At 68.3% G+C, this 55,269-nt stretch carries 50 protein-coding genes (1 of these 50 cut by a window edge); 8 read left to right on the top strand and 42 right to left on the bottom strand.

The window, feature by feature from the left end; all coding sequences use genetic code 11:
• From H8N03_RS12395 to H8N03_RS12500, 22 genes are all read right to left on the bottom strand, one after another.
• Positions 1 to 777 carry the start of a response regulator gene (locus tag H8N03_RS12395; protein ID WP_187076485.1) on the bottom strand. The gene continues 1,287 nt to the left of window position 1, outside the view, so the window shows 777 of its 2,064 coding nt (coding positions 1–777); the start codon lies at positions 775 to 777; its stop codon lies off the left edge, out of view.
• Between the two features lie 78 nt (positions 778 to 855).
• Positions 856 to 1,272, bottom strand: a complete 417-nt coding sequence (locus tag H8N03_RS12400; protein WP_354005113.1) for an acyl-CoA thioesterase — start codon at positions 1,270 to 1,272, stop codon at positions 856 to 858.
• Complete coding sequence (locus H8N03_RS12405; RefSeq protein WP_187076486.1) at positions 1,269 to 2,039, bottom strand: SDR family NAD(P)-dependent oxidoreductase; 771 nt, start codon at positions 2,037 to 2,039, stop codon at positions 1,269 to 1,271. The genes H8N03_RS12400 and H8N03_RS12405 overlap by 4 nt, the downstream gene beginning before the upstream one ends.
• Before the next feature lie 9 nt (positions 2,040 to 2,048).
• On the bottom strand, positions 2,049 to 3,623 hold the full coding sequence (locus H8N03_RS12410; protein WP_187076487.1) for an ATP-dependent acyl-CoA ligase: 1,575 nt from the start codon (positions 3,621 to 3,623) through the stop codon (positions 2,049 to 2,051).
• Positions 3,613 to 4,341: an ABC transporter ATP-binding protein gene (locus H8N03_RS12415; RefSeq protein WP_187076488.1), complete on the bottom strand. Its 729-nt coding sequence runs from the start codon at positions 4,339 to 4,341 to the stop codon at positions 3,613 to 3,615. The genes H8N03_RS12410 and H8N03_RS12415 overlap by 11 nt, the downstream gene beginning before the upstream one ends.
• Positions 4,338 to 6,176 carry a branched-chain amino acid ABC transporter ATP-binding protein/permease gene (locus tag H8N03_RS12420; protein ID WP_187076489.1) on the bottom strand — a complete coding sequence of 613 codons (1,839 nt, stop codon included), beginning with the start codon at positions 6,174 to 6,176 and terminating at the stop codon, positions 4,338 to 4,340. Before H8N03_RS12420 ends, H8N03_RS12415 begins: the two co-directional genes overlap by 4 nt.
• Positions 6,173 to 7,228: a branched-chain amino acid ABC transporter permease gene (locus tag H8N03_RS12425; protein WP_187076490.1), complete on the bottom strand. Its 1,056-nt coding sequence runs from the start codon at positions 7,226 to 7,228 to the stop codon at positions 6,173 to 6,175. The genes H8N03_RS12420 and H8N03_RS12425 overlap by 4 nt, the downstream gene beginning before the upstream one ends.
• A 33-nt stretch (positions 7,229 to 7,261) precedes the next feature.
• Positions 7,262 to 8,416 carry an ABC transporter substrate-binding protein gene (locus H8N03_RS12430; RefSeq protein WP_187076491.1) on the bottom strand — a complete coding sequence of 385 codons (1,155 nt, stop codon included), beginning with the start codon at positions 8,414 to 8,416 and terminating at the stop codon, positions 7,262 to 7,264.
• Between the two features lie 28 nt (positions 8,417 to 8,444).
• The gene (locus tag H8N03_RS12435; RefSeq protein WP_187076492.1) at positions 8,445 to 8,915 is read right to left on the bottom strand and encodes an aromatic-ring-hydroxylating dioxygenase subunit beta; all 471 of its coding nucleotides are present in this window, start codon (positions 8,913 to 8,915) and stop codon (positions 8,445 to 8,447) included.
• Positions 8,916 to 8,970: 55 nt separating this feature from the next.
• Positions 8,971 to 10,278: an aromatic ring-hydroxylating dioxygenase subunit alpha gene (locus tag H8N03_RS12440; protein WP_187076493.1), complete on the bottom strand. Its 1,308-nt coding sequence runs from the start codon at positions 10,276 to 10,278 to the stop codon at positions 8,971 to 8,973.
• Between the two features lie 13 nt (positions 10,279 to 10,291).
• Positions 10,292 to 11,449, bottom strand: a complete 1,158-nt coding sequence (locus tag H8N03_RS12445) for an ABC transporter substrate-binding protein (RefSeq protein WP_187076494.1) — start codon at positions 11,447 to 11,449, stop codon at positions 10,292 to 10,294.
• Between the two features lie 19 nt (positions 11,450 to 11,468).
• Positions 11,469 to 12,620, bottom strand: coding sequence for an ABC transporter substrate-binding protein (locus H8N03_RS12450; protein WP_187076495.1), 1,152 nt, complete (start codon positions 12,618 to 12,620; stop codon positions 11,469 to 11,471).
• A 19-nt stretch (positions 12,621 to 12,639) separates the two neighbouring features.
• Positions 12,640 to 13,368 (bottom strand): SDR family oxidoreductase, encoded by a 729-nt coding sequence (locus H8N03_RS12455; RefSeq protein WP_187076496.1) that lies wholly within the window; start codon positions 13,366 to 13,368, stop codon positions 12,640 to 12,642.
• On the bottom strand, positions 13,365 to 14,168 hold the full coding sequence (locus H8N03_RS12460) for a cyclase family protein (RefSeq protein WP_187076497.1): 804 nt from the start codon (positions 14,166 to 14,168) through the stop codon (positions 13,365 to 13,367). Before H8N03_RS12460 ends, H8N03_RS12455 begins: the two co-directional genes overlap by 4 nt.
• A gap of 1 nt (position 14,169) precedes the next feature.
• Entirely contained in the window at positions 14,170 to 15,423 is a 1,254-nt protein-coding gene (locus tag H8N03_RS12465; RefSeq protein ID WP_187076498.1) for an SDR family NAD(P)-dependent oxidoreductase, read from the bottom strand.
• Positions 15,420 to 16,592, bottom strand: coding sequence for a thiolase family protein (locus H8N03_RS12470; protein ID WP_187076499.1), 1,173 nt, complete (start codon positions 16,590 to 16,592; stop codon positions 15,420 to 15,422). Before H8N03_RS12470 ends, H8N03_RS12465 begins: the two co-directional genes overlap by 4 nt.
• The gene (locus H8N03_RS12475) at positions 16,589 to 18,208 is read right to left on the bottom strand and encodes an AMP-binding protein (protein ID WP_187076500.1); all 1,620 of its coding nucleotides are present in this window, start codon (positions 18,206 to 18,208) and stop codon (positions 16,589 to 16,591) included. Before H8N03_RS12475 ends, H8N03_RS12470 begins: the two co-directional genes overlap by 4 nt.
• A gap of 7 nt (positions 18,209 to 18,215) precedes the next feature.
• A complete protein-coding gene (locus H8N03_RS12480) occupies positions 18,216 to 18,695 on the bottom strand; it encodes an aromatic-ring-hydroxylating dioxygenase subunit beta (protein WP_187076501.1) in 480 nt (159 codons plus the stop codon).
• A gap of 8 nt (positions 18,696 to 18,703) precedes the next feature.
• A complete protein-coding gene (locus tag H8N03_RS12485; protein WP_187076502.1) occupies positions 18,704 to 20,023 on the bottom strand; it encodes an aromatic ring-hydroxylating dioxygenase subunit alpha in 1,320 nt (439 codons plus the stop codon).
• A 13-nt stretch (positions 20,024 to 20,036) separates the two neighbouring features.
• Positions 20,037 to 21,002 carry a PDR/VanB family oxidoreductase gene (locus tag H8N03_RS12490; RefSeq protein WP_187076503.1) on the bottom strand — a complete coding sequence of 322 codons (966 nt, stop codon included), beginning with the start codon at positions 21,000 to 21,002 and terminating at the stop codon, positions 20,037 to 20,039.
• Entirely contained in the window at positions 20,999 to 22,519 is a 1,521-nt protein-coding gene (locus tag H8N03_RS12495) for an indolepyruvate oxidoreductase subunit beta family protein (RefSeq protein ID WP_187076504.1), read from the bottom strand. The genes H8N03_RS12490 and H8N03_RS12495 overlap by 4 nt, the downstream gene beginning before the upstream one ends.
• Before the next feature lie 7 nt (positions 22,520 to 22,526).
• Positions 22,527 to 24,668 carry a thiamine pyrophosphate-dependent enzyme gene (locus tag H8N03_RS12500; RefSeq protein WP_187076505.1) on the bottom strand — a complete coding sequence of 714 codons (2,142 nt, stop codon included), beginning with the start codon at positions 24,666 to 24,668 and terminating at the stop codon, positions 22,527 to 22,529.
• A gap of 201 nt (positions 24,669 to 24,869) precedes the next feature.
• Between H8N03_RS12500 and H8N03_RS12505 the strand changes: the two genes are divergently transcribed.
• Positions 24,870 to 25,256 (top strand): MarR family winged helix-turn-helix transcriptional regulator, encoded by a 387-nt coding sequence (locus tag H8N03_RS12505; protein ID WP_255428181.1) that lies wholly within the window; start codon positions 24,870 to 24,872, stop codon positions 25,254 to 25,256.
• Positions 25,257 to 25,392: 136 nt separating this feature from the next.
• On the opposite strand, the gene H8N03_RS12510 is transcribed toward H8N03_RS12505, so the two are convergent.
• Genes H8N03_RS12510 through H8N03_RS12525 form a run of 4 tightly spaced genes read right to left on the bottom strand, consistent with a single transcriptional unit; the run spans position 25,393 to position 29,121 of the window.
• Positions 25,393 to 26,265, bottom strand: coding sequence for a quinone oxidoreductase family protein (locus H8N03_RS12510; RefSeq protein WP_187076507.1), 873 nt, complete (start codon positions 26,263 to 26,265; stop codon positions 25,393 to 25,395).
• Entirely contained in the window at positions 26,262 to 27,062 is an 801-nt protein-coding gene (locus H8N03_RS12515; protein WP_187076508.1) for an alpha/beta fold hydrolase, read from the bottom strand. The genes H8N03_RS12510 and H8N03_RS12515 overlap by 4 nt, the downstream gene beginning before the upstream one ends.
• Positions 27,059 to 28,051, bottom strand: coding sequence for a 3-hydroxybutyryl-CoA dehydrogenase (locus H8N03_RS12520; RefSeq protein ID WP_187076509.1), 993 nt, complete (start codon positions 28,049 to 28,051; stop codon positions 27,059 to 27,061). Before H8N03_RS12520 ends, H8N03_RS12515 begins: the two co-directional genes overlap by 4 nt.
• Positions 28,048 to 29,121 carry an NAD/NADP-dependent octopine/nopaline dehydrogenase family protein gene (locus tag H8N03_RS12525; RefSeq protein WP_187076510.1) on the bottom strand — a complete coding sequence of 358 codons (1,074 nt, stop codon included), beginning with the start codon at positions 29,119 to 29,121 and terminating at the stop codon, positions 28,048 to 28,050. Before H8N03_RS12525 ends, H8N03_RS12520 begins: the two co-directional genes overlap by 4 nt.
• 117 nt (positions 29,122 to 29,238) lie before the next feature.
• Here H8N03_RS12525 and H8N03_RS12530 point away from each other — a divergent pair, with 117 nt between their 5' ends.
• Complete coding sequence (locus H8N03_RS12530; protein ID WP_187076511.1) at positions 29,239 to 29,718, top strand: MarR family winged helix-turn-helix transcriptional regulator; 480 nt, start codon at positions 29,239 to 29,241, stop codon at positions 29,716 to 29,718.
• A 3-nt stretch (positions 29,719 to 29,721) separates the two neighbouring features.
• On the opposite strand, the gene H8N03_RS12535 is transcribed toward H8N03_RS12530, so the two are convergent.
• The 8 genes from H8N03_RS12535 to dusA all read right to left on the bottom strand — a co-directional run bounded on the left by H8N03_RS12535 (position 29,722) and on the right by dusA (position 39,581).
• Positions 29,722 to 31,215 (bottom strand): AMP-binding protein, encoded by a 1,494-nt coding sequence (locus tag H8N03_RS12535; RefSeq protein ID WP_187076512.1) that lies wholly within the window; start codon positions 31,213 to 31,215, stop codon positions 29,722 to 29,724.
• Complete coding sequence (locus tag H8N03_RS12540; protein ID WP_187076513.1) at positions 31,212 to 32,417, bottom strand: thiolase family protein; 1,206 nt, start codon at positions 32,415 to 32,417, stop codon at positions 31,212 to 31,214. The genes H8N03_RS12535 and H8N03_RS12540 overlap by 4 nt, the downstream gene beginning before the upstream one ends.
• A gap of 59 nt (positions 32,418 to 32,476) precedes the next feature.
• Positions 32,477 to 33,658: an acyl-CoA dehydrogenase gene (locus H8N03_RS12545; protein WP_187076514.1), complete on the bottom strand. Its 1,182-nt coding sequence runs from the start codon at positions 33,656 to 33,658 to the stop codon at positions 32,477 to 32,479.
• 25 nt (positions 33,659 to 33,683) lie between these two features.
• The gene (locus H8N03_RS12550) at positions 33,684 to 34,094 is read right to left on the bottom strand and encodes a RidA family protein (RefSeq protein ID WP_187076515.1); all 411 of its coding nucleotides are present in this window, start codon (positions 34,092 to 34,094) and stop codon (positions 33,684 to 33,686) included.
• The gene (locus H8N03_RS12555; protein WP_187076516.1) at positions 34,091 to 35,251 is read right to left on the bottom strand and encodes an acyl-CoA dehydrogenase family protein; all 1,161 of its coding nucleotides are present in this window, start codon (positions 35,249 to 35,251) and stop codon (positions 34,091 to 34,093) included. The genes H8N03_RS12550 and H8N03_RS12555 overlap by 4 nt, the downstream gene beginning before the upstream one ends.
• Before the next feature lies 1 nt (position 35,252).
• Positions 35,253 to 36,113: an enoyl-CoA hydratase family protein gene (locus H8N03_RS12560; RefSeq protein WP_187076517.1), complete on the bottom strand. Its 861-nt coding sequence runs from the start codon at positions 36,111 to 36,113 to the stop codon at positions 35,253 to 35,255.
• Positions 36,097 to 38,436, bottom strand: a complete 2,340-nt coding sequence (locus tag H8N03_RS12565) for a bifunctional salicylyl-CoA 5-hydroxylase/oxidoreductase (RefSeq protein ID WP_187076518.1) — start codon at positions 38,434 to 38,436, stop codon at positions 36,097 to 36,099. The genes H8N03_RS12560 and H8N03_RS12565 overlap by 17 nt, the downstream gene beginning before the upstream one ends.
• Positions 38,437 to 38,588: 152 nt before the next feature.
• Positions 38,589 to 39,581, bottom strand: coding sequence for a tRNA dihydrouridine(20/20a) synthase DusA (gene dusA / locus H8N03_RS12570; protein WP_354005114.1), 993 nt, complete (start codon positions 39,579 to 39,581; stop codon positions 38,589 to 38,591).
• 127 nt (positions 39,582 to 39,708) lie between these two features.
• On the opposite strand from dusA, the gene H8N03_RS12575 reads away from it, so the two are divergent.
• The 5 genes from H8N03_RS12575 to H8N03_RS12595 all read left to right on the top strand — a co-directional run bounded on the left by H8N03_RS12575 (position 39,709) and on the right by H8N03_RS12595 (position 42,924).
• Entirely contained in the window at positions 39,709 to 40,734 is a 1,026-nt protein-coding gene (locus tag H8N03_RS12575) for a tyrosine-type recombinase/integrase (protein WP_187076520.1), read from the top strand.
• Positions 40,735 to 40,742: 8 nt separating this feature from the next.
• Entirely contained in the window at positions 40,743 to 41,351 is a 609-nt protein-coding gene (locus H8N03_RS12580) for a hypothetical protein (RefSeq protein WP_187076521.1), read from the top strand.
• A gap of 129 nt (positions 41,352 to 41,480) precedes the next feature.
• The gene (locus H8N03_RS12585) at positions 41,481 to 41,702 is read left to right on the top strand and encodes a helix-turn-helix domain-containing protein (protein ID WP_222622957.1); all 222 of its coding nucleotides are present in this window, start codon (positions 41,481 to 41,483) and stop codon (positions 41,700 to 41,702) included.
• Positions 41,703 to 41,708: 6 nt separating this feature from the next.
• Positions 41,709 to 42,491, top strand: coding sequence for a helix-turn-helix domain-containing protein (locus tag H8N03_RS12590; protein ID WP_187076523.1), 783 nt, complete (start codon positions 41,709 to 41,711; stop codon positions 42,489 to 42,491).
• 154 nt (positions 42,492 to 42,645) lie between these two features.
• Entirely contained in the window at positions 42,646 to 42,924 is a 279-nt protein-coding gene (locus tag H8N03_RS12595; protein ID WP_187076524.1) for a hypothetical protein, read from the top strand.
• 89 nt (positions 42,925 to 43,013) lie between these two features.
• Here the strand turns inward: H8N03_RS12595 and H8N03_RS12600 are convergent, their stop codons facing one another.
• The 8 genes from H8N03_RS12600 to H8N03_RS12635 form a co-directional block, all read right to left on the bottom strand.
• On the bottom strand, positions 43,014 to 44,057 hold the full coding sequence (locus H8N03_RS12600) for a hypothetical protein (protein WP_187076525.1): 1,044 nt from the start codon (positions 44,055 to 44,057) through the stop codon (positions 43,014 to 43,016).
• Positions 44,058 to 44,503: 446 nt separating this feature from the next.
• Complete coding sequence (locus H8N03_RS12605; RefSeq protein ID WP_187076526.1) at positions 44,504 to 45,763, bottom strand: IS256 family transposase; 1,260 nt, start codon at positions 45,761 to 45,763, stop codon at positions 44,504 to 44,506.
• Between the two features lie 161 nt (positions 45,764 to 45,924).
• Positions 45,925 to 46,623: an NYN domain-containing protein gene (locus H8N03_RS12610; protein WP_354005115.1), complete on the bottom strand. Its 699-nt coding sequence runs from the start codon at positions 46,621 to 46,623 to the stop codon at positions 45,925 to 45,927.
• 129 nt (positions 46,624 to 46,752) lie between these two features.
• Positions 46,753 to 47,988 (bottom strand): toprim domain-containing protein, encoded by a 1,236-nt coding sequence (locus H8N03_RS12615; RefSeq protein ID WP_187076528.1) that lies wholly within the window; start codon positions 47,986 to 47,988, stop codon positions 46,753 to 46,755.
• Between the two features lie 4 nt (positions 47,989 to 47,992).
• Complete coding sequence (locus H8N03_RS12620) at positions 47,993 to 50,803, bottom strand: ATP-binding protein (RefSeq protein ID WP_187076529.1); 2,811 nt, start codon at positions 50,801 to 50,803, stop codon at positions 47,993 to 47,995.
• Between the two features lie 3 nt (positions 50,804 to 50,806).
• Positions 50,807 to 51,496, bottom strand: a complete 690-nt coding sequence (locus H8N03_RS12625; RefSeq protein WP_187076530.1) for a hypothetical protein — start codon at positions 51,494 to 51,496, stop codon at positions 50,807 to 50,809.
• Positions 51,493 to 52,803, bottom strand: coding sequence for a hypothetical protein (locus H8N03_RS12630; RefSeq protein WP_187076531.1), 1,311 nt, complete (start codon positions 52,801 to 52,803; stop codon positions 51,493 to 51,495). The genes H8N03_RS12625 and H8N03_RS12630 overlap by 4 nt, the downstream gene beginning before the upstream one ends.
• Before the next feature lie 245 nt (positions 52,804 to 53,048).
• Positions 53,049 to 54,383, bottom strand: a complete 1,335-nt coding sequence (locus tag H8N03_RS12635) for a reverse transcriptase domain-containing protein (protein ID WP_354005116.1) — start codon at positions 54,381 to 54,383, stop codon at positions 53,049 to 53,051.
• Positions 54,384 to 54,901: 518 nt separating this feature from the next.
• Here H8N03_RS12635 and tnpA point away from each other — a divergent pair.
• The gene (gene tnpA, locus H8N03_RS12640; protein WP_187076533.1) at positions 54,902 to 55,234 is read left to right on the top strand and encodes an IS66-like element accessory protein TnpA; all 333 of its coding nucleotides are present in this window, start codon (positions 54,902 to 54,904) and stop codon (positions 55,232 to 55,234) included.
• Positions 55,235 to 55,269 lie beyond the last annotated feature (35 nt).

The following is a 55,269-nucleotide window of genomic DNA, read 5'->3' on the forward strand; positions in this document are numbered from 1 at the left end:
GCGCAGCGCGGCACGCTCCACGGTGCCGAGGAGCTCGTCGTCCGCCGGGGCCAGCGTGCCGCGTTCGCGCAGCAGGCGGGGGACGGTGGCGATGCTGGCGAGCGGCGTCTTGAGGTCGTGGCGGGCGATGCGCTCCACCTCCTCGCGCAGGCGGAAGGCGTCGCGCAGCGCCTGGTTCTGGTCCTCCAGCTGGCGCACCAGGGCGTCGAGGCGCTCCCGCTGCTCCGCCTCCTTGGCGTGCTGGGTGTCCGCGATGTACGAGAAGATGTTGGTGAAGACCACCAGCAGGGCCAGCGTCACCGTCACCCGCGCCGTGAGCTCCGGCCCGAGCTGCATCCACGCGAGCGGGATCGTCACGAGGATCAGCGTCACGTTGGCGATGTTCGCCCGCCGCCGCGAGAGCATGAAGTGGAACAGCAGGATGCCGGGATAGACCCAGAGCACGCCAATGAGGCCGTTGCGGTACATGGCCATGGCCAGTCCCAGCAGCGACGCGACGAAGATGGCCTCCGGCGGGACCACGGCGCGCCGCCCGCTCGCGATGGAAAACGCGTTGAGCAGCAGGCACACGACGAAGGCGCTGGTGACGACGCCCAGCACGACGCGGTCCTGGAAGAAGTTGTTCACCGCGAACGGCCCCAGCAGCAGGGTGCCCGCGATCGAGAGGCCCATGAAGATCTTCTGGCGGTGGGCCTCGACGAACCCGTGGGGATAGAAGCCTGGCGGCGCCTCCCCCGGCGCCTTGCGCTGCCTCGTGGAAGGCGGTTGCTCGGGCACTAATACTTTCCTCCTGCTCGGCCTCCATGATAAGGGTGCCGGCGGCGGCGTCCAGTCGCCCGAAGGTCGTACGCCCCCTCAGTCGGCGTGCCGGGCGATCGCTTCCCGCAGGTCCGCGGGCACGTCGATCGCGGCGTGGGTCTCCAGCGAGGTGGTCACGACCACCTGCCGCATCGCCATGCGCAGTTCCCCGCTGCCCGCCGCGCGGCACTGCAAGGCCAGCGTCAGCGACTTGCCGCCCAGGCGCTCCACCTGCAGCGAGAGCACCACGTCGTCGCCGAAGCGGCTCACCGCCCGGAAGTCGGCCTCCAGGCGCACGGTGGGCAGCCCGATGCGGCGGCGGCTCACGAGGTCGGCGAAGCCGATCCCCAGGGGCCCGTCCACCCAGTCTTCCATCAGCCCGTTGAACATGACGAAGTACTGCGGGTAGAAGACGATGCCCGCCGGGTCGCAATCCGAGAAGCGGATCCTGCGCGGGACCTCGAAAGCATTCACATGACCTCCCCGCCGGACACGGAGATCGCCTGCCCGGTGATCGAGGCCGCCCCGTCGCCGCACAGCCACCGCACCGCGTCGGCCACTTCCTGCGGCTGCACGATGCGCTGCTGCGGGTTGCCGGCGGCGAACTCCGCGCGTGCCTGCTCCTCGCTGCGTCCCGTCTTGGCGACCACGTTGGCGATGCTCTCGCGCAGGATGTCGGTTTCGGTGTAGCCGGGGCAGACCGCATTGACGGTGATGTTCTTCCGCGCCAGCTCCAGCGCCAGCGAGCGCGTGAGCCCCAGCACGCCGTGCTTGGCGGCGACATAGGCGCTGACGTAGGCATAGCCTTTCTGGGCGGCGGTGCTGGCGATGTTGACGACCCGGCCGCCGCCCGCGGCCAGCAGGTCCGGCAGCGCCGCCTGCGTGCACAGGAAGGTGCCGGTGAGGTTCACGTCCAGCATCTGGCGCCACAGCTGCAGCGAAGTCTTGGCGAACGGCGCGCTCTCCGCCTGCCCCGCGTTGTTGACGAGGATGGTGACCGGCCCGCGCGCGGCGCGCGCCTCGGCGAAGGCGGCGCGCACCTGCGCCTCGTCGGCCACGTCGGCCACGACGAAGCCGTGCTCCCCGGGCAGTTCGCCTGCCAGTGCCTGCAGCGTCTCGCGCTTGCGCCCGAGCAGCGTCACGCGGGCGCCCTCCTGCGCCAGGGTACGGGCGATGGCCGCGCCGATGCCGCGCGCGGCGCCGGTCACGAGGGCGTGGCGGCCGGTGAGGGATGGGGTCATGGGGGTCTCCTACGCCGCGCTGCGGTCCCAGCACCCGGGCGGGACGCCGCGCTCGCGCAGCTTGTATTTCTGCACCTTGCCGTTTTCCGTGCGGGGGAGCTCCGGCAGGACATCGATGTAGCGCGGGATGGCGAACTTCGGCAGGCGCGCCGTGCAGAAGGCGGCCAGCTCCGCGGGCGCGGCGCTCGCGCCTTCGCGCAGCACCACCGCGGCCATCACCTCGTCCTCCGCCAGCTCGGAGCGAACGGGATACACGGCGACCGACGCGACCGCGGCATGTGCCATCAACACCTGCTCCACCTCCCACGAGGAGATGTTCTCGCCCCGGCGGCGGATCGCGTCCTTGATGCGGTCCACGAAGCGGAACGCGCCGTCGGCTTCGCGCACCACGCGGTCGCCCGTGTGGAACCAGAGGTTGCGCCAGGCCTCGACCGTCTTCTCCGGCTTGCCGAAATAGCCGGTGGCGAAGGCGAAGGGTTCGCCGGCGCGCAGCACCAGTTCACCCGCCTCGCCAGCCGGCAGCTCGTTGTCCGCATCGTCCACCACCCGCGCCTCGAAGCCGGCGCGCAGCCAGCCCATCACGCCGCGGCGCGGCGAATCGGGCGCGGTGGCGATCACGAAGTTCGTTTCCGTGGAACCGTAGCCTTCCAGCAGCAGCACGCCGGTGCGCTCGCGGAACGCGGTGCCTGCCGCCTCCGGCACGCCGGGACCGAGGCCGATGCGAACGCGGTGGTCGCGCTCCGCGGCGCCGGCCGGCTGCGCCAGCAGGATGGGCACCATCGCGCCCAGCAGGTAGACCACCGTCGCGCCCGTGCGCGCCATCGCCGGCCAGAAGCCGGAAGCCGAGAAGCGCTCGAGGAAATGCACGCGGCAACCGGCGACGGCCGCCTGCGCGAAGGTATTGAGCGCGTTGATGTGGAACAGCGGGAGCGTCGTGCACAGCACGTCGTCCTCACCGACCCCGAGCACGTCCGCGCTGTTCGCGCCCCACCAGTAGTACTGCGCATGCGGGCACAGCACGCCTTTCGAGGGACCCGTGGTGCCCGAGGTGTAGAGGATGGCGAAGGTGTCGGCGGGCTGCACGGCCGCCGCTTCGACGGGATCGCCGGGCGCGGGCCACGACGTCACGCGCACGGCACCGATGTCGGCGGGTGCCTTCGACGCCCCCACGACCCACACCTGCTGCAAGCCCGTGGCGGCGAGGTCCGCCGTCTCCAGCCGATCCAGGAAAGCCTCGTCGATCACCAGCAGGCGCGCGCCGCTGTCGGCCAGCAGGTACTGGATCTGCGGCCCCATGGAGGCGCTGTTGACCGGCACGGAGGCCGCGCCGATCCAGCCGCAACCGAGCACCGTCTCCAGGCATTCGGCGCGGTTCGGGCACATGACCGCCACGCGATCGCCCTGCTCCACGCCGGCAGCCCGCAAGGCACCGCCGCGCCGCGCCGCTGCCTGCGCCGCATCCGCGTGCCGCCACTCGGCGCCGGGCATGGACAGGAAGGGCCGCGCGCCGAACAGCCGCGCCTGGCGGCGCAGCAGGCCCGGGAGCGTGCGCTCGCCGGGCGGCAGCAGCCATTCAGTCTTCATCGGTCGCGCCGCCCAGGTACGTGGCCTGTACGCGCGGGTCCACAGCGAGGTTCTCCGACGGGCCGCTGAGCGCGATCTCGCCGGTCTCCAGCACGTAGCCCTGGTCGGAGCTGTCCAGCGCGGCGCGCGCGTTCTGCTCCACGAGCAGGATGGACACGCCTTCGCTGCGCAGGCCGCGCACGAAGCCCAGGATCTCCTGCACGATCAGGGGCGCCAGGCCCAGGCTCGGCTCGTCCAGCATCAGCAGGCGCGGCGAGGACATCAGCGCGCGGCCGAGCGCGAGCATCTGCCGTTCGCCGCCCGAGAGCGTGTCGGCGCGCTGCGCGCGGCGCTCGCCCAGGCGCGGAAAGCGCTCGCAGACGAAGTCGATCTGCTTCTTGAGCGCCGCGCCCCGCAGCTTGCGCGGGAAGGCGCCCAGCATCAGGTTGTCGAGCACCGTGAGCTCGCCGAACAACTCGCGCTTCTCCGGCACCAGGCACAGGCCGCGCTCCACGCGCGCCTCCACGTCCAGGCCGTGCAGGTCCTCGCCTTCGAAGCGCAGCTTGCCCTTGGACGGCAGCAGGCCCATGGCGGCGGCCAGCAGCGTGGTCTTGCCGGCGCCGTTGGGGCCGATCACGGAGACGATCTGCCCCGGCTCCAGCGTCAGCGTCACGCCGCGCACGGCGTCCACCTGCCCGTAGGAAACGTGCAGGTCTTCGACTTCCAGCATCGCGGTCATGCTGCGGCTCCCACCGCCGCCTTCCGGGGCGGCTCTTCGACGCGCGCGGCAGGCGGCGTGTTGACGGGGCCACCGAGGTAGGCGGCCTGCACGTCGGGGTTGGCGCGCACGGCGGCGGGCACGCCTTCCGTGAGCTTGGAGCCGAAGTTCATCACGACCAGGCGGTCCACGAGTTTCATCACGAAGTCCATGTCGTGTTCGACGATCAGGATGGTCACGCCTTCGGCGCGGAGCTTGCGCAGCAGCTCGCCGAGCTCCTGCTTCTCCTTGCGGCGCAGGCCGGCGGCGGGCTCGTCCAGCACCAGCAGCACGGGGTCGGCCGCGAGGGCACGCGCGATCTCCAGGATGCGCTGCGTGCCCAGCGGCAGGCTGCCGGCGAGCTCGTGCGCGCGCTGCGCGAGGCCGATGCGATCCAGCTGGCGCCAGGCCTCCGCCATGATCTGCGCTTCCTCGCGCCGGTCCAGGCGCAGGCCCGCGGCCATGAGGCCCTTGTGCGTGCGGCCGTGCGCGCCGAGCGCCACGTTGTCCAGGAGCGTCATGTGCGGGCGCAGCTTCACGTGCTGGAAGGTGCGCGCCATGCCGCGGTTGGCGATCACGCGCTGCTGCAGCCCCGTCACGTCCTCGCCGAGGAACTCCACGCTGCCGCTGGTCATGGGCGCCGTGCCCGTGAGCAGGTTGAACATCGTGGACTTGCCGGCACCGTTGGGGCCGATCAGGCCCACGATCTCGCCCGCCGCCACTTCGAAGCTCACGTCGTTCACGGCCACCAGGCCGCCGAAGCGCTTCACCGCGTTGCGCACGCCCAGCAGCTTGGTGCCGCGTGCCGGCAGCTCGCGGCGCGGCAGGGGCGGCGCCTGCGGCGGCTGCGCAGCTTCCTTCCGTGCGAAGCGCCCGCGCGTCCAGCGCGTGACGAAGCCCATGAGGCCCGCGCGCGCATAGTGCAGCAGCAGCAGGAACAGGATGGCGAAGCCCACCGCCTGCAGCTCGCCGCCGCGCTGGGTGAACATCGGCAGCACGTCCTGCAGCGCGTTCTTCATCACCAGCACCAGGGCCGCACCGACGATGGCACCGCTCAACTGGCCCAGGCCGCCGGCCACCGCCATCAGCAGGTACTCGATGCTGGCCCGCACGTCGAAGGGCGACGGGCTCACGAAGCGGTTGGTGTGCGCATAGAGCCAGCCGGCCACGCCGGCCAGCAGCGCCGCCAGCACGAACAGCGTGAGGCGCACACGGAAGGCGTCGGCGCCCACGCTGGCCAGCAGGATCGCGCCGCCGCGCAGGCTGCGGATGGCGCGGCCCGATCGCGACTGCAGCACGTTGTAGCAGAAGAGCACGGCCAGGCCGACCACCACCCAGATCAGGTAGTACATCGCGCGCGGGTCGGCGAGCGAGACGCCACCCAGCACGAGCGCCGGGATCTTGGACAGGCCCGTGTGGCTGCCCAGGGCCTGCATGTTGCCGAACAGCAGCGCGATGGACAGGCCCCACGCGATGGTGGACAGCGGCAGGAAGTGGCCGCCCAGGCGCAGCGTCAGCAGGCCGATGGCCAGCGCCGCCACGCCGGTGAGCAGCAGCGCGAACAGCAAGCCGATCCAGGGCGAGTAGCCCTGTGCCGTGGTGAGCCACGCCGTCGCATAGGCGGCGATGCCGACGAAGGCCGCCTGGCCGAAGGACGTGGCGCCGCCGACGCCCGTCAGCAGCACGAGGCCCAGGGCGACCAGCGCGCTGATGCCGATGTCGTTCAGCAGGCTGACGCCGAAGTTGCCGAGGGCGAACGGCGCCAGCGCCAGGACGGCGACGACGACCGCCAGCAGGATCACGCGGGGGCGGTTCATTGGTCGATCTCCTCCACCTCTTCCTCCGGATGCCGGGTCATGGCGGAACGCATCATCAGCACCGGGATGAGCAGGCTGAACACGATGACGTCCTTCAGCGCGCCGCTCCAGAAGGAGCCGAAGCTCTCCACGACGCCGACGGCGAGCGCACCCACGGCGGTGAGCGGATAGCTCACGAGGCCGCCGATGATGGCGGCGACGAAGGCCTTCAGGCCGATCAGGAAACCGGAGTCGTAATACATGGTCGTCACCGGCGCCACCAGCACGCCGATCAGGCCGGCCAGCACGCCCGCGAAGGTGTAGGCGAGCAGCGCGGTCCGCGCAGGCCGGATGGCCACGAGCCGCGCGCCGATGCGGTTCACCGCCGTGGCGCGCAAGGCCTTGCCGATCGCCGTGCGCTCGAAAGCCAGGAAGAACATCGCGCTCAGCACGATGGCGGACGTCATCATCAGCAGCACCTGCGCGCTCACGGAGAAGCCGCCCGGCAGCGCCAGGGAGCCTTCGGCGAGCGGCGCCGTGCGCGAACCTTCCGGCCCGAAGAACAGCAGGCCGAGGCCGGAGAGCAGGAAGTGCAGCGCCAGCGAGGCGATCAGCAGCACCAGGGTGGACGCGTCGGCGATCGGCTGCAGCGCGATGCGCGCCACGAGCGGCGTGATCGGCACCACCAGCAGGATGGCCGTGGCGATGAACACCGCATGCGGCACCTGCTGCCCGCCCACGGCCCACGCCAGCAGGCAGGGCAGCGCCGGCAGCACGCCCCAGCCGATCACCGCGCGCGGGATGCGCGCGAACTCGCCGCGCCGCGCGAGCGACACGACCTCCACCACGACCGCGAGCGCGGCCAGCGTGAGCACCAGCCCGATGGTGGCGGGGCGGCGCCCCGCCTCGAACGCCGCCAGGCTCAGGGCCGAGAAGGCCGCGACGTCGCCGAACGGGACGAACACCACCCGCGTGACGGAAAAGATCAGCACCAGGCCCAGCCCGGCCAGCAGGTACACCGCCCCGTTGGCCATGCCGTCGATGCCCAGGATGAGTGCTACGTCCCAAGTCATTCAGCTCTCCAGGATCCGCGTTTCAGGCCGTCGTTACGGAACGAGGGTCCACTTGCCGTTGTCCAGCTTGACGATCACGCGCGCGCGCTCGTCCACGCCGTACAGCTCGCCCTTCCTGAAGTTGTAGACGCCGTGCACGCCCACCACTTCCTTCGTGTTCATGATCGCGTCGCGCAGGGCCACGCGGAAAGCGGGCGTGCCGGGTTCCGCGGTCTTCATCGCGCGCGCCGCGGCATCGGCGAACACCAGGTAACCGTCGAAAGAGTAGGCGGAGAACGCATCCGTCGTCGGCGCGTTGTTCACCTTCTGGAACACGTTGCGGAAGTCGAGGCCGACCTTCTTGGTCGGATGGCTGTCGGGCAGCTGCTCCGCGACGATGATCGGGCCGGTGGGCACCTGCGTGCCCGAGGCGGCGGCACCGCCCACGCGCACGAAGTCCGCGTTGATCAGGCCGTGCTGGCCGTAGATCGGGCCCTTGAAGCCGCGCTCGGCGAGCGTGAGGTACGGCAGCGCGCCCGGCGTGCCGGCGCCGCCGGTCATCACCGCATCGGGGCGCGCGGCGATGATCTTCAGCACCTGGCCGGTGACGGACTGGTCGGCGCGGGCATAGCGCTCGTTGGTCACGACCTTGATGCCGGCCTTCTCGGTGGCCTTCATCAGCGCGTCGTACACGAGGTCGCCCCAGGCGTCGGAGAAGCCGATGTACGCCACGGTCTTCGTGTTGGCCTTCTTCATGCGCTCGACCACCGCGTCCACCATCAGCTGCGTGGGCTGGGCCACCGTGACGGTCCAGTCCAGGTCCGGTCCCTTCAGCGAGATCGGCGTCAGGCCGATCATGGGCGTGCTGGTCTCGCGCGCCACCTGCGCCATCGCGATCGCCGCGGGCACGCCGGAGGTGCCCATGATGACGTCGACCTTCTCCTCCTCGATCAGCTTGCGCGCGTTGCGGCCGGCGGTCGTGGGGTCGGAGTTGTCGTCCAGCACGACCAGCTGCACCTTGCGGCCGTTGATCTCGGGCTTGTAGGCGATGGCGGCCTGCATGCCCTTCGCGTAAGGCACCCCCAGCGAGGAGTTGGGCCCCGACAGCGAGACGCTGAGGCCCACCTTCAGGTCGGCGGCGGACGCCAGGCCGGTGAGGCCCAGGGCGAGCGAGGCGGCCACGAGGGCGCGGCGGGAGAGAGCGTTCATCTTGGTTGTCTCCAGGTGAAGGACTGGCTCACGGAAAGAGCTGGATCGCGGGCAGGGGCTCCCCCGCGTCCAGCAGGTCGACCCGCTTCATGCGGATGCGCCATGCGTCGCCCGCCCGCACGAGGCGGTGCGTGGCCGTTCCCGCGAGCTGCAGCTGGCGCGCGCCGCGGGATTCGATGTAGAGGAAGGGCGTGCGCAGCTCGCAGGTACCGGCGGCGTCGTCCTGCGCGACGACCTGCGAGGGCTGCAGCACGTGCTGGCAGCGGCTGCGCGGGTGCTGGGAATGCGCCTTAGGGTTCTTCAGGCGCTGCACGCGCAGCTGCAGCAGCAGGTGGTCTTCGTCGGCGAGCGAGACGTGCGCCTCGCCTTCCGCCTGCGCGGCACCCCGCAGGGGAACCCAGTAGCGGCCGTCCTCGGTGAAGAGGGCCAGCCAGTCGTCGAAGCGCTGTTCGTCGATCAGCCGCGCTTCATTGGCGACGAAATCGATCGGGAGCATCATGAAACCTCCGTGCTACGCACTGCGGTGCGAGCGCCTTCGGACGGCCGGGCGGCGCTCATGCCATGTCCGCCGTCATGTACTGGGCCCAGGCGCGGAACTGGTTGCGCATCAGCAGCTCGCTGGTGCCGTTCACCTCGCGCGTGCCGCCTTCGAGTTCCGCGGGGTCGAAGTCCCGGTGCAGGCTGATCCACTCGTTGCGGCCGGCCTTCAGGCCTTCCTGGATGCTCTCGAACAGGTGCACGTCGTCGTGCGCCACCACCGACATCGGCGAGAACACCAGCCGGTTGTAGGTCATGGAACGCTCGAACAGCACGTCCGGGGCGCCCTCCGCGCGGAAGCTCCAGGCCTCGATGAGCGTGCGCTCCGCGGCCAGCGGCCGGATCACGCGGATCGCCTGCGGCGAGCTCTTCACCGACAGGCTCGGGAAGCAAACGGAGTTTTGCGGCGAGCGCTGCAGGATCTCCGCGGTGCGCTCGGCGCCATGGGCCGCCACGAGCGCGGCCTCGTACTCGGGCACCTGCGCGTAGCCCGAGTGGATGCTGAAGTTCACCCCCAGCATGCTGTGCCCGTTGGGGTACACGCGGCCGCCCATGCGGTCGAAGAAGTCGTAGCCGGCGCCGAAGGGCAGGATCTGCTCCATCGCCATCGGCTTGGGTTCGTCGACAGGCTTGCCCTGCCAGAGGATGTTGGCGGCGGCCGTCGCCGACTCGTGCGCCGACTGCGGGTGCACGGTGTCGTTGATGTTCTCCAGGTACATCTTCCAGTTGCAGTGGATGACGTTGCGCAGGATGCCGCCTTCGACCTTCAGCTTGCCGGTGGGCGAGCGGTCGACCAGGTTGTCGATCGCGCCCAGCACGTCGCCGAAGTAGGAACGGAAGTCCGGCCCGCCCTCGTTGACCTTGGCGAACACGAAGTCGCGGTACACCTCCACGTTCGCGAGCGCGCCCATGCCCTGCCCCGACGCGCACTCCTTCAGGCGCGTGCCTTCGTAGCCGTTCTTGATCGGGATGGCGAGGGGCGAGCCGTCCAGCTTGTACGTCCAGGCGTGGTAGGGGCAGCGGAAGAACTTGCCGGTGCTGCCGCAGGCATCGGTGGCGAGCGGCATGCCCTTGTGGGCGCAGCGGTTGTTCAGCACGCGGATGCTGGCGTCCGGCTGCCGCACCATCAGGAGCGGCTGGCCGGCGATCTCCACGGCGACGTAGTCGCCGGGGTTCGGCACCTGGCTCGCGTGGCCGACGAAGTTCCAGGTGTTGGCGAAGAAGTGGCGCTGCTCCAGGCGGAACAGCTCCTCGCTCAGGTACAGGTCGCGGTGGACGCGATCCTCCTGCACCAGGGCGAGGATGTCGTTGCGGGTCGGCGCCATCTTCGCTCTCCCTTTACGGGGCCAGCTTCCACTGGCCCTTCTCGAGCCGGATCATCACGGCGCCGCGGCGGTCGAGGCCGTTGGGGTCGTCGCCCTTGAAGCTGAAGACGCCGTGCGTGCCGACCACGTCCTTGGTCTGGTGGATGGCGTCGTGCAGCGCCTGGCGGTAGGCCGCCGTGCCCGGCTCCGCCTTGTTGCCCACGCGGGCGGCCGCGTCGGCGAACACCAGCCACGCGTCGAAGGTGTAGGCGGAGAAGGCGTCGGCGGGATACTCGCCGTGCTTCTTCTTGTACGCCTCGCGGTACTCCATGCCGATCTTGCGCGACGCATTGCTGGCGGGCAGCTGGTCGGCCACCTGCACCGGGCCGCTGGGCAGCAGGATGCCTTCGCCCGCCTTGCCGACCACGCGCACGAATTCGGCGTTCACCAGGCCGTGCGTGCCGTAGAGCCCGCCCTTGTAGCCGCGCTCCGCGAGGGTCAGGAAAGGCAGCGCGCCGGGCGTGCCGGAGTTGCCGGCGAAGACCGCGTCGGGACGGGCCGCCATGATCTTCAGCACCTGGCCGGCGACGGAGGAGTCGGAGCGGCCATAGCGCTCCTGCGCCACGATCTTGATGCCCGCGGGACCTGCCGCCTTTTCCAGCGCGGCCAGCGTCTGGTCGCCCAGCGCGTCCGAGAAGCCGATGAACGCCACGGTCTTCACGCCGTTGGCCTTCATCTTGTCGACGACGGCGGAAACCACGAGCGGGAAGGACTGCGACACGGTGACCGTCCAGCCGCCGTCGTCCGCAGGAACGCTCACGGGCGTCGGGGAGATCAGGGGCGTCTTGGTTTCGCGCGCGACGGCGGCGATCGCCATCGCGCCCGGCACGCCGGAGGTGCCGATCAGCACGTCCACCTTGTCTTCGTTCACCAGCTTGCGCGCGTTGCGAGCCGCGGTGGCGGGATCGGACGCGTCGTCCAGCACGATCACCTGCACCTTGTGGCCGGCGATGGTGTTCTTGTAGGTCTCCGCGACCTGCAGCCCCTTGTTGTACGGAATGCCCAGTGCGGACGCGGGACCGGACAGGGAGGTGATGAACCCCACCTTGAGGTCGGCGGCCAGCAGCGGGGCGGCCAGGGCGACGCCGGCGACCAGCGTGCCCAGGCGGAATGCGAACTTCGTTTTCGTCATGTCTTGTGTGTTCTCTTCTTCAGGGGACGAGCTTCCACTCGCCTTTTTCCAGCTTCACCATCACGCGCGAGCGCTCGTCGGAGCCGTAGCGGTTGTCGGGCTTGAAGTTGTAGACGCCGTGCGTGCCCACCAGCTCCTTGGTGTTGACGATGGCATCGCGCAGCGCGACGCGGAACTGCGGCGTCCCCGGCTCGACCTTCGTGGCGAGCGCGCGCTCGGCCGCATTGGCGAACAGCAGCCAGGCGTCGAAGGAGTACGCGGAGAAGGCATCGGTGGGCACGGCGCCGTTGGCCTTCTGGTAGGCCGAGCGGAAGTCCATCGCCACCTTGCGGATCGGGTTGCTCTCGGGCAGCTGCTCCGCCACGATCACCGGGCCGGTGGGCGCCAGCAGGCCTTCCACCGCGGGACCGCCCACGCGCACGAAGTCGGGGTTGATCAGGGCGTGCGTGCCGTAGATCTGGCCCTTCCAGCCGCGCTCCGCGAGCGCGCGGTACGGCAGCGCACCCGGCGTGCCGGAGGTGCCGGTCAGCACGGCGTCCGGCTTGGCCGCGACGATCTTCAGCACCTGGCCGGTCACCGAGCTGTCCGCGCGCGCAAAGCGCTCGTTCGTCAGCACCTGGATGCCGGCAGCCTTGGCGGCGGGCACCAGCGAGTCGTACACCAGGTCGCCCCAGGCGTCGGAGAAGCCGATGTAGCCCACGGTCTTCACGCCGCTCTTCTTCATGCGCTCGACGACGGCGTTGACCATCAGGGGCGCGGGCTGCGGCAGCGTGACCATCCACGCACCGTCTTCGCCGGGCAGGTTGGCGTTGGCGATGGAGATCAGCGGCGTCTTCGTTTCGCGCGCGACGGCGGCGATGGCCAGCGCGCCCGGGGAGCCGGCGGTGCCGATCACCACGTCGACCTTGTCTTCCTCGATCAGCTTGCGTGCGTTGCGCGCGGCGGTGGCGGGATCGGACGTGTCGTCCAGCGCGACCAGCTGCACCTTGTGGCCGCCGATCACGGACTTGTAGGCGGCCGCGGCCTTGATGCCCTTGTCGTAGGGGATGCCCAGCGAGGACACCGGACCGGACAGCGAGGTGATGAAGCCGACCTTCAGGTCGGCGGCCAGCGCGTTCAGCGCGAGGCCCGTGCCGGCCAGGGCGACGGCGAGGCGGTGCATGGCTTTCATTCGTGTTCTCCTTGGGTTCTCACAGGGAAATGCTGCCGAGGCTGGCGCCCCCGCACACATACAGCGACTGGCCGGTGACGAAGCCGGCATCGGGATGGATGAAAAAGGACACCGCGCGCGCGACGTCGGCCGACTCGCCGATGCGGCCCACGGGGATGGACGCGGCGAGCTTCTGCTCGCGCTCGCTGCCGGCCGGGATCACGTCGTAGAACATCTCGGTGTGCACGGGGCCGGGCGCGACCACGTTCACGGTGATGCCGTGCGGCGCGAGTTCCAGGGCCCAGGTGCGGGCCAGGCCCAGCATGCCGGACTTCGTGGCGGAATACGCCGTGCGCGTCTGCGCGCCCAGCGCGGCGCGCGAGGACATCAGCAGGATGCGGCCGAACCTGCGTTCGCGCATCGCCGGCAGGCAGGCCTGCACCAGCAGCAGGGCGGCGCCCCAGTGCAGGTTGACCAGCGCATCCACGTCGGTGAGCTGCACTTCCGGCAGCAGCGCGGGACGGATCACGCCGGCGTTGTGGATGATGGTGGTGACCTCGAAGCGCTTCGCGAGCTCCTTCGCCGCTTCCGCCGTCGCGGCGCGGTCCATCAGGTCCACCTCGATGTCGTGCATCTTCGGATGCGCGATCTCGCTCTTGCGGCGCGCGAGCGAGATCACTTCGTAGCCGTCGGCGAGCAGCGATTCGCAGATCGCCTTGCCGATGCCGGCGCTGCCGCCGGTCACGACCGCAACCTTGTTGGGGTTCATGGCTTGTCCTCCACCAGCGCCAGCACGCGCAAGGGGCTGCCGCTGCCCTTCTGGATCTTCAGCGGCGGGCAGATCAGGATCGCGCCGGTGGGCGGCAGCAGGTCCAGGTTGGCGAGGCACTGCAGGCCGTACTTGCCGGCGCCGTGCATGTAGTAGTGGCAGGGGTAAGGCGGCCGCAGGTGGTAGCCCTGCCCCGCGTCCGTGCCGATGGCTTCGGAGCCGAAGCCCAGCACCTGGCGCTGCTCCACGAGGAACTGCACCGCCTCGGAGCTGGGGCCCGGCGTGTGCTGGCCCGTCTCGTCGAAGTTCTGGTAGGCCTCGGGGTCCTGGCGCTGGGACCAGTCGGTGCGCATCAGGACCCAGGCGCCGGCCGTGATGCGGCCGTGCTGCTTCTCGAACTCCTCGATGTCCTGCACCGTCAGCAGGTAGTCCGGATCCTTCTTCGCCTGCTCCGAGCAGTCGATGACGAAGGCGGGCGCCACGAAGTCCTGCACCGGGATCGTGTCCACGGAGTTGTTCGGCAGGTCCTTGCCCGAGATCCAGTGGATGGGGGCGTCGAAGTGCGTGCCCGTGTGCTCGCCGCAGGAGAAGTTGTTCCAGTACCAGCCCGGGCCGCGCTCGTCGTAGTGCGAGACCTCCTCGATGCGGAAGGGCCAGCACTGCCCCATCTCGGGCGGCAGCGCGATCTGCGGGAACTCGGGCGTGAGCGTCTGCGTGAGGTCCACGACGCGGATGCGGCCGGTGGCGAGGGCGAGGGCCACGCTCGCCAGGAGGTTGGGGGTTGCGCTTGCGGTTGCCATGTCAGGAGCCTCCGGCGGCCAGTTCGCGCTCGAGCACCTTCGGGTTGTCGCGCCAGCGCTCCAGCCATTCCTGTGCCACGTCGCCGGGGTACACGTCCTCGATGCCTTCCTTCAGCGCCTTCACGATGGCGCTGGCCAGCGCGGACGGCGCGACCTTGGGCGGCGGCAGGTTCTGGTTCCACTCGTCGTCGATGGGACCGGGGAACACGTTGATCACGCGGATGCCGGCGGGCCGCATCTCCGCGCGCAGGCATTGCGCCAGCGACAGCGCCGCGGCCTTGGAGGCCGAGAAGGTGCCGTGCGGCGGATAGTTGGACAGCGCATAGATCGACAGCAGGTTCACCCACGCCGCCGCATGCGTCACGCCGTCGGCCGAGCGGGCGCGCAGCGCGGGGCCGAACTCCTGCGCCAGGCGCAGCAGCCCGAAGTAGTTGATCTCCATCTCGTTCTTGGCGACGTCGGTGCCGCGGCGGTTGGAGATGCCGAAGGTGCGGTGCAGTTCGGCGTTGTTGATCACGATGTCGACCTTGCCGCCGATCTCGCCGGCCAGCTCCGTGACCGAGCGGCCGTTGGTCACGTCGAGAGGCACCAGGGTGACCTCCTTCATCTTCGTGATGTCCTCGAAGCCGGGCAGCTTCTTCCAGGGTTCGGCGTGGCCGACCCACACGATCTCGGCGCCGGCCTTCACCAGCGCCTGCACCAGCGCCTGGCCCACGGCGGTCTTGCCGTCGGTCACCAGGACCTTGCGGAACTTGGGGTCGCTCGTCATTTCTCGCAGCATCCTGTCGTCAGCCATGTGTTCACTCCCGTTCTCGGGGAATCCGATCAGCACCGCCTGGCCCGCGCGGTCCAGGCGCGCGCCCACGTGCACCCGCGCAGGCGCGTCGCCCACCTCCCCGTGCAGGTGCACGATGACGGTGGGGCCCGCATCCAGGTGCACGAGGCCCATGCGCCAGGGCAGGCGCTCGCGGAAGAAGAGGTCGTTGCTGTGGTGCAGCGTGGTCGTGGCCAGCAAGGTGCCCTGCCCCGACTGCGGCTTCCACTGCAGGCGCGGCGACAGGCACTTGTGGCAGGCCTCGCGCGGCGGGTACTGCACGGCGCTGCAGTCCTTGCAGACCTGCAGCTCGAACCGGCCTTCTGCGGCAGCGGCCGTCATGCCGAGCGCGACGCGGCCGCGCGCCCACGGCGGCAGGTTCATCTGCCGGGTGCGGAGGACCGGGTTCTTCCGCTTCGGCTTCATCAGCGGCATCGTCATGCGGACCTCCCGAGCAGCACGGCGCCCGTGCACAGGCAGCGGTCGTAGGTGACCATGCCGAAGCCGGTGACGAGGCCGAGCTCCGCGTCCTTCACGGCGCGCTCGCCGGCCTGGCCGGTGAGCTGGCGGATCGCTTCGGTCATGCCGAGGAAGCCGCCGGCCGCGCCGGCCTGGCCCACGGACAGCTGGCCGCCACTGGTGTTGTTGGGAAGGTCGCCGTCGAAGGTGGTGCTCTTCTCGCGCACGAAGGCCGGGCCCTCGCCCTTGCCGCAGAAGCCCAGGTCCTCGAACTGCAGCATCACGATCACCGGGTAGTCGTCGTAGGTCTGGATGAAGTCCACGTCGGCGGGCGCGGCGCCGGCCTGCGCGTAGAGGTCGTCGCGGTCCATGCGCCAGCCGCCACGCACCATGACGGGGTCGTCGGAGTAGGCGTTGTGCCGCTCGATGGAGCCGCGCACCAGCACGTGCGGCAGGCCCAGCTCGCGGGCCTTCTCCTCCCGCATCACGAGGAAGGCTTCGGCGCCCGCGCAGGGCATCACGCAGTCGAACAGGTGGATGGGGTCGGAGATCACCCGGGCGGACATGTACTCGTCCAGCGTCAGCGGCTTCTTGAACAGCGCGTTCGGGTTGCGCAGCGCGTTGGTGCGCTGGGCCACCGCGATGCGGCCGAAGTCTTCCCGCTGCGCGCCGTAGGTGCGCATGTAGTTCGCGGTGATCATCGCGAAGATCGAATTCGGGCCGCCGGAGCCGTAGGGGTAGCTGGCGTCGCGCGCGAAGTTGCTGAAGGCGCCGAGCGTGAGACGGAACGACTCCACGTGGTTGGTGTCGGCCGCGACGCAGGCGACCACGTCGGCGTCGCCCGCCTGCACGGCGCGCGCGGCACGGCGCAGCGACATCACGCCGGACGCGCCGCCGGTGGGGATGTGGTCCAGCCAGCGCGGCGACACGCCCATGTGCTGCGTCACGCCCACCGCGGTGTCGGGGGTGAGCGAAAAGCTGCTGATGGTGAGGCCGTCGATCTGCTCCTTGGGGATGCCGGACTCGCGCACCAGCGCCTGCAGCGCCTGGCCGATGAACCAGTGCGCGTTGTGGGTCGAATAGCGGACGTAGGGCACCGTCACGGGCACCGCGACGGCCACGCCTTCGTAGGACATGCGCTTGCGGGTCATGCTTGCCGTTTCTTCATGGTGCGCGTGTCGATGCAGCACGCATCCGCAGGCAAGGACAGTGCCAGCTCGCGCAGCAGGCCGCGCTGGATCTTCTGCGACGGCGTCAGCGGCACGGCGTCGACGAAGGCCACGTAGCCGGGCGCCTTGTAGTAGGCGAGCTGCGCCAGCGCGTGCTGCACGATGCTGGCGGCGAGCGCCTCGCGCTGGTCCGCTGGGACGGGGTCGCGCGGGATGATGCAGGCCAGCACCTCGTCGCCGCGCACGGCGTCGGGCGTCGCGGCCACGGCGGAACTCTTCACGGCCGGGTGCTGGTTCAGCACGCTCTCGACCTCCACCGCGGAGATGTTCTCGCCGCTGCGCCGGATCACGTTCTTCTTGCGGTCGATGAAGAAGAGATGGCCGGCGTCGTCGCGCTTGACCATGTCCCCCGTGTGGAACCAGCCATCGGCCCAGGCTTCGGCGGTCGCTTCGGCGTCCTTCAGGTATTCGCCGAAGAAGTAGCGGCGCGGATCGGGGCCGCTGGCGCGCACGAGCAGTTCGCCGGGCGTGCCGTACGGAACATCCCGGCCCTCCTCGTCCACCAGCCGGATCTCGACGAACGCTTCCGGCTTGCCGAAGCAGCTGGTGCCCACGTGGCGCGGCTCGTGGTTGGCCATGATGCAGGCCGCGGCGCCGGTCTCGGTCATCGCCCAGGCCTCCACCAGCGGGAAGCCGAAGCGCTCCTCGAACACCGCATGGTTCTTCTTGTCGACGCCGGCACCGAAACCCCAGCGCACCTCGTGCCGGCGATCGGCGGGCGACGCCGGCGCGGACAGCAGCATGGCCGGCATGACGCCCAGGTAGTGCACGATGGTCGCGCGGCTGTCGCGAACGCTCTGCCACCAGCTTTTCGGGTGGAAGCGATCGAGCTGCACGAGGCAGCCGCCCGCCGTCAGCACCACCATGGTGGAGAACGCCATGGCGTTCACGTGGTTCAGCGGCAGCGGCGTGATGATGCGTTCCGCGTCGCGGCGCACCGAGCACACGCCGTCCAGGCCGGCGTACCAGTCGCCGGCGCGCAGGAAGTATTCGTTGGAGAGGCGGCAGCCCTTCGGGCGACCCGTCGTGCCGGACGTGTAGAGCAGCGCGCACTCGGTGGCGAGGCCTGGCTCGCCCGCGAGCGGAGCCTTCGTGGGCGCGGACGGTACGGCGCCCTGCTCCGGATCCCACGTGGCCATGCGCACGCCGGCCGCGGACGCGGCGGCCCGCAGGTCCGCTTCCCGCTGCGGCAAGGTCACGGCCAGCACGATCTCGCTGTGGCCGACCAGGTACTCCAGTTCGGCCGAACGCATCTCCGCGTTCATCGGCACGACGCTCACGCCCAGCGCGTTCAGCGCGAACCAGTGGAACAGGAAGGCGGGCCGGTTCTCCAGCAGCAGCCCGACGCGGTGGCCGTGGCCATAGCCGGCGGCGGCGTACGCAGAGCGCAGGCGCTCGACTTCCGCGGCCGCCTCGCCCCAGTGCACCGGCCGGGCCGGGATGCCGTAGACCTGTGCCGTCACCGCGTCGAGGAACAGGAACTCGTTCGCCGGCGCGCGGGCCGCGGTCGCGGCGAAGCGTTGGTGGACGGTGCTCATCGCGCGCTCAGATGAACAGCTGCACGGCCGGCAACGCCGCGTCCGGGTTGATCAGGTTCACGCGCTTGAGCGTCATGCGCAGCGCGCCGCCCTGCACCGTGAGGTGGTGCAGGAAATGCCCCACGTGGATCTGCAGCTCGTCGCCCTGCGTCTCGGTGTAGTGGAACTCGGTGCGCACCACGTAGCGGTTGGCCTCGGGCTCGAAGGCCTCGACGGTCGGCGTCTGCAGCAGGTGGTGGCAGCGGCTCGGCGGCTGCTGCGAAAAGGCGCGCGGGCTCTTCAGGCGCTCGATGCGCAGCTCGCGCAGCAGCTTGTCCTCGTACAGGTGCGACGTGTGGTTGATGCCGTCCGGCTGGTCCGGCACCAGCGGCACCCAGTAGAAGGCGTCGTCGGTGAACAAGGCATTCCACTCCTCGAACTTCTTCTCGTCGAGCAGGCGCGCCTCGCGCACCACGAAGTCGATGAGGTCCTGGCGGGTCGGTTCCATCGTGGTCCTCACATCGTCAGCGTCATGTACTTCGCCCAGGCGCGGTACTGGTTGCGCATGGAGATCTCGTTCGTGCCGTTGGCGGTCAGCTCCCGCTTGCCGATCTCGTTCTCCTGGAAGTTGCGGTGCAGGCTCACCCAGTCGTTGCCGCTGGCATGCAGGCCCGCCTGGATGCCGCGGTAGGCCTGCAGGTCGTCGTGGCCGACCACGGAGAACGGCGAGTTGATGAGGCGGCTGTACATGGTGGTCCGCTGCAGCAGCTCCGGCGGCGCACCCTTGAGACGGAACGTCCAGCTCTCCACCACGCACTTGTCGGCGGCGATCGGCTTCACGACGCGGATCGCCTGGATGGCGCCCTTGATGGTGAGGTTCGGGTAGTAGACGGTGTTGTGGCGCGTGAGGCCCAGGATCCGGTGCGCCTTCTCCTCGCCGTAGGTCTTCACCATCGCTTCTTCGTACGCCGGGATGCCGGAGTACTTGCTGTGGATGCTGAAGTTCACGCCCGAGAAGCTGTGGCCGTTGTCGTAGACGCGCACGCCCATGTCCTCGAAGAACTTGTAGTCGGACATGAAGGGCACGAACTGCTCGATCGCCATGGGCTTGGGCGCGTCCGCGGGCTTGTCCGCCCACATCTTCTTGGCCGTGCCCGCCGAGGACTCGTGCGCCACCATCGGGTGCATGGTGTCGTTGAGGTTCTCGATGAACATCTTCCAGTTGCACTGGTGGATGAAACGGAGGCAGCCGCCGGCGATCTCGAGCTCGCCCTCGGGGGAGCGGTCCGCCATGTTGTCGATGGAACTCAGCGAGTCGCCGAAGTACTCCTCGAAGCCGGGGCCGGCGTCGTTGATCTTCACGAAGATGAAGCCGCGGTACACGCGCACGTTCTTCACCGTCACCAGGCCCTTGCCGCTCTCGCACTGGTGCAGGTTCGTGCCTTCGTAGCCGTTCTTCAGCGGGATGGCCAGCAGCGCGCCGTCGGTCTTGAAGGTCCAGGCGTGGTACGGGCAGCGGAAGAACTTGCCCGTGTTGCCGCAGCCGTCGTTCACGAGGCGCGAGCCCTTGTGCGCGCAGCGGTTCATCATCACCCGCACCGAGTTGTCGGTGTGGCGCACGATGATCAGCGGGCGGCCGCCGATCTCGTTGGTGATGTAGTCGCCGGGCCTGGGCAGCTGGCTGTCGTGGCCGACGTAGTTCCAGGTGTTGCCGAAGAAGTGCTCCTGCTCCAGCTCGAACACTTCCTGGCTGATGTACAGGTCGCGGTGCACGCGATCGGGCTGCACCAGGGCGGCCAGGGCCTCGGGGTTGCCGCGGTAACGGTTGGTCGTCATCGGACTTCGCTCCTCACATGTCCAGTACGAGCCGCGGCCCGCGGGCGCGCGACACGCAGATCTGCATCACCTTGCCCGACGCCTTCTCGGCGTCGCTCAGGAAGTAGTCGCGGTGCTCGATCTCGCCTTCCAGCACCGCCACGCTGCACACGCCGCATTCGCCGCGCCGGCAGTCGAACATCGGGTCGCAGCCGTTCTGCTCCAGGCACTCCAGCAGGTTCTGCCCGGGGGCGACCCGCAGGGTGCGGCCGGACTGCGACAGCACCACCTCGTAGCCCGCCTCGGTCTCGGAAGCCGGCGGCGCGGAGAACAGCTCGAACTTCACGCGCTCGCGCGGCCAGCCGCGCGCCTGCGCGCCGGCCAGCACCGCGTCCAGCATCACCTGCGGGCCGCACACGTACAGCGTGTCGTTCCAGGCGCAGGCGTCCAGCAGCGCCTGGACGTCCAGCGGCGCACCGGCCTCGTCGTCGGCGTGCACCCGCAGGTCTTCGCGCAGCAGGTCCTGCAGTTCCGGCAGGAAGGCCAGCAGCGCGCGGCTGCGACCGGCGTAGTGCAGGCGCACGGGCTGGCCCGCGGCGCGGCACTGCACGGCCATGCTCGCCAGCGGGGTGATGCCGATGCCGCCGGCGACCAGCACGGCGGTGCCGGCACGCAGGGGAAAGTCGTTCCTGGGCGGCTCGATCGTGAGCAGGTCGCCCGCCTGCACCGTGTGCATGAAGCGCGAACCGCCACGGCCGGTGTCTTCGCGCCGGATCGCGATCACGTACTCGCGCGGCGTGCGCAGGTCCGCGCCAGGCTGCAGGTTCACCAGCGAGTAGTGGCGCCAGTCCTGCTTGCCGTCGGCGAGCGTGACCTGCACGCGCACGTGGGCGCCGGGCTCGTAGCCGGGCAGCACGGCGCCGTCATCGGAACGCAGCCGAAGCAGGCGGATGAGCGGGTTGAGGTCGCGGCTTTCCGCAACACGCAGCGCAAGCGTCATGCGGCCTCCTTGAGGGGGCCGCCCAGCGACAGGCGCTCCAGGGCGGCGCCCAGTTGCTTGCCCGCCTCGTCGGCCAGCGCCGCGTCGCGCAGCTCGCGCAAGGTGGCGGGCGCCAGGCGCGCGCCGGCGCGGCGGACGGCATCCATCAGCGTCTCGTAGTTGCGCGTGCCGCGCTCGTGGGTGTCGCCGTATCCCTTGACCAGGCGCTGGCACTGCGCGACTTCCACCGCGAGCTGCGGGTTGATGGCGGCGGCGGCCGCGATGCGCTGCAGCCAGTCCTCGATGCGCGCGTTCTCCGCCTGGTAGCGCAGGCTGCCGCGGCGCCACCGCTTGAGGCCGGACAGCGTGTACAGCAGCAGGAAGCCACCGAGCGAGCTGGTGCGCACGACCTTGCCCTTGCGCGTGGCGCGCTCCACCACGCGGCGCGGCCAGCCGGAACGGGCCAGCCAGCGGCCGAGGCCGGCCGGCAGCGTGTCGCAGATCTCCTGCAGGCGCGGATGCATGAACTCGTTGATGTCCAGCACCTGGTCGTCCTGCACGCGCACCTCGCTGCCCACGCGCTCGAAGCGGCTCGCGCGCGTCTTCAGTTCCGCGACGCGCACGGTGTCCTCGTACGCCATCCACAGCGCCAGGTGGCGCGCGGTCTCCACCAGCAACTGCTGGTCGCCGCCGGGCCATTGCTGCACGCGCTGCAGTCGGTCCAGGTAGAGGGAGGCGTACGCCGGGTCCTGGTAGTCGACGAGGCGGCGCGCGCCTTCCACCAGCACCGGCTGCGCGGCGAGCGGAAAGTCCTTGGCGATGCGGGCGAGCAGCGCGCGCACCTGCGGGTCGTGCGGCGTGCCGGCCGGGCGCAGCGCCGCCGTCGGGGTGGCTTCGTCGCGCGCCGGGGCGTCCGCCTGCGCGAAGCCGGCACCGAACGCGCGAAGGCTCGCCTTCACGCCGACGCCGCCGCGCTCGATGGTGGATTCGAACTGCGCGCGGCTGAAGGGCAGCACGCCGGTACCGGCGAGTGCGCCGAACAGCACGGCGCTGATCACGCTGCCGTTCGCCTCGGCCACCTGCGCCATGTCGAAGCGGACGAAGCGCCGCGCGGCCGACTGCGCGTGCGCCAGCAGGTTGTTGCTGTCGGCGCGGCCGTCGCCCATGGCGATCTTCTCGGCGATGGAGTACACGCGGTGCGTGGAGGCGACGAGCGTCGTGCGGTCGGGCGTGACCAGGCCGCGCTGCACCGCACGGCCCGCTTCCATCAGCTCGGAGGCGAGCACCACGTCGACGTCGCCGGGCAGCGGCATCAGCGCGAGGATGGGGTGGCCGCCGTCACGCTCCGCCTGCTCGCGCGGGAACATCTCGACGTAGTAGATGGTCGCGCCGGTGCGCTGGGCGACGCCGGGCACGGAAGTGGTCTGGGCGATGTAGCCGTTGGCCTCGCCCAGGTCGACGATCCAGTCGGCGAGGACGCCGCCGCCCTCGCCGCCCATGGCAAGGATCGCGATCTTGATCGGCTGCTGTGCGTTCATGCGGTCCTCAGAAGGCGTAGCGTTCGCGCGCGCGGGCATCGCGGCGCTGCAGCGCGCCGATGACGGCGCGGCTCACGCGCTGGCGCAGGCGGTCCCAGCGGCTCGGGTTGGTCACGATCTGCGCCTTGTAGAAGGAAGGGCACAGCACGGCGGCGTGCGACACCTCGCCGCACAGGCCGCAGCCCACGCAGGAGTCCAGTACCGTCGCGATGGGGTCCGTGCGCAGCGGGTCCGGGTTCGGCTTGATCGACAGCGACGGGCAGCCGGAGAGGCGGATGCACGAGTGGTCGCCGGTGCAGGTGTCGGAGTCGATGCCGAAGCGCTCGCGCACCACGCGCTTGCCTTCGGCCACGGCCTTGCGCGCGAGCGGCTTCTCGCGGCGCTGCTTGTTCAGCATGCACTCGGACTGGGCCACGAGGACCTTGGGCCCCTTCTCCCTGGTCGTGAGCGCCTCGCGCAGCGCGTCGCGCATGCCGGCGACGTCGTAGGTGCGCTTGATCGTCCTCACCCACTTCACGCCGACGCCGCGCACGGCCTTCTCGATCGCCAGGCCCGTCGTGCGCGTCTTGTTCTCGGCGGCGGACGACAGGATGTCCTGGCCGCCGGTGGCGGAGGTGTAGCTGTTGTCGACGACGATGGTCAGATTGTCGCTGCGGTTGAACACCGAGTTGGCGACGCCGCTGGTCAGGCCGTTGTGCCAGAAGCCGCCGTCGCCCATCACGCTGATCGCGCGCTTGTGGCCTTCGCCGGTGTTGAGCGCGGCCGCGCCGGCGCTGCCGAGGCCGTAGCCCATCGTCGTGTTGCCGATGTTGAAGGGCGGCAGGATGGAGAACAGGTGGCAGCCGATGTCGGCGCTGACGTGGTGCGGGCCCAGCTCGCGCTCCACCAGCTTCATCGCGGTGAAGATGGGGCGCTCGGGGCAGCCCGTGCAGAAGCCGGGCGGGCGGGCGGAAACGCTGTCGGCCAGCGGCTTGAGCGGGATCACCTTGGGCGGCTTCGCGACGACGGGCTCGGGCTGCAGGCGGCCCACCTTCTCGAGGAAGGCGCGCACGCCCTTGAGCGTTTCGGCCGCGGTGTACTCGCCCGCGACCGGCAGCAGGTCCTTGCCGTGCAGCGCGGTGGGCACGCCTTCGCGGCGCAGGATGGCGGCGACGTTCTGCTCGATGAAGTTCGGCTGCCCTTCCTCCACCATCAGCACCGCGCGCTTGCCACGGCAGAAGCGCAGCACCTCGCTGTCGATCACCGGGTAGGCGACGTTCATGCAGTACAGCGGGATCCTGCTGTTGCCGTACACGTCGGCGAAGCCCAGGCGCTCCAGCACGCGCAGCGCGGTGTTGTAGTTGCCGCCCTGCACGATGATGCCGACGTCGTCGGCGCCTTCGGCGAAGAACTCGTTGAGCCCGCGCTCCTCGATGAACTTCACGGCGGCGGGCCAGCGCTCGCGCACCTTTTCCTGCTCGTGGACGAAGCTCGCGGGCGGCAGCACGATGCGGCTCACGTCGCGCTGCGGGTTGTCGAGCGCTTCGCCGATGGTGAAGGACGGGCGCTTGTTCTCGGACGCGGTGAACTCGCCGTGCACGTGGCACGCGCGAATGCGCAGCTGCAGCATCACCGGCGTGTGGCTGGCTTCGGAGAGCTCGAAGCCCTCCTTCACCGCGCGCACGATGGCCGGCAGGTTGGGACGCGGGTCCAGCAGCCAGATCTGCGACTTCATCGCGAACGCGTGGCTGCGCTCCTGCATGATCGAGGAGCCTTCGCCGTAGTCCTCGCCCACCACCACCAGCGCGCCGCCGGTGACGCCACCGGAGGCGAGGTTCGCGAGCGCGTCGGAGGCGACGTTGGTGCCCACGGTGGCCTTGAAGGTGACCGCACCGCGCAAGGGGTAGTTGACGGAAGCGGCGAGCGTGGCGGCGGCGGTGGCTTCGCTCGCGCTGTTCTCGAAGCGGATGCCGTTCTCGGCCAGGATGTCCTGCGCGTCGGCGAGCACGTCCATCAGGTGCGAGATGGGCGCGCCCTGGTAGCCCGCGACGTACGCGACGCCGGATTCGAGCAGCGCCTTCGTGACCGCGAGGATGCCTTCCCCACGGAAGGTCTCGCCCTCGCCCAGGCGCAACTTCTTCACTTCCTCGACGAACGATCTCTCGGCCATCTATGTCTCCGGTGTCGCCGCGTTTGCACGCGCGATGTGCACTTGCCTGCGGATTAGTTTAAGCTGGAACATATGAAAAGTCATGCAGTTTCTGTGCCTAGGGAATACCCCGATTCGCAGGCGGCACGCAGGCCTCGTGCTGGTGCGCGCGGCAGCACGGCAGCTGCATCGACCCCGTTCGTGGAGGGGTATCTCCCTGCCTTGCTGGCCCAGGCGCACGACCGCATCGCGAGCGAGTTCCACGCGGTGGCGGCGGAACACGGCGTCGGCCCGTCCGAGTGGCGGGTGCTGGCCACGCTCGCGAGCGGCGAGGCCACCGGCATCAGCCGGTTGGCGCAAATCATCGTGATGAAGCAGCCGACGGTGACGCGCCTCCTCGATCGCATGCAAGCCGCCGGCCACGTGCAGCGCGTGCCCCACGACGGGGACCGGCGCATCACGCTGGTGAGCATCACGGAGCGCGGGCAGCAGCTCACCGACAAGCTGGTGCCGCTGGCGCTGGAGCACGAGGCGCGCGTGCTCGCGCCGTTCGGCGCGGAGGGCGCGGATGCGCTGAAGCTTTCGCTGCGGCAGCTGATCGGGGTTTAGGGCAGCGGGGATCCTGCTGGGGTGCGCTTCGCGCAACCCAGCCTACGGGCACTGCGCGCAACCCAGCTGCGACATCCAGCGGCCGCGCCCCGTAGGCTGGGTTGCGCGCAGCGCACCCCAGCGCTGCGCGAAGCGCTCAGGCCGTGAGCACGGCCCGTCCACCATGACCGCGCGTCGCGATCCACTGCATCGCCTCGTGCGCCTGGTCGAGGGAAAACTCGCGCACCGCCAGCTGCAGCTTTCCGTCCGCGATCCGCTGCAGCAGTTGCGGCGCCGCGGCCCGCGCCGCTGCTTCGCGCCGCAGGATGTTCAGCGGCAGCAGCGCGATGTCCCGCTGCAGCAGCTCCGGCAGGTCGATGCGCGCCTCGGTCCCGCCCGCATAACCGACGAGCACCGCGCGCCCTCCGGGCTTCACGCCGCGCAAGGCCCGTGGCAGCACTTCACCGCCCACCATGTCGAGGAGCAGGTCCGCCTCCGGCTGCACTTCCCGCGCTGCATCGAAAGCGTCCACCTGCGCACCGGCTTCGCGCGCCAGCTGCACCGCGATGGAGCCGACCGCACCGGAAGCGCCGCTCACCAGGACCCGCTCGCCGGCGCGCAGCTTCGCCACTTCGTGCAGCGCGACCCACGCGGACGTGCACGGCGAGAAGAAGGCGGAGCCCAGCGCGTAGGAGACGCCCTCCGGCAATGCCCCGAGCGCGTCGTCGGGCACCTCGATGCACTCGCGCCAGGTGCCGTCGCGGGCGATGCCCAGGCCCGCGCCGCGCATCCACACGCGGGTGCCGGGCGCGAATCGCTCGCCTGAAATCACGACCCCGGCCGCTTCGACGCCGGGGACGTATGGCAGCGGCGGATGGCGCAGGAAGGCGCCGCTCCACACCGTCCGGTCGATGTGCCCCACCGTCGCCGCATGCATGCGCACGAGCGTGCGCCCGGCTCCGCCCTGCGGCTGCGGAAGGTCTTCCACGCGGGGCGCCTCGCCCCAGGCGTGCACGCGCACGGCCTTCATCGCTGCGCCTCCAGGAAACGCAGCACGGCCTGCGCGAAGGCCCCCGGCAACTGGTCCGGCAGCGGCACCATGCCTTCGGGGATGTCGGCCAGTTGCGCCTGCGGCAGCAATTGCAGCCAGTGCGCCGCATGCGGGGCTGCGAAAGGATCGCCGCCGGCGCGGACCACCAGCGTCGGCTGCGTGACGGCGGCGATGCGCTCCTCCATGCGGTACGAGGCGACAGCGCGGTGGCCGCCTTCGACGTCGCCGCGGACCTGGAGCGCGTCGAGCACGAAGGCCTCCAGGAGATCGGGTCGGCCCTCCGGATAGAAGCCCTGGCGCTTGCGCCACAGCGCGGCGAGATGGCTGCCGTCCGTGCTGGGCTCCACGGCATCGATCGGCGGCCGCCCGGCGCGCACGCGCCGGAACTCGGCATCGGTGTACGGCGTCGAGGAGAGGACCAGCGAGCGGACACGCCCGCCGTGCCGGGCCGCGAGTTCGATCGCGATCACGCCGCCGGTGTGGTGGCCGACCACGTGCGCCTGCGGGATGCCGAGGGCGTCGAGGAACTGCGCCGCCACTTGCGCCCAGGCCTCGATCGAAGCCGGCCCCGCGGGCGGATCCGAAGCACCGAAGCCGGCGGTATCCATCGCAATGGCACGGTAGCGTGCACCGAGCACGGGCAGCACGCCCGCATACTCCGCCCAGCTCCGCGGCGTCTGGTGCAGCAGCAGCACGGGGAGCGCATCGTCCGGGCCGCATCGGGCGTAGTGCACCTGCCCGTGCGGCAGGTCGACGTACGCCTTGCGGATCCTCATGACAGGGTGCGCTCCGCCGGCGGCTTCCACAGGCCTGCGTGCTTCAGCATGCCCAGCGTGCGCGAGAGCACGTCCAGCCGGTAGGCGAGTACGTCGCGCCCTTCGTACTGGTAGAAGCCGCTGCCGGTCTTCAGGCCCAGCTTGCCCTCTTCCATCATGCGGCCGACGATCGCCGGCGCCTGGTAGCGATGCGGGTCGATGCTGCCGGCCATCTCGCGGCTGGCGTGGTGCAGGATGTCGCAGCCGCCGAAGTCGATGAACTCCACCACGCCCAGCGCGGCGAAGCGCAGGCCCATGCCGTAGCGGGTGGCCTTGTCGATTTCCTCCGCCGTGGCGACGCCCTCTTCCACCATGCGCGCGGCTTCGTTCATCACGAGCGCCTGCAGGCGCGGCACGATGTAGCCCGGGGCCGGGCCGCACACCACGGGCAGCTTGCCGATGCCCTCCATCAGCGTGCGCGTGCGCGCCAGCACTTCGGCACTGGTGCCCGGATGCGTGCTCAGCTCCACGACCGGGATCACGTAGGCCGGATTGAGCCAGTGCATGTTGAGGAAGCGTTCGGGCTTCTCGACGATCTCCGCCAGTTGCGTCACCAGGATGCTGCTGGTCGTGGAGGTGAGGATCGCGTCGGCCCGGCAATGCCGGTTGATCTGCGCGAAGGCTTCGCGCTTCGCCTCCATCGTCTCGGGCACGCCTTCGAAGACGAGTTCGGCCGCGGCGAGCGCAGCTGGCGCGCCGGCGGCGTCGACCATCTCGACACGCGCTGCGATCTCCGGAATGTTCCTTTCCTCGATCGCGCCCAGCTTCGCGAGCCCGAGCAGCGCGCCGCGCACTTCGGCCATCGCCTCCTCGCGCAGCTTCTGCCAGGCTTCCGGTGTGCGCTGCCGCAGGTCCACGAGGGCGATGCGATGGCCGGCGTACGCGAAGCTGATCGCGATGCCGCGGCCCATGCGGCCGGCGCCCACGGCAACGAAACGCGGCGCGCTCATTCGCCGTCGTGCAGCAGCTGCTGCATGGCCGCGCGATCGAGCTTGTCCAGGCCCAGGCCTTCCAGCGTGCGCGGGCCCTTGCGCAGGTCGCGCCCCTGCCAGCCGCCGGCGATCGCCAGCAGCCCTTGCGCGATGGGCGCATCGGCGCCGACCCAGCGGGCGACGGAGGCCAGGAAGGCGAGGCCCAGTTCCGTGTCTTCCGTGACGTAGCGGTGCGTGTGCAGGTCGATGTGCTCGCGCCAGTCGCCGGACTTCACCAGCTTCTTGTGGGCGTCGCCGTACATCCACTGGTCGTTGTTGTAGTGGTCGGCCAGCGGGTAGTGAGGAGCGCCGTAGCCGAGTGCCTCGCGGACCGCGACGCGCTCCAGGTCGAGGCGATCGGTCACCGCGCGCACCGAGGACTGCGTGCCTTCGTTGTGGATGTCCCAGCGCTCGAAGTGCTGCAGCGGCGCCGCGTTCATCACGATCAGCGGCGGATGGATGATGGGGCCGGCGTTCATCAGCGCGCCGGAGAGCGCGTCGCCGCAGCCGTGCACGCTGGGATAGGCCTCGCGGATCACCTTCAGCGCGTGCTCGCTCTTGCGCGCGGGATACACGCCGGTCGGCAGGCGCACGGCGCGGATCGTGACGTTCACTTCCCGGTCGCCGTGCTTGCGTGCGAGATACGGCAGCGTGCCCGTCTCCGCCCAGGCCACGTCGGCCCGATTGCCCGCCTGGCGCACGATGCGCGCCATCACGAAGCTGCCGAAGGTGCCGGGCGGCAGGAAGACGACCTGGCCGTCCTTCAGGTGCGGCGCCATGGCGCGGGCGATGTCTTCCTGCGCGACGGCGGGAGAAGGCAGCACGATGAGCTGCGCACCGGCGAGCGCCTTGCCGATGTCGGCGGTGGCCAGCGCGATCTTCACGTCGCGCGGGCCGTCGGAATCCTTCAGGACGATGCTGCCGGTCTCAATGACGGGCTTCAGCGCCGCCGCGTCGCGGCGCCAGAGGCGCACTTCGTGGCCGGCTTCGGACAGGTCGGCGGCGGCGGCATAGCAGCCATGGCCGCCGCCCAGGATGGCGATCTTCATCTCGGCGATATCTCCTGTGATGCGGCGACCCGGTGGCAGCACGCTTGCGCATGTACATTACTTTTCATATATTGAGCTGTCAAGCACCGAGACCTCGGGACAAACGACAATGCAGTCATGAGCAAGGCCAAGGCCAACCCGGCCGCTTTCGTGGACGACTACCTGCCTGCCCTGCTGGCGCAGGCGAGCCATCTCATCTCCGGCGAGTTCCACCGCATCGTCAAGGCCAAGGGCTTCACGGTGTCGGACTGGCGCGTGCTGGCCAGCCTGGACGGCGCCGAACCGATGAGCATCGGCGCGCTCGTGCGCCTCACCACCATGAAGCAGCCGACGCTCACGCGCGTCGTCGACCGGCTGCAGGCCGGCGGCCACGTGCGGCGCATCGCGCACGAGACGGACCGGCGCATCACGCTGATCCAGATCACGACCGCCGGCGACAAGCTGGTGGCGGGACTGATCGAGATGGCCAAGGAACACGAGCGGCGCGTGCTGGAGCCCTTCGGCCTGTCGCGCTCCAACGAGCTGAAGAAGACGCTCAAGCAGATGATCGAGCTGCACGCCGGCCTGGCGCACGACGGCGACGACGAGGAAGAATGAGCTTCAGGCCCGCACGCGCGCCTTCAGCACCTTCTTGTCGGTCTTGTTGACGCTCGTCTTGGGCAGCGCCTCCAGCGCCTCGATGCGCGCCGGCACCTTGTAGCGCGCGAGCCGCTCCGCGCAGAAGGCCTTCAGCGCCTCTTCGTCGAACGCGCGTTCCGGCCGCAGCACCACGAAGGCGCGCAGGATCTCGCCGCGGTACGCATCGGGCTGGCCCACCACCGCCGCTTCCGCGACGTCGGGATGCGTGAACAGTACTTCCTCCACCTCGCGCGGGTACACGTTGTAGCCGCCGACGATCACGAGGTCCTTCTTGCGGTCGCGGATGTACAGGTAGCCGTCGGCGTCGAACTCGCCGATGTCGCCGGTGTAGAGCCAGCCGTCGCGCAACGCCTCCGCCGTTTCCGCTGGCAAATTCAGGTAGCCGCGCATCAGCTGCGGGCCGCGGGCACGGATCTCCCCGCGTTCGCCGGCCGGCAGCACGCGCGTGCCCTCTTCCAGGTCCACGACCTGCAACTCGGTGTCCGCCACCGCGACGCCCACCGAGCCCACTTTCACCGGACCGCGGGCCGGGTTGAAGCTCAGCACCGGCCCGGCTTCCGTCTGGCCGTAGCCTTCGTAGATGGGCGCGCCGGTGGCCGACTGCCACCGTTCCAGCGTTTCCCGCGACAACGCCGCCGAACCGGAGTAGCACGTGTGCACGCGCGACCAGTCCGTGTGCGCGAAGGCCGCGTGCTGCATCAGCCCGGTGAAGATCGTCGGGCTGCCGGGGAAGATCGTGATGCGCTCGCGCACGATGGCTTCCAGCAGGCGTTCCGGGTGGTAGCCGGGCTGCACCACCAGCGTGCTGCCCGAATGGCCGCACAGGAAGAGGCCCATCGCCATGGCATAGGAATGGAACAGCGGCATCACGCACAGCACGCGCTCGCCGCCGGGCGCGACGGGCAGCAGGCTGTCGCGCTGCGCGACGTTGGTGGCGAGGGCACGGTGCGTGAGGATCACGCCCTTGGGGAAGCCGGACGATCCCCCGGTGTACTGCAGCAGGCCTTCGCCGTCCGGATCGGGAAGCAGCAGGGCTTCGTCATCCTGGGCGAGCCAGGCCGGGAAGCGGGCCGCGAGTTCCGAAGCACGCAGCAGCGTGCAGTCGCCCAGTACCGGCTGCACGCGTTCGACGAGCGCGTCGTCGACCACGAGCAGGCGCGGTGCAGCGTCGCGCAGCATGTACTCCAGCTCGCGCGCGGTGTAGAGCGGGTTCAGCGGGACGAGCTGTGCGCCTGCCGCCGCAGCGGCATAGGGGGTCGCACACGCAAGCAGCGAGTTGGGCAACAGCGTCGCGATGCGTCCGCCGCCGGAGCCCAGATACCGCGCCAGCCCGACGACGATGCGGCGCAAGTCCGCGTAGGTCCACGTGGTGTCACCGAACACCACCGCCGCATGCCGCGGGAACTCCCCCGCGGTCGCCTCCAGCATCGCCACGATGCTGGCGTGCGCCCTCATCGCGCGCCGTCCACCTTCACGACGACGCTCATCGCCGTGTCGCCGGCGGCGCAGCCGGTGAAGAGGCCGATGCCGCCGCCGTCCTGCACCATCTCCTCGACCAGCTCGATCACGCTGCGCAGGCCGGTCGGGCCTTGCGGGTGACCCCACACCAGCGAGCAACCGTACCGGTTGATGCGGTCGAGGGCGAAGCCCATCTCGCGCGACAGCACGATGTCGTTCACGACGAAGGGGTTGTGCGTCTTGACGTGCGTGACCTGCCTCGCGTCCACGCCCGCCTGCTGCAGCGCGGCGCGTGCGGCGGGCACGGGCGCGAGAGGCATGTGCGCCTTCTCCACGCGCGCCTGCCCGAAGGCGAGCAGCTCGATGGAAATCTCCGGCCGCATCGACAGCGCCTTCGCCTGCTCGCGCGAGCCAACGAACATCGCCGCGTGGCCGTCGGCGGGATGGGTCTGGCCGCCGTAGGTGATCGTGCCGCCGGGCAGCACCGGCTCCAGCTTCGCGAGGCCTTCGCGCGTCGTCGCGTGCACGCCCTCGTCGCCGGCAAGCAGCGCGACGGTCTTGCGCAGACGCGCATCCGGTACCTCGAACGGCAACCGCATGTAGCGGCGCTGGAAGGCGTGGTCGTCGGCCAGCGCATCCCGGTACTGCGCGTAGCGCAGCAGCGTGACTTCGTTCTGCTCGGAGGTGCTGATCCCGTGCTTCTTCGCCGCGTTCTCGCCGGTCTGCACCATCGCCACTTTCGCGAAGGGGTCCTCGCGGAAGTTGTCCAGCACCCAGTTCTCGCTGCGGCCGCTGCCGCCCGGGCCTTGCGGGTCGGGGTAGTACAGCTGCGGGCCGTTGCTCACGCGGTCGGCGGTGAGGACGAAAGCGCAGGATGCACGCCCTGCATTCACTTCATCGGCCGCCATCGCGAGGCAGCGAACCGACGTCGCGCAGGCCTGGGCCACCGACGGACCGCCCACGCCTTCGAAGCCGATGAGGCCCATGGCCCAGGGCAGGCCGTAGAAGGAGCCTTGCTGCGGGACGGTGAGGCCGAGGATGCCGTAGTCGATCGGTGCCTGCCGGAGCCCGCGCGCCGCGATTTCGCGGCGGCTGTTCCAGGCGGCGAATTCGAGGCTGTGCAGGTGCGCCAGGGAGCCCTGCCAGCGGGCGAAGGGGGTCGACCAGTACTGGCCGTAGGGGATGAATGCGGAAGACATGGTGTCGTGCGTGCCCCCACCCCGGCCCTCCCCCGGAGGGGGAGGGAGAGGGAACAAGGTCAGAAGGCGGCGATGCCGGTCTGGGCGCGGCCCAGGATCAGCGCGTGGATGTCGTGCGTGCCTTCGTAGGTGTTCACGACTTCCAGGTTCACCAGGTGGCGCGCGACGCCGAACTCGTCGCTGATGCCGTTGCCGCCCATCATGTCGCGGGCGAGGCGCGCGATGTCCAGCGCCTTGCCGCAGGAGTTGCGCTTCATGATCGAGGTGATCTCCACCGAAGCCGTGCCCTCGTCCTTCATGCGGCCCAGGCGCAGGCAGCCCTGCAGGCCCAGCGTGATCTCGGTCTGCATGTCGGCCAGCTTCTTCTGCACCAGCTGGTTGGCGGCGAGCGGCTTGCCGAACTGCTTGCGGTCCACGACGTACTGGCGCGCGCGGTGCCAGCAGTCTTCCGCGGCACCCAGGGCGCCCCACGCGATGCCGTAGCGGGCGGAGTTCAGGCAGGTGAACGGACCCTTCAGGCCGCGCACCTCGGGGAAGGCGTTCTCCTCGGGGCAGAACACTTCGTCCATCACGATCTCGCCGGTGATGGAGGCGCGCAGGCCCACCTTGCCGCTGATCTTCGGCGCGCTGAGGCCTTTCCAGCCCTTCTCCAGCACGAAGCCGCGGATCGAACCGGCGTCGTCCTTGGCCCAGACCACGAACACGTCGGCGATCGGCGAGTTGGTGATCCACATCTTGGAGCCGGTGAGCTTGTAGCCGCCGTCGACCTTGCGGGCGCGGGTGATCATGCTCGCCGGATCGGAGCCGTGGTTCGGCTCGGTCAGGCCGAAGCAGCCGATCCACTCGCCGGTGGCCAGCTTGGGCAGGTACTTCTGCTTGGTCTGCTCGTTGGCGAACTCGTTGATCGGCACCATCACCAGCGAGGACTGGACCGACATCATCGAGCGGTAGCCGGAGTCGACGCGCTCGACTTCGCGCGCGACCAGGCCGTAGCAGACGTAGTTGAGGCCGGCGCCGCCGTACTGCTCGGGGATCGTGGCGCCGAGCAGGCCCAGCGAGCCCATCTCGCGGAAGATGGCCGGGTCCGTGCTCTCGTGACGGAAGGCTTCCAGCACGCGCGTGGCCAGCTTGTCCTGGCAATACGCGCGGGCGGCGTCGCGCACGGCGCGCTCGTCTTCGGTGATCTGCTGGTCCAGCAGGAGGGGGTCGTCCCAGTGGAACGAGGCTTTGGCAGCGGCCATGGCAACTCCAGGAGTTCTGTCTAGGTCAGGCGGGAAGAACCGCAGTGCATTCGATTTCGACCTTGGCGCGGTCCTCGATCAAGGCCTTCACCTCCACCGCCGTCATCGCGATGGTGTAGCTGCCGATGATCTCGCGGAACGCCTGCCCGACCTCGCGGCCGGCGGCCAGGTATTCGCGCTTGTCGGTCACGTACCAGGTCATCCGGACGATATTCTCGCCCGTCCCGCCGGCGGCCTTCAGCACGTCGGCGACATTCTGCAGCGCCTGGCGCGCCTGGGCGCCGAAATCGTCGCTGTGGAAGCGCTGGTCGCCGTCCCAGCCGATCATGCCGGCGATGAACAGCTGGCGGCCCTGCGCCACCACGCCGTTGGCATAGCCCTTGGGGCGGGCCCAGCCTTCCGGCAGGACGGCCTGCGGCTTCGTGTTCTGGTTCATTCCTTCAACTCCTTGAGCAGTTCGCGCGCGATGATCAGCTGCTGCACCTCGGTGGCACCCTCGTAGATGCGCAGGCTGCGGATTTCCCGGTAAAGCTGTTCGACGGTCTCGCCGCTCTTGACGCCCAGGCCGCCGAACATCTGCACGGCGGCGTCGATCACCTGCTGCGCGCCTTCGGTGGCGGCCATCTTGGCCATCGCGGCTTCCTTGGTGACGGTGGCGCCTTCGTCGCGCATCCAGGCGGCGCGGTAGACCAGCAGCGCGGCGCTGTCGATGGTGGTCGCCATCTGCGCGAGCTTGGCCTGCGTGAGCTGGAAGTCGGCCAGCGTGCCGTTGAACATCTTGCGGCTGGTGGCGCGCTGCAGCGCTTCGTCCAGCGCCCGGCGGGCGAAGCCCAGGGCCGCCGCGGCGACGGAGGTGCGGAACACGTCCAGCGTGCGCATCGCCACCTTGAAGCCTTCGCCGGCGGCGCCGATGCGGTTCGAAAGCGGGACGCGGCAGTTGGTGAACTTCAGCCGTGCCAGCGGGTGCGGCGCGATGACTTCGATGCGCTCGGCGATCTCGAAGCCGGGCGTTCCCGCCTCGACGATGAAGGCGGAGATGCCGCGCGCGCCGGGCGCTTCGCCCGTGCGGCAGAAGACGACGTAGAAGTCCGCGATGCCACCGTTGGAGATCCAGGTCTTCTCGCCGTCCAGGATGGCGTGATCGCCTTCGACGCGTGCTGCGCACTGCATGCCCGCGACGTCCGACCCCGCGTCGGGCTCGGACAGCGCGAAGGCGGCGATCGCCTCGCCACGCGCCACGCGCGGCAGCCACTTTTCCTTCTGTTCGTTCGTGCCCTGCAGGCTGATCGCGCCGGAGCCCAGCCCCTGCATCGCGAAGGCGAAATCGGCCAGGCCGTTGTGGTACGCCAGGGTCTCGCGGATCAGGCAGATCGCCCGCGTGTCGATGGTCTCCTGCTCGCCCCAGGCGCCGCCGATCGCGTTGCGCAGCCAGCCGGCGCCGCCCAGCGTGCGCACGAGCGTGCGGCAGGCGGCGTCGACATCGGGGCCGTGGATGTGGGCGACGTGTTCGCGCGCCCAGGTGTCCAGCTCGGAAGCCAGGATGCCGTGCCGCTCCTCGAGGAAGGGCCAGTCCAGGTGCTGCAGCTCGCGCATCTCAGTCTCCCTGGAAGCGAGGCTTCTGCTTCGCGACGAAAGCTTCGTACGCCCGCGTGAAGTCCTGCGTCAGCATGCAGATCGCCTGGGCCTGCGCCTCGGACTCGATCGCCTGCTCGATGGTCATGGCCCATTCCTGGTGCAGCATCGTCTTGGTGATGCCGTTGGCGAAGGTGGGGCCTTCCACCAGCTGGCGCGCCAGCGACTGCGCGTCTTCCAGCAGCGCCTCCGGCGTGCACAGGCGGTTGAAGAAGCCCCAGCGCTCGCCCTCTTCGCCACCCAGCGCACGGCCGGTGTACAGCAGCTCGCTGGCGCGGCCCTGGCCGATGATGCGCGGAAGCATGGCGCAGGCGCCCATGTCGCAGCCGGCGAGGCCCACGCGGTTGAACAGGAAGGCGGTCTTGCTGCGGGCGGTGCCGTAGCGGATGTCCGAAGCCATGGCGACGATCGCGCCGGCGCCGGCGCAGACGCCGTCGATGGCGGCCACGATGGGCTGCGGGCAGGCGCGCATGGTCTTCACCAGGTCGCCCGTCATGCGGGTGAACATCAGGAGTTCCGGCGCCTTCAGCTTCACCAGCGGGCCGATGATCTCGTGGACGTCGCCGCCCGAGCAGAAGTTGCCGCCCGCGCCGGTGACCACCACCGCGTGCACGTCGGTCGCGTATTTCAGCTGCCCGAACAGGTCCCGCAGTTCCGCGTAGGAGTCGAAGGTGAGCGGATTCTTGCGCTCGGGACGGTTCAGCGTCACGGTGGCGACGCCCTCCTTCACCTCCCAGAGGAAGTGCTCGGCGCGGTAGCCGGCGAGCTGCCGGCGGTTGCCGGCGACGAGCGCCGGGTCGACACGTTCAGTTGAATCGCTCAATCTTCGTCTCCTGTTGTTGTGCCATCGCGCGCTCACGCTCGAGGTTGCGCTCCAGCTGCTGCTTGCCGGACAGGTACTGCTTGGGCCAGCCCACGTCGTGGTAGCCGATCTTCGCCGCTTCCAGCAGCGCCCAGGCCGGGTTGGCCAGGTGCGGCCGTGCGACGGCGCAGAGGTCGGCGCGCCCCGCCGCGATGATGCTGTTGACGTGGTCCGCTTCGGAGATCGCCCCCACCGCCATGGTGGCAATGCCGGCCTCGTTGCGCACGCGGTCGGCGAACGGCGTCTGGTACATCCGGCCGTAGACCGGCTTCTGCTTCTTGCTCACCTGGCCGGAGGAGCAGTCGATCAGGTCGGCGCCCGCTTGCTTGAAGGCGCGCGCGATCGCCACCGCGTCGTCCGGGGTGATGCCGCCGTCCACCCAGTCGTGCGCGGAAATGCGCACCGACATCGGCTTGTCGGCCGGCCACGCGGCACGCATGGCGCGGAAGACTTCCAGCGGGTAGCGCAGGCGGTTCTCGAGCGAGCCGCCGTATTCGTCCGTGCGCTGGTTCGTCAGCGGCGAGATGAAGGCGGACAGCAGGTAGCCGTGGGCGCAGTGCAGCTCCAGCCAGTCGAAGCCGGCTTCGGCGGCGTAGCGCGTGGAGCGGACGAAGTCTTCCTTCACGCGGTCCATGTCGGCGCGCGTCATGGGCTTCGCCCAGTCGCTCACGCCGTCGAGGTATTGCTGGGGCGACGCCGACAGCAGCGGCCAGTTGCCGGAAGGCAGCGGCAGGTCTTCCCCGCCTTCCCACGGCACGCGCGTGGAGCCCTTGGGGCCGGCGTGGCCGAGCTGCATGGCGATCTTCGCGTCGGAGTTGCCGTGCACGAAGTCGACGATGCGCTTCCAGCCGGCGCGTTGCTGCTCGTTCCAGAGGCCGGGGCAGCCGGGGGTGATGCGGGCATCCGGGCTGGGACAGGTCATCTCCGCGACGACCATGCCCGCGCCGCCCATGGCGCGCGCGCCAAGGTGGACCAGGTGGTAGTCGGCCGGCATGCCGTCGGCGCAGGAGTACTGCGCCATGGGCGAGACCACCACGCGGTTCTTGAGCGTCACGCCGCGCAGCTGGAAGGGCGTGAACATGGGCGGGATCGGCTGCTGCACCGCCGTGCGGTGCACGCCGGCGCGCTCCGCGATCCAGTCCTCGTACTGCTCCACGTAGCCCTTGTCGCGCAGGCGCAGGTTCTCGTGGCTGATGCGCTGGCTGCGCGTGAGCAGCGAATAGGCGAACTGTTCCGGCGGCAGGTTGACGTAGCGGTCGACGTTCTCGAACCACTCGGTGGAGTTGCGCGCGGCGTTCTGGATCTTCAGCACCTCGATGCTGCGGACGTCCTCGTATTCCTGCAGTGCCTGCCTGAGGTCACCCGGATTGCGGCCGATGCAGCGCGCCAGCTCGATGGAGTCCTCCAGCGCCAGCTTGGTGCCGGAGCCGACGGAGAAGTGCGCCGTGTGCGCGGCGTCGCCCATCAGCACCACCGGCGCGCGGCCGTTGTCGTGCACCCAGGTCTTGCAGACGACGCGCGGGAACTTGATCCACTGCGCCGAGCCGCGCAGGTGCGACGCGTTGGACATCAGGCGGTTCCCGTCCAGGTGCTTCGCGAACAGCTTCTCGCAGAAGGCGATGGACTCCTCCTTCTCCATCTTGTCGATGCCGGCCTTCAGCCAGACCTCCTCCGGCGTCTCGACGATGAAGGTGGAGGTGTCGCCGTCGAACTGGTAGGCGTGCGCCTGGAACCAGCCGAAAGGCGTCTCCTCGAACGCGAAGGTGAAGGCGTCGAACTTCTTGTGCGTGCCCAGCCAGACGAAGCGGCACTTGCGCACGTCGATGTCCGGCTGGTAGCTGGCGGCGTACTTGGTGCGGATGCGGCTGTTCAGGCCGTCGCTGGCGATGATGAGGTCCGCGTCGGGATAGTCCTGGTCGCCCTGCACGTCGGTCTCGAACACCAGCTCCACGCCGAGTTCCTCGCAGCGGCGCTGCAGGATGTTGAGGAGGCGCTTGCGGCCGATGCCGATGAAGCCGTGGCCGCCCGAGACGAACTTCTCGCCGCGGATGTTGACCTCGATGTCGTCCCAGTGGTTGAAGGCCCCGAGGATCTCGGCCGCCGACTCGGGATCGGCCACCTGCAGGTTGCCCAGGGTCTGGTCCGAGAACACCACGCCCCAGCCGAAGGTGTCGTAGGGCTTGTTGCGCTCGACGACGCGGATCCGGTGCGACGGGTCCTGCTTCTTCATCAGGAGGGCGAAGTACAGGCCCGCGGGGCCGCCGCCGATGCACACGATGTTCATGGAGATTCTCCAGGCTTCGATATTTTAAGTTTAAAGCATCTGGACGGACGGGCGCAAGTACTTCCGTGGCGGACGAAACGCAGGCTGGGGTTCGCGCCAGCGAAACCCGGCGTCGGGGGGAAGCGCTGGGGTTCGCTGGCGCGAAACCCAGCCTACGGGGTCAACGCCAGCGAGTGTCCTTCGTGCGCCCGCCGCATCACCTCCCGCGCCGGTTCCCCCTTCAGCCGGTGGTCGCTCCACACCTGCCGCCAGCGCCGCGCCCCCGGCAGGCCGTTGTAGAGGCCCATCATGTGCCGGGCGATGGAATGCCAGGGCGTCCCGCGGGCGGCGTGCTCGCGCTCCATGTAGGCCACCATGGCCTCTTCCACCTCTTCCCGCCGCAGGCCGGACGCAGGCTCGCCGTAGTACAGCGCATCCCAGCGCGCCAGCCACCAAGGGTGGTGGTAGGCCTCGCGTCCCACCATGACGCCGTCCACACGGTCCAGCTCCGCGTGCACCACTGCGTCCGAGGTCACCCCGCCGTTGATGGCGATCACCAGGTCCGGGAAATCCTGCTTCAGGCGGTGCACGAGCTCGTAGCGCAGCGGCGGGATCTCCCGGTTCTCCTTCGGCGAGAGGCCCTTCAGCCAGGCATTGCGCGCATGGACGATGAACACGCCGCAACCCGCCTGCGCCACCGTCCCGACGAAATCGCGCACGAAGTCGTAGCTCTCGACCTTGTCGATGCCGATCCGGTGCTTGACCGTGACCGGCACGTCCACGACGTCCACCATCGCCTTGACGCAGTCGGCCACCAGCTGCGGCTCGGCCATCAGGCAGGCGCCGAACGCCCCGCGCTGCACCCGCTCGCTGGGGCACCCGCAGTTGAGGTTGATCTCGTCGTAGCCCCAGCGCTCCCCCAGGCGCGCGCTGGCCGCCAGGTCCGCCGGCTCGCTGCCCCCCAGCTGCAGGGCCACCGGGTGCTCCGTCTCGTCGAAATCGAGGTGCCGCGGCACGTCGCCATGCAGCAGCGCGCCCGTGGTCACCATTTCGGTGTACAGGCGCGTGTGGCGGCTCATCAGCCGGTGGAAATAGCGGCAGTGGCGGTCGGTCCAGTCCATCATCGGGGCGACGGACATGCGCCAGCGGCTAGGTTGTTGATTCACAAAGAACTTTTTCGGTACGCTGCACTACGGAAATCATGGTGTGCACGGCTTCGTGCACACGGGGTGCACATGGACGAGCTCAGCAGGTAATAATCGGGTCAGGATTGGACACACAGAAAGTGCACACGTGCCCACATTTTCTCAGCTGCCTAGTGGTAAGTGGCGCGTCCAGGTGCGACGCGCTGGACTCTACCGTGCTGCCACATTCCCGACGAAGCGGGAGGCGCGTGACTGGGCAACGGCCATTGAGGCGCAAGCGAATCACATCGCAGCGGGCGGTTTTGCACCTGTTCCCAAGACCGCGACAGTCAAAGACCTGATCGACAAGTACCGGGAAGAGCACAGTCGCGAGGCTGGGAAAACGAAGGCAGCCACCCTGGAGATGCTGGCGCGGGAGCTCGGCCATGTCCGGCTCACCGGGCTGAACGCGGTGGTTCTGCGCGACTTCATCGACCGGCGCGTGAAGGCTGGCGCGGGCGGCGTGACGGTAGCCGGAGACTTGTCCTTTCTGTCTGCCGTTCTGAAGTGGGGACGGCACGCGCGCCAGCTAGATATCAACGACAAGTTGGCCCTGGACGCGCGCGCCAGTCTGAAGGTGCGCGGTCTGAACACGCGAAGCAAGGAGAGAGCGCGGGAGCCGACGGATGAAGAGCTCGAACGCCTTTTCGCTCACTGGGGTGGAAACGCGAGGCAACGAATCGATATGGCGCTCCTCTGCCGGTTTGCGCTGGCCACGGGCATGCGTCAAAACGAAATCTGCTCGCTTCGCGTAGAAGACGTCGACCGCGGGCGAAGAACGGTCGTGATCCGCGACAGGAAGGATCCGCAGAAGAAGGAAGGAAACGATCAACTTGTTCCTCTGTTGCCGAGTGCTTGGGTCATGCTCGAGCCGTTGATCGAAGGACGCACAGAGGGCGCCGTTTTCGAGAACACGCGCGCAGCGTCTGTTTCGACTGCATTCACGCGGGCTTGCGCGGTCGTGGGCATCAAGAACCTCCGCTTCCACGATCTCCGCCACAGGGCGACGGCGGAATTCTTTCGCATGGGTCTGGACATTCCACGCGTCGCGCTGCTCACCGGCCACAAGACATGGGCGATGCTGCGCCGATACACCGACGTCAAGCCGGAAGACGTCTTTGCCGCACTCAAATAACTGAATCGATGCTGCTACTCCAAGAGGTTCAACAAGTCGAGGCTCTGTTTGCAAGTGGTCAGAAGATCGAAGCATTGCGCCAAACGCGCGCACTCGCTCTTCGATGCCTCCCCGGCCATGAGGCACGATTGGCCGCTTTCCTGGCTCGGACGAGAAAGGGTGCTTGGCAAATACCGCGGGATCAGGACAAGTTGGATGCAGACTTCTACACGTGGATGGGCCAGACTCCGCCTGAAGACCGGAACGCGGCCCAGGCACTCGCCTGCTGCGGTCATTGGAAGCTGAATACTCCACCCGATCACGACGACATCCACCAGAGGGACGACTACGCTTACGAGGCGTTTGTGCGACTGAGCCGATTGGTCGCCCCGGCGGAGAGCGGAAAGCCCAGCGCACTGAAAGCGCACATTGTCCGTGAGACCGCTGTACTCGAGAAAATTCGGGAGCTTGGACACGATCCGTTGCGCCTCCCTAAGGCCGATCCGGGCCGTCCTGGCGTGAAGGCGCACGTGAAGAAGGCTTTGGGCGACAAAGGGATCTGGGCGAAGTCGACGGTCTTTGCCAAGACCTGGGAAGAGCTCCGAGCAAGCGGACAATTGCAAGACGCTGCGTCGTGAACCCTCCCCCCAACTGGGGGAGAGGTGGAGGGTTGCGGGGGAGGAAACGTCCCAGGGGAGAGTCTGCACCTCAGAGATCCACCTCAGCCCCCAATGACTCACCCCGAATGCACCTCCAGCCCGGCCCAGGTGCAACTCCTCGCAAGCTCCCTGGACTGCCTGACGGAGCAAGACCTGTGCGCCTTGTTCGCAATCACCCCGGGCACAGCTGAAGCCTGGAGAAAGCGCCGCAAGGGCCCCGCGTACGCGCTCGTCGGCAACCGCGTGCTGTATCCCCGCCAGTCTGTTCGTGAGTTCATGGAACGTCAGATCCGTGGCGGCGAATCCACCCTGGGCGCGGCGCTGCTCTAACTAGCCATGAGCAACGCAGTTACCAATCGCTGCCGCGACGCGGTCCTCCCGCCGCCAGCGAAAGCGGTGCTGATGTGCCTCGCTGACAGAGCAGACGATCTGGGCGTCTGCTGGCCTGCGCAGTCCTATATTTCACGTTGGACATGCTACGGCCGCACGGCCGTCATCAGCGCGGTGCGTTGCCTGGAGGAGAATGGGCTCATCACCGTTTCACGGCAAAACGGTCGCGGCAATCGCACCACCATCAATTTGGTCGCTGTCGACGCGTACATCCTGCAGCAGTCCACGACCAGCACGCCGCAGCAACCGGTTGTCCCGGCAGACGTCGAGCAGTTCGCCAGCCGGACTACTCACATCTCTGAGGCGCACCGGACCAGTCCGCCGGGCGCACACAAGACATCAGGTTCCTCATACATCAAGAAAGACAGGAAGCCCATCTCCGCGGAATGGAGTCCGACCACTGAACTGTTGGCGTGGGCGCGGAGCGGTCGTCCCGATCTCGCGATCGAACTGGTAGTTGAGGTTTTCAGGAACCACTACCTTGCCGCAGGCGATGCGAAAGCAGACTGGGATGCCTGCTTTCGGACGTGGGTTCTCCGCGAGCGCATTCAGGGGACCAGCCCATCGCCCAAGCCTTGCTCGGCGTCGGCGTCAAATGGTCGTGATCCGGCTCTCGTGAAGATCGAAACGGACTGGGCTCGAGCAGCACCACAGCCTTCGTTGGTGCGCGAACAACTGAAGGAACTCCGGAACTCGTTCGCCAGAGCCTCTGGCGGCGGCCGCCGTTAAGGAGAGTGTCGCTCGCTGAGCCCCCCCACAGAGGTACTTCCGGTCGAGGGTCCGTGCGGGTGATTCGACCCCCGCGGAAAATCTAGTGGGTGCGTTTTCAAACTACTTGACAGTTGACCGACCAATCACGAAAGGAACAAATGTGACTCAAAGGATGACCACGGATGTGTGGTGCTACTACCCTGCAGGCGGTGAGGAGCTGTTGCTCGCACTCGCCTTGTCAGATCAAGCCCAGGATGACGGATCGATGAAGATCGACAATCATTCGTGCTTACTTGACATGAGCGGCTTGGCGCCCGAGCGCTTCGCGATCTTGATGGCGCAGATGCAGGCTCGCGGTGCCTTGAAGCTGACCAACAAAGAACACCAGCTTTATCAGTTCACATTTCGCAGACACGGTGAGCCGTACACCCGCTATGAGACCGGTGGATGAGCCATCCGATCAGGGCGCGGTAGTGACCACGGACGCTTCAGTGGCCGAGCTGAGGACCTACAGTCCGAGAGCACGCACGACGCTGGAGTTCACCCGGCCGGAAGTTCTGCGCGGGTTGGCCCTGCTGGCAGCAGTTTTGTCACGAACGACAGGCGCAGGTCGTTCTTCATTTGCATCAGTCGTGCACGCAGCATCTGCTGGGCAGTCTCATGGTCGAGCTCGTCGGCGCCCCGGTGCGCCGCCTGGATGACGTCTGCAGCGAAGGCCAAGCCCCTCGCAGCGATCCCGAGTTGCGCAAGCCAACGATCTCTGGGCAGCTCCTTGGTGATCTCAGCGATTGCATCGAATGTGAGCATTTCTCCGCGGCCGAAGCGGTAGAGGCTATCTGGGGTTACGCTCTTCAGCCGTGCCCGGGCCTGCAGCGCAGCCAGGTTCGGCGCCCGGTATGCCTCACAGACCATCGTGAGCCAGTGGCCGAACATGTGTGCGCCCGGTGAACAGAGATTCGCGAGCCCTACCGCTCTCTCCTCCCGCTCCTGGGGCGTTGCCAAGATCAGGGGCAGCAATGTGGCGGCGAGCACGTCGTACAAGATGCGATCGACGAACCGGTATTCCGGCTCCGCCAGGTCGCACTGCTGTCTTGCCCACCACTCGGCTGGTACCGTGATCATGTTCTTCTGGCAGTGCGGGCACGGCAGCTTCTTAGACATCGCCGCACGCATGAAGCGGAAGAGGACACCCTCGCCTCCCTTGACGAGCTTGCCCAGCTTGGCCGCGAGCATCCCTTCCCGGGCCGCCATCGCGATCTCCGCGAGGATTTCCTCCTTCCCGCCCACGCAGGCAATCAGCCTGGCGCGGACCTCCGGCGTGGTTCGCTCGGCCCCCCGGGCGCTGTAGTTAAGGAAATTGCGGAAATCAGTTCCGAAAGTGCGTCGAACGATCGCCAGGAAGGAGCGCTTGCCTGAGACGAGGTTAGCCAGGAAGTCATCATTCGGGATAGACGTGACGCCAGGTGTCAGCCCCGCGGAGCTGGCGAACACCTTTAAGTGCCGGCGGATCGTCACCGGTTCGAAGGGGACGATCAGGGACTCGATGGCCCGCTCTTCCGTACTGAAGTCGTGAGTCGTTTCCATGTTTCCTCAGTCACCCGGCCTCTCGGCGGGCAGCATTCCGGCTGTCGCGCGCAATGCGGCTTATTGGCAGCTCGGCGACATCAAGGAGATTGTGATGGCCAAAAGTGGAAGTGGTGGCAAGGGTGGCGGTGGTTCTGGGAAGGGAGGTGGGAAGGCTGGCGGTGCGGGCGGCAAGAGCGGCCGCGGATACGGCGGGCCCGGAGGCTGGCCGGCTGGCCACACCGCAAAGGGACCGTCGGGGAAGGGTCGCGGCGATGCTGGTACCGGTGCCGCGCGGCTGGGTGAAAACGGCTAGCGGATACTAACAACAGGCAAGAATGAAATGGGAGGCGCTGCTGCGCCGGGAGTGTCCGAATTTCCGTGTGCAAGGCGCTGAGACTTTTCCACGGCGACGGTCGGCGCTTGCGACGAACGGACCGACGCGGTGGGAAAGTCGGTCCTCGATCTTACGAAACTCCTCTGACGAATCGATCGCCGTAGAGGATGGCGAACTGGTTCATCGCTGATTTCCAGTTGTAGGCAGGCCGACTCCACTCGGCGGTGATGTTGCGCAGGGCCAGCCAGATCAACTTGGTCGCGGCTTCGTCGCTGGGGAAGTGCCCGCGGGTCTTGATGATCTTTCGCACCTGCGCGTTGACGCTCTCCATCGCGTTGGTGGTGTAGATGATGCGCCGAACGTCTGGCGGAAACGCGAAGAACGGAATGACCCGATCCCAGGCCCGTCGCCAAGCGGCGACTACCGTGGGGTACCTGCGGCCCCACTCGCGGCTCTCGAAGGCTTCCAGGGCCCCTTCGGCGGCCTCGGCGCTGACGGCCGTGTAGATCGGCTTGACGGCAGCGGCAAGAGCCTTGCGATCGCGCCAGCTCGCGTAATCCAGGCTGTTGCGAATCAGGTGGACGATGCAGGTCTGAAGCGTCGTAGCCGGGAAGGTCGCCTCCAGGGCTTCGGGCATGCCCTTGAGGCCGTCCGTGACGGCGATGAGAATGTCCTCGACGCCCCGGGTCTTGAGGTCGTTGAAGACCTTCATCCAGAACTTCGCGCCCTCGGTGTTCTCGATCCACAGGCCCAGGATGTCGCGCGTGCCGTCGGGCAGAACGGCCAAGGCCAGGTAGACGGCCTTGTTACGCACGACCGCGTCCTCGCGGATCTTCACTCGCAAGGCGTCAAAGAAAACCACCGGATAGACCGGCTCCAGCGGCCGCGACTGCCAAGCGGTGACCTCCTCGACGACCGCATCGGTGACCCGGCTGATCAGGTCGGGCGAAACCTCCACCGCGTACATCTCGGCCAGGAATTTCTGGATCTCGCGCACCGACATGCCCCGCGCGTACATCGCGATGATCTTGTCGTCAAAGCCCGTGAACCGCCTCTCGTGCTTGCCGATCAGCTGCGGCTCGAACGTGCCGTTACGGTCATGCGGCACCTCGATGGTGACCTCGCCGGAGTCGGTCAGCACCGTTTTGCTGCCCTTGCCGTTGCGGTGATTGCGGGTGCCCTCGGGCTTGGCCTCGCCGGCCCTGTAGCCCAGATGCTGCGTCATCTCCGCGCCCAGCGCGCGCTCCATGAACGCCTTCTTGAAGCGCTGGAAGATGTCCTCGAATTCCGCCGGCGTGACCGGCCCGGGGATCAGCTTCTCGAGCAACTCCTGCGGGATCTGCGGGGTGTCAGGTTTGGCCGCCCCAGCGGCCTTCGGTTTGCGTGGCACTCATGCTCCTTGTCGACATGGTATGCCTCACACACGGAATTTCTGACACTCTCGCTGCGCCTCCCCTCCTGACCTGTGAGGCGTAATGACAACCCGCTTTGAGCCCGCTGCGGTGATGCCGACGTACTTCGTGCACGAGCGTTTCAGGTCGATGATCTGGCCTACCGCTCTACACCCAAGCTACTACGCAACCGAACCTGCAGAAACAGCAAGCCAGACGCCTCGTGCGTTTCCTTCACTTCCAAGTAGGGCTGCTTTCGAACAAGCTCTCCCAGTTTCTTGAAGCCGTAGTTCCTCGGATCAAAGGACGCATTGTTCTTGCCGATGTACGAGCCGATAGCTGCAAGCGATGCCCATTCACCATCTCGCAAGGTCTCCTGCACTGCATGTGTAAGCAAGCCTTTGAGTTCCGGCACTCCCTCAACTTGCGGGGGCTGGGCCGCCTCCGTTGGCTTCAGAACTTCGACAAAGATGAAACGGTCGCAGGCGGCAATAAATGCCTCCGGCGTCTTGCGTTCCCCCATGCCGAGGACTAGCTTGCCCGCCTCCCGCAGTCGCGTCGCCAAACGCGTGTAGTCGCTGTCGCTGGCTACGATGCAAAAACCGTCTACGTTGCCGGCGTAAAGCAAGTCCATCGCATCGATGATGAGTGCGCTGTCTGTAGCATTCTTGCCCTTTGTATAGGCAAACTGCTGCATTGGCTGGACTGCGTGCCGGTGGAGCCGATCTTTCCACCCGACCAAGTTCTGCGTGGTCCAGTCGCCGTACGCCCGCTTGATCGTGGGAGTGCCAAACTTCGTGACCTCCTCGAGCAGCTCCTTGATAACACCCGAAGTGGCGTTGTCCGCGTCGATGAGCACGGCGAGCCGCACTGTTTCCCCGTTTGCCATCCCTGAGCCTCCTATGTCAGCAGCATAGCCCCAAGCACGGTTGAAGCGCCGAAGCTTTAGCCCGCAGGTAACGCTCACGGGAGCAACTGCAAAGTGGACTCACAGCCATCCCTCCTGCTCCGCCTTCCGACCGTGCATGGCCATGAAGTCGCACAGATCTCTCAGCTCCTTGGGCAGCTGTTCGCGAGCACGCAGTCGGTCTAATAGCGCCTCGTCGTGCTCGTTCAGCCGCCACCGCTGCGAACTCTCCTGTAACTCCTTGATGCCCATGCGGTGAGGATCCCAAGCGCTCCCCTGCGCATCCCACATCGCACCCACGCTGCATGCGATATCCACACCGGCCGGGTCCGCATCCGCGCTGATCCACGCCGGTGCCGGAGCCAACCGCAGCAGGTGCTCCACGGCCTCGCTCCACGCAGACGAAGGCCGACCCGGCATCCACAGCAGCACCACCCCGGCGGGCAACCCGCGCGCCTGGCGCTCGAAGCTGGTCCGGTTCTCGATGAGCCAATAACGCGCCACCGGGCCGAACGCCTCCGTCCGCGCCACGTCCTCCACCGGAACGCCAAGGCAATGCAGCGGGCTTAGATCGATGCGCCGCTCCCCCCACCACAAACTCGCCTCGCCCGCGATCCAAAACATCGGCGCGAACTGTGCGATCCGCAGCCGCTCGAGGTCGAATGCAGCCTCCAGCCAGCGCCAGTCCGCAGCGCCGAGTGCTTTCGTATCCCCGAGCGCACGCAGAGCGAAATCGCGCCGCATGCCCTGCTCCCCGCGGTCGTGCCAGTCCGCCACTGCACGCAACAAGGTCAAGCGCAAGCGCAAGGTCTCCAGAGGCAGCGCGCCATCGCTTTCCAGCTGCCGCACTGCCCGCGTCAGTTCATCCAGCAGGTCCGCGTCAAGAGCGGTGGGCTGGCTGGTGTCCGCACGCCCGCGCAACCACTCCTTCGCCTCCGCGATGGCTTCCCGCCGCTCGGTCTCCCGCTGCTGCCGTCCGGCGACGCCCAGCAGGCGCTGCAATCGCTCCAGGTCTCGCCAGACCACGCGATCCCACTGCCAGCTCCCGCCCTGCAGCCGCTCGCGCCGTTCGATCCAGCCCTCCCGCAGCAGCAGCTCGCAAGCTGCCTCGGCGGCTTCGATCCCCGCATCGGCCGCCTCCTTCAACAGCGTCCCTCGAGCCGCGGCCTGCCGCTCGCCGCGCACCCAGCGCTCCCAGATGGCGCGATGGCGCAGCGCCTCCACCGACAGCTCCTGCGGCACCGGCGCATCCGCCCGCCGCAACCGCTCACCCCGCCCCTTGGGCGTGGCTATCCAGACCGGGCCGCCGGCGCTCATGATCTCAAGTCACCTCCACCCGGCGCTGCAGCACGCCAATGGGCGGGGCCCAGCGGGCGCCGGCGGGCTTCTTCGCCGTCACCAGCGTGATGTCCGCAGGCTCGAACACCTCCACGTTGTGCGTGATCGGCGTCGTCAGCACGTACTGCGCGCGCGTGGACTTGAGGAAGTGGCCCACCAGCTGGATGTTGCGCACGTCCAGGTGCGCGAAGGGCTCGTCGATGAAGACGAAGCCGCCCGGCGTCTCGTCGTCCTTCAGCAACCCCACCAGCAGGATCAGCGACTTAATCACCTGCTGCCCGCCCGAGGCCTCGCCGTCGTTCAGGCCGATCTGGCCCTTGCCGTCGAAGTTGAAGCTGACCTTCAGCTCCGCCTGGCGCAGCACCGTGTCGTCGTTGTCCAGATGCGGCAGGTCCGCCGTGACTTCCACGCCGGCCAGCTGGCCCAGTTCGATCAGGTTCTTGCGGTAGCGGCGCACGGTGGCACGCAGCACGTCGATGTAGCGCTCGCGGGCGTTGCCCACGGCAATGCGGGCGGCCTCGTTGCTCGACTTGCGCTGCTCCAGGTCGCCCTGCTGGCCGGCGACGGCCGCGCGCATCAGCGTGGCCTTTTCCTCCACGGTGGCGTCCGTTTCCCATTGGCCGTTGGCCAGGTCGCCCTCGATGCCCTCCTGCCGCAGCCGCGCCTGGGTCGCATTGGTGTAGTGGCGGCGCAGTTCCTCCAGCTTGTCGCGGGCGATCCAGCGAGGCGGAAAGCGCCGCCTGGTTGCGTGCGATTCCGCCGCGCGGCTGCGCTGCACGTCGTGTCGCTCCTTCCACTCCCGTTCAAACTTCTCGGCCGCACGCTCGCTGTCGGACAGCTTGTTCTGCGTCTCGCGGTAGGCGGCCTCCGCCTGCGTCTGCGCGATGACGGCGCGCTTGTGCGCGTCGTCCAGCGCCTGCCAGCGGCGGCTCGCTTCCACCCGGGCCTGCTTCAGCGCGGGCAGCTGCAGGCGCGCCTGGGCGAAGTCGTCGCTGCACCGCGCCAGCTCCTCGGCGGCGCGGTGGCCCTTGCTTGCTTCGATGGCCGCCGTCAGCTGGCGGCCCACGTCGCGCTGTTGCTCCGCAACCTGCGTCAGCTCGCGGTCCAGGCCGGCCAGTTGCCGCTCAATGGACTCCTTGCGCGAGGCCAGAGCCGCCGCGCCGAACTGGTGGTCGGCCGGGTCCACCCACACGCTGCGGCCGCCGCGCGCGTCGCGCCAATAGGCGTCGGGCGTGATCCACTCAGCACCGGCCTTGACGCCGTCGGCCGTGCTCTCCACGCGCCGGATCAGCGCCAGCTGCTTCAGCAGCCAAGCCGGTGCGGGCGCGGAGAAGCGCAGCACCGCCAACAGGCTGTGCGGGTCGGCCTTGGCGGGCGCCGGCGCCGCGTCGGCCACCAGGTAGTGCCGGTAGCGCTCGCGCTCGGCCAGCCCCATGGCGCGCGCCTCGTCGCCACGCTCGCCCAGCACCACCACCCAGCGCGCGCCGCGCAGCACGCCTTCGGCGGCGGCGCGCCAGCGCTCGTCGGTGATCTCGATGACGTCGGCCATCACGTGGTGGGCGATGTTCTCCTGGCGCAGCACGCGCAGGAAACGCGCCACGTCAGATGGCGGCGGAGCCTGTCGCTGGCCCTGCAGCCCATCCAGCGCCTCCTGGGCGGCGCGGCGTTGCGTGGAGAGCTCGTGCCATTTCGCCTGCAGCTGCGACTTGCGTTCCTCCAGCTCGCGCAGTCGCTGGGCGAGCTGCGCTGCGTCCCCCTCCACCGCGGCCAGCGCCTGCAGTTCGTCGGCGCGCTTGACCAGTTCCTCCACCGGTCGTTCGGCGTCGCGGGCCTGCTGCTGCGCGGCCTGCGCGCTGCCCTTGTCCGACTCCAGCTGGCGCACCCGATCGGCAGCTTGGTCGCGCTCCTGCGCGAGGGCCAGCAGCTTGTGCCGGTAGTCGCGGCGCTGTCGCGCCTCCATGGCGTGGTGCACGCGCTGCCGGTGCAGCTCGCGAAGGCGCGCGGCGATGTCCAGCCGCTCCTCCGCCCAGGTCAGCACCGGCACCACCTCGGTGGCGAGGGTCTCGCGTTCGCGCAGCTTGGCCTGGTGCTGGCGGTACAGGTTGACGCGGCCCTCCAGGTGCGCGAGCTGCGCCTCGCCGTGGGCGAGATCGCGCTCGGCGGCCGCCACCTCCTCGGCCAGCTGGCGCTGGTGCTGGCGCGCTTCCTCGTAGCGGTCCAGCCCCTCCTGGTCGCCGAAGACGTCAAAAACCAGGCGCAGCAGCTCCTTGGGCGAGTACTCGCACAGCCGGTCCGTTTGGCCCTGCTCCAGGGCCAACACGCGTGCAATGGCCCGCGACAGCCCCGCGCCCTCCAGGCGCTTGCGCCAGTGCTCGATGCCCAGCCAGTCCTTCTCGGGGCGGTCCACCAGCTTCTCGACGGGCTCGTCGCCCTCCACCATGAGGTACTTGCGCACCCAGTCGCCGCCGTTGCGCTCGATGCGGCAGGCCAGCGTGACCTGGTCGGAGTACAGCAGGTTGCGCGCGAACGGCCGACTCGACGCCTGGCGGCTGCGCGGCCGGTTTTCCACTACCGCGCGCAGCCAGGCGGTGTCCGCGTTCGCATGGCGTGCATAGGTCTTGTAGTTGCGCCCGCCGGAACATTCCAGCCCCAGCAGCGTGCGCATGGCATCCAGCAGCGTCGTCTTGCCCGAGCCGTTGGGGCCGGCTACCGTGATGATCGCGCCGTCCAGCGGCAGCGACAGGCGCTGGCAGTAATCCCAGTGCAGCAGTTCGAGGCTTTGCAGGTGGAACACGCGTCAGCCCTCCTGTCCCTGCATGGCGGCCCCGCCCTCTTCCGCGCTTTCCTTGCGCCTCTGCGCGAGCACGTCGCCCAGCGCGCCGTCCAGGATCCGTGGTGCCAGCGCGTCGTACTCCAGCAGCAGGTCCAGCAGGGGCCCCTCCCCGATGTCGTCGCCGCGCCGCACGATGAAGCCGTGCGCCTCCAGCCGCCGCAGGTTGTTGTCAAGGCGCACCTTCTTGCCCAACTGGTTGCCGAAGTCCGCCAGCAGCGCCTTGTACGACACGATGGGGCTCACTGATGCGGCAGTGGGCAGCGGCTTGTCCGCGCGGAACATCTCACCCTGGCCGTCGCTCTCGGCAGCGGCGGCGCGGGCGGCCTGGCGCTCGCGCTTGGGCAACACGATCAGCGACCACAGCACCACTAGTAGCGAGACCGCGTCACGCGGCAGCTCGATATTGTTGCTGCCGTCCAGACCGCCTTCCCCGAACACGGCGCTCTCCGCGCCGCGCATCAGGGCAACCGTCACATGGTCGGCATGGATGTTGTCCACGAGTCTCAGGCCCACCTGCGCCAAGCGGTCCTGCACGGCCTGCCACAGGTCGGCATCGACCAGGGCGCGCTTGACGCGGGGATGCTGGCGCGGCAGCCAGCGGCGGGCAAGCAGCTCCGCCGCCAGCAGGGCGGCGTCGTCGGGAGGGGCATTCATGGCGGGGAATCTCGTTCGGGATGCAGATGACCTGTGCTGACGGCAGCGACATGCGCGTCGGCAACAGTTTCCACCTGCGGGGTCAACACGGCGCGCCAGGGTGCGCGTGCCAGGTCACCGGTCTGGCCCTGAAGCGTGCGCGCCTGGGCGTCGCCTAGCAGCGGCAGCAGTTGCAGGCGGTAGGCGGCCTGCGCGAAGCGGCCACCGACGACAGCGTCGCGCACGGGCCGTTGCTGCGCATCCGGCTGCCGCGGCTCAGTGCTCCAGGCGGCCAGCTTCGTAATGAGGTCCTCCAGCTCCTGGGGCATGCGCAACGTCTCCATGGTGCCGGCGGCGGCCGCGGCGGGCGGCGGAAGGCCGGTGGAGCGCAGCGGGTCGGGTCGGTCTCGCTCGAACTCGCCCTCGGCAACATCCACCAGGTCGTGTTGGCTCACGAACACCGGCCGCACGCCGGCGGCAAGCGCCTCGCCAAGCAACTCGTGCGGCGCCGGATGCTGCTGCAGCCAGCGCCGCACGTCGGAGCTGGTAACGCCGGTGCTGCCCAGGGTCACGCGCTGGCGGTCGGCCTGTTGCAGCGCGCGGGTGAATTGGCTTGCCATGGAGAGCAGGCGCGCCTGGCCCTGGCCGAGCGCGCGAGCTTCCTTTTCCAAGCGCGGGTCTTCGAAGTCGCTGCGGATCAGCGCCGTCAACGCCTCGCCAGCGCGCTCTACCAGCGCCAGCGCGCGGTCGAAGCGGGGTTGCGCCGCGCGCAGCAAGGCCTCGGAGCCGCTGGCGATGGCGTTCGCGAAGTCGTCGTGCAGGCGCGCCAGCTGAGCGTGCAGGTGCCGCACCTGGCTGGCATCGGCCAGGCCCAGCGCCTGCGCGCCGGCTACCTGCGCCAGCAGCGACGCCATCTCGTCATCGTCCCCGGCGCTCTCCTTGGTCAGGGGCGCCAAGAGCGCATGCACCTGCTGCGCGAGCGGAGAAAGGTGATAGTCCTGCGCCGTGGGGTCCCAGACGAGCACACCCAGCTCGCGCAGGCGCTTGAGCACCATCTCCAGTGCTTCGGGCCGCAGCACGTGGAATAGCTGGTTGACGTCCTCGCGCAGTAGCCGGCCCTGCGGCTGGCTGGCCAGTTCCATGAAGCACCACAGGCGCAGCCGTGCGGCCGCCTGAGCTCCGCTGAGCAGGCCGCGTACCGCGTCGACCACCTCAAGCCGCTGCTGCAGCGCCCAGGCGAGCGGGGCCTCCGTCGCCAGCGACGGATCTCGGAAGTACGCCTCGTAGCTGCCGGAGTCCTGGTCTTCGTACTGCTGAGGATCAGGCATGGGCGGGATTGTGCCCGACGCTGGACAGGGCGTCCCCAAGGACGGCTGCGCGGGCGACGAGCACGGGTCGACGCTAGCGCCGGCGTGGTCTCCGCGGACGGTGCCCCGCACCTATGTCCGCTCTTGGCCGGCCGGAAGCGGACATGGCAGCTAGGTCAAGTCTCCATCGCATCCGTCGCGTCGGTGACAGATTTTCAGAGAAGGCGTATTCAATTTTTATCACCGCGCCGGGTGCAAACCTCGATCTACGCGCCGTAACCATACTTCGATGATTCAGGATGCATAACGCGCTCGATACCACTCTCTAGCAGTCCACGCTCCAGCGCCTTAAATACGAGCTGGAAGCTTGGCATCTCCAAGAGGCGCTTCCCGCCTATCCGCTTCTTTCGGTACTTGGCCACTAGATCGTCGCGTCTAACATTGAACGGGAATGAATGGCGGCGGTCAAATCCGTGACTTAGCAGAAGCTTTGACCTCGCTTGAACGCTGCGGTGAACAACGGATACCAACCACCCATCTAGGGCCCGCAACTGCGCCTCGTCGTTTAGTAGAGGATAAAAACTCATCACCCCCTTGAAGTGCAGAGTTTTCCTCCGCCCCTTGATGTAGGCCCACATTTCCCTGTGCAATAGGCCGCCATATAGGTAGCGCCGAATCTGACTAATAGCGACCAGTAGTGCTTTGTCTCGATCGTTCGCCGGAATGATCATGGCGCCGAGAGGGACAGTTTTTAGAGGTTGCAATAGATTCCGATAGAGAATGTATGAAATCTGCTTCTTGATCCGCTGAACTGTCTTAATTTTAACAGAGATCTTGTCAACAGAGATCGAATACCCTAAAAAATCGAAGCTACCCTTAGATGCGATTTCCGACGACAATCCCTCCCTCGAAAGTAAGTTTATGCCCTCAGACTTCTTCAGATTAATTGGAACGCCCGCCTCCAGGGAAAACGCATTCACTATGTTGAATGATTCGCAAATCGCTGTATAGCTAGGGCTCCAAATGACCGTGTCATCCGCGTAACGCGCAAACTTCAAGCCTCCCTTCTCTAAGGACTTATCTAGACGCCAGCAGACCAAGTTGGCCAGAAAAAGAGACAGTGAGGTGCCCTGCGGAATCCCTTGCTCGCGCCCGTGCAGAAATGCCTTGATGACGGCCTTCTCTTCGTCGCTAACAAAGAAGCCGTTCTCGTGAAGCTGAGACAGCAGGTATTCGTGGTTAATCGAACCGAAGAAATCCGAGAAATCGAATTCGGCGATGAACGTGCGCGCGTTCTGCGCCAAGTCGACAGCAATGTCCTGGATAGCGAAATGCACATTGCGGTCGTTGCGGTACGCATACGAGAATGAGCTAAACCGATGCCGGTTCTTAGCAAGTAGGCGGGAATAGAAGTACCCCGAGACTGCCGCGTCGGGAATCTGATACACCGTCAATTCTCGTTGTCCACCGCCGGGCTTAGGTATCGTCTTCTGAAACGGCTTGTGCGGTCTGTAAGTGGAAGACCGGATCTTTCCTGCAATGGAGCGAGCAATAGCACTCGCGTTGCTACGAACGTAGAACGGGTTGAACTTGCGGTCCACATCCCAATACTCTGGGACCTGGACGACTTTTGGGGGCGCGTCGGCGATGCGAGCCTTGTTCCGGAGCCACTCCGAGTTCAGGTGATTGTGATACGCATGGTGCCTCTCAATCCATCTTTCGCACTCTGCGACAAGCCGTTCTCTAAGTTGCAGTTCTAAGCTCATATGCCCCCGCAAAACAAAGAGCCCGAGACAAGCTCGGGCTCCCCACGGAACGAAACCTAGTAAAAGTAAGTTTCCATTTGGTTGATCCGGCTTTGACACCGAATCCCCCGAGGCGCAGCCGAGGCCGCAAATTGAGGCGTTCCGTTCTGCCTCTAAGGCAGTGATGCGAGGATAGCATCCTGCTGCGACGGCGTGCAAGGCGCGCCAGTAGCCCCAATCACAAATCAGCTGGATGTGACCGCCTCGTCGAAAGCGACCCAGACTACGAAATTCGTAAGCGTCCGGCCATCCCACCCTTGAGCGCTGCGGAATAGACGGGAAGGATGGCGTCCATCAAGAATTAGGTGGACACCATGACAGATCACCGGAAGCTCCCTCGCCGGCGTCACAGCAAGGAGCTCAAAGCACAAATCCTGACCGAGTGCGACCAGCCCGGCGCCTCGGTGGCGAGCGTGGCGATGTCGCACGGCATCAATGCCAACGTCGTGCACAAGTGGCGGCGGCAGGCCGCCGGCCAGATCGAGCCCTCTCCGGCTGCCGGCTTTGTTCCTCTGGCACTGCCTGCCCCCAGCCCCGCAGCGGACATCCGCATCGAATTGCAGCACGGCGCGACGCGCATGGCGGTCACGTGGCCCGCGGGCGCAGCGGCGGAGTGCGCCGTGTGGATGAGCGAGCTGCTCAAGTGATCCGCATCGAGGCGATCTGGCTGGCAGTCGAACCG

The organism is Ramlibacter cellulosilyticus (assembly GCF_014297465.1).
Taxonomy (GTDB): domain Bacteria; phylum Pseudomonadota; class Gammaproteobacteria; order Burkholderiales; family Burkholderiaceae_C; genus Ramlibacter; species Ramlibacter cellulosilyticus.

Coding starts and splice junctions, on each gene's coding strand:
- H8N03_RS12405 (WP_187076486.1), bottom strand. CDS start 2,039: ATGACCCCATCCCTCACCGGCCGCCACGCCCTCGTGACCGGCGCCGCG.
- H8N03_RS12410 (WP_187076487.1), bottom strand. CDS start 3,623: ATGAAGACTGAATGGCTGCTGCCGCCCGGCGAGCGCACGCTCCCGGGC.
- H8N03_RS12415 (WP_187076488.1), bottom strand. CDS start 4,341: ATGACCGCGATGCTGGAAGTCGAAGACCTGCACGTTTCCTACGGGCAG.
- H8N03_RS12420 (WP_187076489.1), bottom strand. CDS start 6,176: ATGAACCGCCCCCGCGTGATCCTGCTGGCGGTCGTCGTCGCCGTCCTG.
- H8N03_RS12425 (WP_187076490.1), bottom strand. CDS start 7,228: ATGACTTGGGACGTAGCACTCATCCTGGGCATCGACGGCATGGCCAAC.
- H8N03_RS12430 (WP_187076491.1), bottom strand. CDS start 8,416: ATGAACGCTCTCTCCCGCCGCGCCCTCGTGGCCGCCTCGCTCGCCCTG.
- H8N03_RS12435 (WP_187076492.1), bottom strand. CDS start 8,915: ATGATGCTCCCGATCGATTTCGTCGCCAATGAAGCGCGGCTGATCGAC.
- H8N03_RS12440 (WP_187076493.1), bottom strand. CDS start 10,278: ATGGCGCCGACCCGCAACGACATCCTCGCCCTGGTGCAGGAGGATCGC.
- H8N03_RS12445 (WP_187076494.1), bottom strand. CDS start 11,449: ATGACGAAAACGAAGTTCGCATTCCGCCTGGGCACGCTGGTCGCCGGC.
- H8N03_RS12450 (WP_187076495.1), bottom strand. CDS start 12,620: ATGAAAGCCATGCACCGCCTCGCCGTCGCCCTGGCCGGCACGGGCCTC.
- H8N03_RS12455 (WP_187076496.1), bottom strand. CDS start 13,368: ATGAACCCCAACAAGGTTGCGGTCGTGACCGGCGGCAGCGCCGGCATC.
- H8N03_RS12460 (WP_187076497.1), bottom strand. CDS start 14,168: ATGGCAACCGCAAGCGCAACCCCCAACCTCCTGGCGAGCGTGGCCCTC.
- H8N03_RS12465 (WP_187076498.1), bottom strand. CDS start 15,423: ATGACGATGCCGCTGATGAAGCCGAAGCGGAAGAACCCGGTCCTCCGC.
- H8N03_RS12470 (WP_187076499.1), bottom strand. CDS start 16,592: ATGACCCGCAAGCGCATGTCCTACGAAGGCGTGGCCGTCGCGGTGCCC.
- H8N03_RS12475 (WP_187076500.1), bottom strand. CDS start 18,208: ATGAGCACCGTCCACCAACGCTTCGCCGCGACCGCGGCCCGCGCGCCG.
- H8N03_RS12480 (WP_187076501.1), bottom strand. CDS start 18,695: ATGGAACCGACCCGCCAGGACCTCATCGACTTCGTGGTGCGCGAGGCG.
- H8N03_RS12485 (WP_187076502.1), bottom strand. CDS start 20,023: ATGACGACCAACCGTTACCGCGGCAACCCCGAGGCCCTGGCCGCCCTG.
- H8N03_RS12490 (WP_187076503.1), bottom strand. CDS start 21,002: ATGACGCTTGCGCTGCGTGTTGCGGAAAGCCGCGACCTCAACCCGCTC.
- H8N03_RS12495 (WP_187076504.1), bottom strand. CDS start 22,519: ATGAACGCACAGCAGCCGATCAAGATCGCGATCCTTGCCATGGGCGGC.
- H8N03_RS12500 (WP_187076505.1), bottom strand. CDS start 24,668: ATGGCCGAGAGATCGTTCGTCGAGGAAGTGAAGAAGTTGCGCCTGGGC.
- H8N03_RS12510 (WP_187076507.1), bottom strand. CDS start 26,265: ATGAAGGCCGTGCGCGTGCACGCCTGGGGCGAGGCGCCCCGCGTGGAA.
- H8N03_RS12515 (WP_187076508.1), bottom strand. CDS start 27,062: ATGAGGATCCGCAAGGCGTACGTCGACCTGCCGCACGGGCAGGTGCAC.
- H8N03_RS12520 (WP_187076509.1), bottom strand. CDS start 28,051: ATGAGCGCGCCGCGTTTCGTTGCCGTGGGCGCCGGCCGCATGGGCCGC.
- H8N03_RS12525 (WP_187076510.1), bottom strand. CDS start 29,121: ATGAAGATCGCCATCCTGGGCGGCGGCCATGGCTGCTATGCCGCCGCC.
- H8N03_RS12530 (WP_187076511.1), top strand. CDS start 29,239: ATGAGCAAGGCCAAGGCCAACCCGGCCGCTTTCGTGGACGACTACCTG.
- H8N03_RS12535 (WP_187076512.1), bottom strand. CDS start 31,215: ATGAGGGCGCACGCCAGCATCGTGGCGATGCTGGAGGCGACCGCGGGG.
- H8N03_RS12540 (WP_187076513.1), bottom strand. CDS start 32,417: ATGTCTTCCGCATTCATCCCCTACGGCCAGTACTGGTCGACCCCCTTC.
- H8N03_RS12545 (WP_187076514.1), bottom strand. CDS start 33,658: ATGGCCGCTGCCAAAGCCTCGTTCCACTGGGACGACCCCCTCCTGCTG.
- H8N03_RS12550 (WP_187076515.1), bottom strand. CDS start 34,094: ATGAACCAGAACACGAAGCCGCAGGCCGTCCTGCCGGAAGGCTGGGCC.
- H8N03_RS12555 (WP_187076516.1), bottom strand. CDS start 35,251: ATGCGCGAGCTGCAGCACCTGGACTGGCCCTTCCTCGAGGAGCGGCAC.
- H8N03_RS12565 (WP_187076518.1), bottom strand. CDS start 38,436: ATGAACATCGTGTGCATCGGCGGCGGCCCCGCGGGCCTGTACTTCGCC.
- H8N03_RS12580 (WP_187076521.1), top strand. CDS start 40,743: ATGCTGCTACTCCAAGAGGTTCAACAAGTCGAGGCTCTGTTTGCAAGT.
- H8N03_RS12590 (WP_187076523.1), top strand. CDS start 41,709: ATGAGCAACGCAGTTACCAATCGCTGCCGCGACGCGGTCCTCCCGCCG.
- H8N03_RS12595 (WP_187076524.1), top strand. CDS start 42,646: ATGACCACGGATGTGTGGTGCTACTACCCTGCAGGCGGTGAGGAGCTG.
- H8N03_RS12600 (WP_187076525.1), bottom strand. CDS start 44,057: ATGGAAACGACTCACGACTTCAGTACGGAAGAGCGGGCCATCGAGTCC.
- H8N03_RS12615 (WP_187076528.1), bottom strand. CDS start 47,988: ATGAGCGCCGGCGGCCCGGTCTGGATAGCCACGCCCAAGGGGCGGGGT.
- H8N03_RS12625 (WP_187076530.1), bottom strand. CDS start 51,496: ATGAATGCCCCTCCCGACGACGCCGCCCTGCTGGCGGCGGAGCTGCTT.
- H8N03_RS12630 (WP_187076531.1), bottom strand. CDS start 52,803: ATGCCTGATCCTCAGCAGTACGAAGACCAGGACTCCGGCAGCTACGAG.
- tnpA (WP_187076533.1), top strand. CDS start 54,902: ATGACAGATCACCGGAAGCTCCCTCGCCGGCGTCACAGCAAGGAGCTC.